This is a genomic window from uncultured Roseibium sp. (assembly GCF_963675095.2).
GTDB lineage: Bacteria > Pseudomonadota > Alphaproteobacteria > Rhizobiales > Stappiaceae > Roseibium.
In genome coordinates this window covers 55,291-112,961 of record NZ_CAXXSJ010000029.1, presented here as the reverse complement: position 1 = coordinate 112,961, position 57,671 = coordinate 55,291, and the positions used below count along the sequence as shown (strand labels likewise).

47 protein-coding genes, 1 tRNA gene and 2 pseudogenes (2 of these 50 only partly in view) are annotated in these 57,671 nt (G+C 61.0%); 29 read left to right on the top strand and 21 right to left on the bottom strand.

The window, feature by feature from the left end:
- Positions 1-505 carry the 5' portion of a TRAP transporter substrate-binding protein DctP gene (gene dctP, locus ABIN98_RS11685; RefSeq protein WP_346910147.1) on the bottom strand. Its footprint begins 476 nt before the window's first position, so only the first 505 of its 981 coding nucleotides appear in the window; the start codon lies at positions 503-505; the stop codon falls past the left edge of the window.
- Positions 506-1,101: 596 nt separating this feature from the next.
- Here dctP and ABIN98_RS11680 point away from each other — a divergent pair.
- Positions 1,102-2,097: a hypothetical protein gene (locus tag ABIN98_RS11680; protein ID WP_346910145.1), complete on the top strand. Its 996-nt coding sequence runs from the start codon at positions 1,102-1,104 to the stop codon at positions 2,095-2,097.
- Between the two features lie 94 nt (positions 2,098-2,191).
- Positions 2,192-2,929 (top strand): IclR family transcriptional regulator C-terminal domain-containing protein, encoded by a 738-nt coding sequence (locus tag ABIN98_RS11675; protein ID WP_346910143.1) that lies wholly within the window; start codon positions 2,192-2,194, stop codon positions 2,927-2,929.
- A 75-nt stretch (positions 2,930-3,004) separates the two neighbouring features.
- Here ABIN98_RS11675 and ABIN98_RS11670 read toward each other — a convergent pair whose 3' ends face one another.
- Genes ABIN98_RS11670 through ABIN98_RS11660 form a run of 3 tightly spaced genes read right to left on the bottom strand, consistent with a single transcriptional unit; the run spans position 3,005 to position 5,871 of the window.
- Positions 3,005-4,285 (bottom strand): TRAP transporter large permease subunit, encoded by a 1,281-nt coding sequence (locus ABIN98_RS11670; protein WP_346910141.1) that lies wholly within the window; start codon positions 4,283-4,285, stop codon positions 3,005-3,007.
- Positions 4,282-4,797: a TRAP transporter small permease subunit gene (locus ABIN98_RS11665; protein ID WP_346910139.1), complete on the bottom strand. Its 516-nt coding sequence runs from the start codon at positions 4,795-4,797 to the stop codon at positions 4,282-4,284. Before ABIN98_RS11665 ends, ABIN98_RS11670 begins: the two co-directional genes overlap by 4 nt.
- Before the next feature lie 54 nt (positions 4,798-4,851).
- Positions 4,852-5,871 carry a TRAP transporter substrate-binding protein gene (locus tag ABIN98_RS11660; protein WP_346910137.1) on the bottom strand — a complete coding sequence of 340 codons (1,020 nt, stop codon included), beginning with the start codon at positions 5,869-5,871 and terminating at the stop codon, positions 4,852-4,854.
- Between the two features lie 164 nt (positions 5,872-6,035).
- On the opposite strand from ABIN98_RS11660, the gene ABIN98_RS11655 reads away from it, so the two are divergent.
- The 3 genes from ABIN98_RS11655 (at position 6,036) to ABIN98_RS11645 (ending at position 9,803) form a co-directional block, all read left to right on the top strand.
- A complete protein-coding gene (locus tag ABIN98_RS11655) occupies positions 6,036-6,971 on the top strand; it encodes a LysR substrate-binding domain-containing protein (RefSeq protein ID WP_346910135.1) in 936 nt (311 codons plus the stop codon).
- 65 nt (positions 6,972-7,036) lie between these two features.
- On the top strand, positions 7,037-8,761 hold the full coding sequence (locus ABIN98_RS11650; protein WP_346910134.1) for an FAD-dependent oxidoreductase: 1,725 nt from the start codon (positions 7,037-7,039) through the stop codon (positions 8,759-8,761).
- 82 nt (positions 8,762-8,843) lie between these two features.
- The gene (locus tag ABIN98_RS11645; RefSeq protein ID WP_346910132.1) at positions 8,844-9,803 is read left to right on the top strand and encodes a VOC family protein; all 960 of its coding nucleotides are present in this window, start codon (positions 8,844-8,846) and stop codon (positions 9,801-9,803) included.
- Between the two features lie 59 nt (positions 9,804-9,862).
- On the opposite strand, the gene ABIN98_RS11640 is transcribed toward ABIN98_RS11645, so the two are convergent.
- Positions 9,863-10,777, bottom strand: coding sequence for a LysR family transcriptional regulator (locus ABIN98_RS11640; protein WP_346910130.1), 915 nt, complete (start codon positions 10,775-10,777; stop codon positions 9,863-9,865).
- A 127-nt stretch (positions 10,778-10,904) separates the two neighbouring features.
- On the opposite strand from ABIN98_RS11640, the gene ABIN98_RS11635 reads away from it, so the two are divergent.
- From ABIN98_RS11635 to ABIN98_RS11615, 5 genes are all read left to right on the top strand, one after another.
- Positions 10,905-11,645, top strand: coding sequence for an SDR family oxidoreductase (locus ABIN98_RS11635; RefSeq protein ID WP_346910128.1), 741 nt, complete (start codon positions 10,905-10,907; stop codon positions 11,643-11,645).
- A gap of 179 nt (positions 11,646-11,824) precedes the next feature.
- On the top strand, positions 11,825-12,721 hold the full coding sequence (locus tag ABIN98_RS11630) for an SDR family oxidoreductase (protein WP_346910126.1): 897 nt from the start codon (positions 11,825-11,827) through the stop codon (positions 12,719-12,721).
- A gap of 108 nt (positions 12,722-12,829) precedes the next feature.
- Positions 12,830-13,852 (top strand): TRAP transporter substrate-binding protein, encoded by a 1,023-nt coding sequence (locus ABIN98_RS11625; RefSeq protein ID WP_346910124.1) that lies wholly within the window; start codon positions 12,830-12,832, stop codon positions 13,850-13,852.
- 37 nt (positions 13,853-13,889) lie between these two features.
- Complete coding sequence (locus ABIN98_RS11620; protein ID WP_346910123.1) at positions 13,890-14,447, top strand: TRAP transporter small permease; 558 nt, start codon at positions 13,890-13,892, stop codon at positions 14,445-14,447.
- Entirely contained in the window at positions 14,444-15,796 is a 1,353-nt protein-coding gene (locus ABIN98_RS11615; RefSeq protein WP_346910121.1) for a TRAP transporter large permease, read from the top strand. The genes ABIN98_RS11620 and ABIN98_RS11615 overlap by 4 nt, the downstream gene beginning before the upstream one ends.
- A 568-nt stretch (positions 15,797-16,364) precedes the next feature.
- Here the strand turns inward: ABIN98_RS11615 and ABIN98_RS11610 are convergent.
- The 3 genes from ABIN98_RS11610 to mnmA form a co-directional block, all read right to left on the bottom strand.
- Positions 16,365-16,441 (bottom strand) — tRNA-Met (locus tag ABIN98_RS11610).
- 151 nt (positions 16,442-16,592) lie between these two features.
- Positions 16,593-17,315 carry a class I SAM-dependent methyltransferase gene (locus ABIN98_RS11605; RefSeq protein WP_346910119.1) on the bottom strand — a complete coding sequence of 241 codons (723 nt, stop codon included), beginning with the start codon at positions 17,313-17,315 and terminating at the stop codon, positions 16,593-16,595.
- Positions 17,312-18,484 carry a tRNA 2-thiouridine(34) synthase MnmA gene (gene mnmA, locus ABIN98_RS11600; RefSeq protein WP_346910117.1) on the bottom strand — a complete coding sequence of 391 codons (1,173 nt, stop codon included), beginning with the start codon at positions 18,482-18,484 and terminating at the stop codon, positions 17,312-17,314. Before mnmA ends, ABIN98_RS11605 begins: the two co-directional genes overlap by 4 nt.
- A 510-nt stretch (positions 18,485-18,994) precedes the next feature.
- Here mnmA and ABIN98_RS11595 point away from each other — a divergent pair.
- The 9 genes and pseudogenes from ABIN98_RS11595 (at position 18,995) to flhA (ending at position 29,878) form a co-directional block, all read left to right on the top strand.
- Positions 18,995-20,917, top strand: a complete 1,923-nt coding sequence (locus ABIN98_RS11595; RefSeq protein WP_394701486.1) for a flagellar hook-length control protein FliK — start codon at positions 18,995-18,997, stop codon at positions 20,915-20,917.
- A 51-nt stretch (positions 20,918-20,968) separates the two neighbouring features.
- Positions 20,969-21,619, top strand: a complete 651-nt coding sequence (locus ABIN98_RS11590; RefSeq protein ID WP_346910114.1) for a flagellar hook capping FlgD N-terminal domain-containing protein — start codon at positions 20,969-20,971, stop codon at positions 21,617-21,619.
- Between the two features lie 268 nt (positions 21,620-21,887).
- A complete protein-coding gene (locus tag ABIN98_RS11585) occupies positions 21,888-22,163 on the top strand; it encodes a DUF1153 domain-containing protein (protein ID WP_190294396.1) in 276 nt (91 codons plus the stop codon).
- A gap of 363 nt (positions 22,164-22,526) precedes the next feature.
- The gene (gene fliF / locus ABIN98_RS11580; protein ID WP_346910112.1) at positions 22,527-24,143 is read left to right on the top strand and encodes a flagellar basal-body MS-ring/collar protein FliF; all 1,617 of its coding nucleotides are present in this window, start codon (positions 22,527-22,529) and stop codon (positions 24,141-24,143) included.
- 2 nt (positions 24,144-24,145) lie between these two features.
- Complete coding sequence (gene fliG / locus ABIN98_RS11575; protein ID WP_346910110.1) at positions 24,146-25,195, top strand: flagellar motor switch protein FliG; 1,050 nt, start codon at positions 24,146-24,148, stop codon at positions 25,193-25,195.
- A 124-nt stretch (positions 25,196-25,319) separates the two neighbouring features.
- Entirely contained in the window at positions 25,320-25,928 is a 609-nt protein-coding gene (locus ABIN98_RS11570; protein WP_346910108.1) for a FliH/SctL family protein, read from the top strand.
- On the top strand, positions 25,925-26,263 hold the full coding sequence (gene fliN / locus ABIN98_RS11565) for a flagellar motor switch protein FliN (protein ID WP_346910106.1): 339 nt from the start codon (positions 25,925-25,927) through the stop codon (positions 26,261-26,263). Before ABIN98_RS11570 ends, fliN begins: the two co-directional genes overlap by 4 nt.
- An 11-nt stretch (positions 26,264-26,274) precedes the next feature.
- Positions 26,275-27,629, top strand: a pseudogene (locus ABIN98_RS11560) (sigma-54-dependent transcriptional regulator).
- A gap of 71 nt (positions 27,630-27,700) precedes the next feature.
- Positions 27,701-29,878, top strand: a complete 2,178-nt coding sequence (gene flhA / locus ABIN98_RS11555) for a flagellar biosynthesis protein FlhA (protein WP_346910105.1) — start codon at positions 27,701-27,703, stop codon at positions 29,876-29,878.
- Positions 29,879-29,899: 21 nt separating this feature from the next.
- Here flhA and ABIN98_RS11550 read toward each other — a convergent pair whose 3' ends face one another.
- Positions 29,900-30,145: a hypothetical protein gene (locus tag ABIN98_RS11550; protein ID WP_346910103.1), complete on the bottom strand. Its 246-nt coding sequence runs from the start codon at positions 30,143-30,145 to the stop codon at positions 29,900-29,902.
- Positions 30,146-30,270: 125 nt separating this feature from the next.
- On the opposite strand from ABIN98_RS11550, the gene ABIN98_RS11545 reads away from it, so the two are divergent.
- A complete protein-coding gene (locus ABIN98_RS11545) occupies positions 30,271-30,897 on the top strand; it encodes a GNAT family N-acetyltransferase (protein WP_346910102.1) in 627 nt (208 codons plus the stop codon).
- A gap of 65 nt (positions 30,898-30,962) precedes the next feature.
- Here ABIN98_RS11545 and ABIN98_RS11540 read toward each other — a convergent pair whose 3' ends face one another.
- The 3 genes from ABIN98_RS11540 to mtnA form a co-directional block, all read right to left on the bottom strand.
- Positions 30,963-35,219: an autotransporter-associated beta strand repeat-containing protein gene (locus ABIN98_RS11540; RefSeq protein WP_346910100.1), complete on the bottom strand. Its 4,257-nt coding sequence runs from the start codon at positions 35,217-35,219 to the stop codon at positions 30,963-30,965.
- Positions 35,220-35,471: 252 nt separating this feature from the next.
- Positions 35,472-36,470, bottom strand: coding sequence for a helix-turn-helix domain-containing protein (locus ABIN98_RS11535; protein WP_346910098.1), 999 nt, complete (start codon positions 36,468-36,470; stop codon positions 35,472-35,474).
- 204 nt (positions 36,471-36,674) lie between these two features.
- Positions 36,675-37,781, bottom strand: a complete 1,107-nt coding sequence (gene mtnA / locus ABIN98_RS11530) for an S-methyl-5-thioribose-1-phosphate isomerase (protein WP_346910096.1) — start codon at positions 37,779-37,781, stop codon at positions 36,675-36,677.
- Between the two features lie 233 nt (positions 37,782-38,014).
- On the opposite strand from mtnA, the gene ABIN98_RS11525 reads away from it, so the two are divergent.
- Positions 38,015-38,596, top strand: coding sequence for a hypothetical protein (locus tag ABIN98_RS11525; RefSeq protein WP_346910095.1), 582 nt, complete (start codon positions 38,015-38,017; stop codon positions 38,594-38,596).
- Here the strand turns inward: ABIN98_RS11525 and ABIN98_RS11520 are convergent.
- A complete protein-coding gene (locus ABIN98_RS11520) occupies positions 38,593-39,498 on the bottom strand; it encodes a metallophosphoesterase (RefSeq protein WP_346910093.1) in 906 nt (301 codons plus the stop codon). The genes ABIN98_RS11525 and ABIN98_RS11520 overlap by 4 nt on opposite strands.
- A gap of 446 nt (positions 39,499-39,944) precedes the next feature.
- On the opposite strand from ABIN98_RS11520, the gene ABIN98_RS11515 reads away from it, so the two are divergent.
- Positions 39,945-40,442: an NUDIX domain-containing protein gene (locus ABIN98_RS11515; protein WP_346910091.1), complete on the top strand. Its 498-nt coding sequence runs from the start codon at positions 39,945-39,947 to the stop codon at positions 40,440-40,442.
- 26 nt (positions 40,443-40,468) lie between these two features.
- Here ABIN98_RS11515 and ABIN98_RS11510 read toward each other — a convergent pair whose 3' ends face one another.
- Entirely contained in the window at positions 40,469-41,440 is a 972-nt protein-coding gene (locus ABIN98_RS11510; protein ID WP_346910089.1) for a glutathione S-transferase family protein, read from the bottom strand.
- Positions 41,441-41,816: 376 nt separating this feature from the next.
- Here ABIN98_RS11510 and ABIN98_RS11505 point away from each other — a divergent pair, with 376 nt between their 5' ends.
- Positions 41,817-42,314 (top strand): N-acetyltransferase, encoded by a 498-nt coding sequence (locus tag ABIN98_RS11505; protein ID WP_346910087.1) that lies wholly within the window; start codon positions 41,817-41,819, stop codon positions 42,312-42,314.
- 15 nt (positions 42,315-42,329) lie between these two features.
- Here ABIN98_RS11505 and ABIN98_RS11500 read toward each other — a convergent pair whose 3' ends face one another.
- From ABIN98_RS11500 to ABIN98_RS11485, 4 genes are read right to left on the bottom strand one after another with little or no spacing between them, the layout of a single operon-like run.
- Positions 42,330-44,405 (bottom strand): hypothetical protein, encoded by a 2,076-nt coding sequence (locus ABIN98_RS11500; protein ID WP_346910085.1) that lies wholly within the window; start codon positions 44,403-44,405, stop codon positions 42,330-42,332.
- A gap of 13 nt (positions 44,406-44,418) precedes the next feature.
- On the bottom strand, positions 44,419-47,244 hold the full coding sequence (locus ABIN98_RS11495; RefSeq protein ID WP_346910083.1) for a DUF4159 domain-containing protein: 2,826 nt from the start codon (positions 47,242-47,244) through the stop codon (positions 44,419-44,421).
- Between the two features lies 1 nt (position 47,245).
- Entirely contained in the window at positions 47,246-48,169 is a 924-nt protein-coding gene (locus tag ABIN98_RS11490) for a DUF58 domain-containing protein (RefSeq protein ID WP_346910081.1), read from the bottom strand.
- Between the two features lie 21 nt (positions 48,170-48,190).
- Positions 48,191-49,219 (bottom strand): MoxR family ATPase, encoded by a 1,029-nt coding sequence (locus ABIN98_RS11485; protein ID WP_346910079.1) that lies wholly within the window; start codon positions 49,217-49,219, stop codon positions 48,191-48,193.
- 287 nt (positions 49,220-49,506) lie between these two features.
- Here ABIN98_RS11485 and ABIN98_RS11480 point away from each other — a divergent pair, with 287 nt between their 5' ends.
- From ABIN98_RS11480 to ABIN98_RS11460, 5 genes are all read left to right on the top strand, one after another.
- Positions 49,507-50,082: a DUF1285 domain-containing protein gene (locus ABIN98_RS11480; RefSeq protein WP_346910264.1), complete on the top strand. Its 576-nt coding sequence runs from the start codon at positions 49,507-49,509 to the stop codon at positions 50,080-50,082.
- Entirely contained in the window at positions 50,072-50,758 is a 687-nt protein-coding gene (locus ABIN98_RS11475) for a CoA pyrophosphatase (protein ID WP_346910077.1), read from the top strand. The genes ABIN98_RS11480 and ABIN98_RS11475 overlap by 11 nt, the downstream gene beginning before the upstream one ends.
- The gene (locus ABIN98_RS11470; RefSeq protein ID WP_346910076.1) at positions 50,758-51,018 is read left to right on the top strand and encodes a DUF6111 family protein; all 261 of its coding nucleotides are present in this window, start codon (positions 50,758-50,760) and stop codon (positions 51,016-51,018) included. Before ABIN98_RS11475 ends, ABIN98_RS11470 begins: the two co-directional genes overlap by 1 nt.
- A 3-nt stretch (positions 51,019-51,021) precedes the next feature.
- On the top strand, positions 51,022-52,248 hold the full coding sequence (locus ABIN98_RS11465) for a CCA tRNA nucleotidyltransferase (protein WP_346910074.1): 1,227 nt from the start codon (positions 51,022-51,024) through the stop codon (positions 52,246-52,248).
- 127 nt (positions 52,249-52,375) lie between these two features.
- Positions 52,376-53,503, top strand: coding sequence for an HD domain-containing phosphohydrolase (locus ABIN98_RS11460; RefSeq protein WP_346910072.1), 1,128 nt, complete (start codon positions 52,376-52,378; stop codon positions 53,501-53,503).
- A gap of 22 nt (positions 53,504-53,525) precedes the next feature.
- Here ABIN98_RS11460 and hemF read toward each other — a convergent pair whose 3' ends face one another.
- Together hemF and ABIN98_RS11450 are read right to left on the bottom strand one after the other, a co-directional pair.
- Complete coding sequence (hemF, locus tag ABIN98_RS11455) at positions 53,526-54,452, bottom strand: oxygen-dependent coproporphyrinogen oxidase (protein WP_346910070.1); 927 nt, start codon at positions 54,450-54,452, stop codon at positions 53,526-53,528.
- A 110-nt stretch (positions 54,453-54,562) separates the two neighbouring features.
- Positions 54,563-55,024, bottom strand: a complete 462-nt coding sequence (locus ABIN98_RS11450) for a tRNA (cytidine(34)-2'-O)-methyltransferase (RefSeq protein ID WP_346910069.1) — start codon at positions 55,022-55,024, stop codon at positions 54,563-54,565.
- A gap of 159 nt (positions 55,025-55,183) precedes the next feature.
- On the opposite strand from ABIN98_RS11450, the gene ABIN98_RS11445 reads away from it, so the two are divergent.
- Positions 55,184-56,983, top strand: coding sequence for an ABC transporter ATP-binding protein (locus ABIN98_RS11445; protein ID WP_394701489.1), 1,800 nt, complete (start codon positions 55,184-55,186; stop codon positions 56,981-56,983).
- A gap of 69 nt (positions 56,984-57,052) precedes the next feature.
- On the opposite strand, the pseudogene ABIN98_RS11440 reads toward ABIN98_RS11445, so the two are convergent.
- Positions 57,053-57,671: pseudogene (locus ABIN98_RS11440) on the bottom strand (methyl-accepting chemotaxis protein) (it continues 462 nt past the right edge of the window).

Below are 57,671 nucleotides of genomic sequence, written 5' to 3'. Positions count from 1 at the left end.
CCGACCGCAGCTTCACGCCTTTGAGGTCGAGATTGCCGGCTTCGTCGAGGCGGGGTTTTGTCGCGAGGTAGATGTAATATCGGATCCCGGCGCCGTTCCAGGCCAGCAGCTCCGCCCCCAGGCGATCGCGCCAGGCCTTTTTCATCATGTTGAATGCGCCGTTTTCCCTTGCTTCGGCCGCAGTCACGGTCGCGCCCGTAAAAGCCTCGCTTTCCGGCAAGACGCCGGAATAATAGCCAGCCGGTCCGCTTTGTATGTCGATCACGCCATTTCGAAGCGCGGTGTCTTGCTGATTGGCCGGCAAGGCCTCCGGTCCGCCGACGACATCGATACGAACGATACCCTTCCCGGCCGCATTCACCATTTCGACATAGTCGAGAAAGCTTTGCGTCACGATGTTGTTCTTCGGCAATGCGGAGACGCCTCGCAGCGTCTCCTCGGCAAATGCGCCGGTTGTGCAGAGAAGACCTGCGGCGAGAAGTGCTGAGCCTAATACGCGTTTCATGAGATCGATTTCCTCCCTAACCAGACACCGGTCCATGGCATCCATAATTTCTCTGAATTATCTAATAATGATAAAATGGTCAATTACTGAATGGGGAAAATATTGATTGAATTACCCCTGTCGTTTCATGTCCTCGAGGAAATGTTTGGAAAATGTGGCTGTTTTTATTGGATAATTCGGATATGGAGAGAATTTTTTCCGATCTTTCGGGCCTCTGTCTAAAATCTCATATATTTTCATATTTTGATAAAAAAACGGATAATCATTGTGCCTCTCCGACAATCCCGTTATTGTTGCCTGCAATGACAGAGCAGCCGCGCCTAGCCGGGGGCGGAGTCGGAGGAAGCAAACACGCAGGAACAGGCAGCCGTCAGCGACCGAATGATGCGCGGCGCCGGGCTTGGGACCGGTGCTCCGGGGGTAGGGGACACCGGCAGCGGAAAGGCAGTTTGCCCGGCCTTATCCGATCCAGCCAGGCGCCGGTCGGCTGATGAAAGAGCATTAAGCCGCTCAGACTGTTCGCAGCCGCCCCGGACGAGCAGCCCGGTTTGACGGCAATGGAACCAAAGATACCGGTCAATTTACGGAGCTATTCAATGCCGTTACGTCTTACTATGGCAATCAGCGATTACGCACATACCCGGGACCTTGTAACCGGCCGCGTCCGGCCGGAGGGAATTGATCTCAATATCCTGACCTATCCTTTCGAGCAGGTCGGTTTGCGTTTTGCCATGGGAAAAGAATTCGATGTATCCGAGTATTCCTTCGCCGGATATTGCGCCCACATCGACGGTTGTGCGCGTCCGGAAATGGTGGCGATTCCGGTCTTCCCTTCCCGGGTGTTCCGGCAAAGCGCTTTCTACGTGAACTCGGACGCCGGTATCGCCCATGTAGGTGATCTGCGGGGAAAACGCGTGGGCATTGCCCAATGGTCCCAAACCGCGGCCGTCTATGCCAAGGGGTATCTCGTTCACCAGGCGAATGTTCCCCTGCACGAAATCGATTGGGTTCAGGCAGGTGTCAACCGCCCGGGACGGAAGGAGGGGCTGAAGCTCTCCCTGCCCAAGGGCGTCAGACTTCACACGGCGGCAGATCGCAGCTTGAGCGACATGATTGCCACCGGCGACATCGACGCGGTCATTTCGGCCCGGCCGCCGGACAGTTTCCTCGCCGGCCATCCAAAGGTGCGGCGGCTCTTTACCGACGTCCAGGCGGCCGAAAAATCCTATTTCGACGAGACCGGGATTTTCCCCATCATGCATGTGATGGTCGTCCGCAAGGAACTCTACGATGCAAACCGCTGGATTTTGCGAAATATTGTCGACGCGTTTGACGAGGCCAAGCGCCGAACGGTCAACGCCTTGACGGATATTACAACGTCCTATTTCCCGGTCGCCTGGGGAGCTGACTATATGATCGCGATGAGTGACTTGCTGTTTCCGGACGGGAATGTGTGGCCTTACGGCGTCGAGGCAAACCGGAAGACTTTGAACGCGTTTCTTCGCTATTGCCATGAGCAGGGCGTCACGACCCGGCTGCTGACGCCGGAAGATCTTTTTCCACCCGAATGCGCCTATCAGGTAATCGTTTGACGCGAAAATCTGCGGCAGTAGTCTGCGCGGTCGGGCCAGTCCGGCAACACACGGATTCGGGGCCGGGTGAACGATCGCGCAAGAGGGGCCGGTAGTGGCTGGTTTTGACCGATATCAGAATATCCTCCGGCTGTTTCTCGATCAGAGCAGTCTATGGACGGTGGCGGATATGTCTGAGGCATTGCAGACATCCTCCAGCAACGTTTACCGCACCGTACGTGAGCTCGTCGCTGCAGGCTTTCTGGAAAGTGCGGCAGACTCCCAATATCGGCTTGGACCGATCTTTCTGGAATTCGAACACAAATTGAGAGAAACCGATCCGCTTGTGCGGTCCGGCAGAACTTTCCTGATGCCTCTGGTCGAACAGGCGGGCGTCCCCTGCTGTGTCGTGCTCGCCAGGCTTTACGGTGACAAGGTCATGTGTGTTGCCGATGCCCGTTCGGCCCGCTTTGGTGAACAGACGAGCTATGAACGCGGCCGGCCCATGCCAATCATGCGGGGCGCCACATCGAAAGCCGTTCTGGCGGGCCTGTCCCCGCGCAGGCGTGACAAGCTGCTGCGAAGACTGTCCGACAAAGGCGAATTGATTACCGACGACTTTCGCGCCGACCTTGAGTCCATTCGCAAGGCCGGGGTCGTAACGGCATCCGGCGAGGTGGATGAAGGTCTGGCGGGAATAGCGGTTCCCATGAATTTCAAGGCTTTGGCGGTCCACGCGTCCCTCAGTTTCGTCGTGAAGCAGTCGGATTTGACGGAGGATACGGGTCGCCGCCTGGATACAATCTTGAGATCGCAGGCCAAAGTGATCGAGAATTTCATCGAGTTTCAGTGAAAAGCTCGAGACGCGCTGCGCTCGCTACCGTCCGCATGCTGGTCTGCAAATGGCCTAAAGTGATCGGAAAACACGCTAGTCCAGCATGAACAGCTCTGCGCTCGTCATCGAAATCGCCGGAATGTAGGTGATCAGCACAAGGGCGGCCAAGAATACCAGCAGGAAGGGCAAGACGCCTCGGTAAACATCGATGGTTCGCATTTTCAATGCGGACTGGGCGACAAAGATGTTGATTCCGAATGGCGGAGTGAAGAGCCCCACGGCCAGGTTCAGGGTCAAGATGATCCCGAAATGGACCTTGTCGATCCCGAGGGCGTCAACGAGCGGGATGAGCACCGGCGTCAGCAGGAGGATGGCCGACATCGGCTCCATGACACATCCCCAAACGAGCAGCAAGACGTTTACAATCAGTAGAAACTGCCAGGGCTGAACATTCGCGGACGCAATCCAGGTGACGAGGTGCTGGGGGACCTGGTTGACCGTAAGGATCCAGGAAAAGAGCCCTGCCGTCGCTACGATCACCAGGATCTGCGCCGAGAAGAGAGCCGTGTTCATCGCGCAGTCCAGGATATCTTTCCAGGTCAGCTCGCGAAAAATCAGGCGGGTGACAACGATGGCATAGAGACTGGCGACCGCAGCCGCCTCGGTCGGCGAAAAGACGCCGCCGTAAATGCCACCAAGGACAATGACCGGCGCCCCGAGCGCCCAGAATGCCTTGCCTGTCGCCTTCAGGATATTTGAAAAGGACAGACGTTCGGCGACCTCGAAGCGTGAGCCGCTCGCCCGGATCACAATGTAAAGGGCGAGCATCGCGGCAAGCAGCAAACCGGGAAGGATACCTGCGGCATAGAGCCGGGGGATCGAGGTCTCTGAAGACGCTCCGTAGACAATCATCGGAATCGATGGCGGGATAATGATGCCGATCGCACTCACCGAAGTGATCATCCCCGCGGAAATCGTTTTCGGATAGCCTGCAGCATCCATTGCCGGATACATGACCTTGCCCACCGAAGCGACCGCAGCTGCACTGGAGCCGGAAATCGCTCCGAAGATGCTTGCTGTACCGACTGTCGTCACGCCGAGGGCGCCGGGCAGAGGTCCGACAAAGGAGCGGACGAAATTCACGAGGCGGACCGAAACCGTTCCACGGGACATCAGTTCGCCTGCGAAAATGAAATAGGGAATAGCGAGAAGACCGACGGTGTTGATGGAGCCGAACAGGTTCTGCTGAACCGCCGTCAGCGGGACCGACATGTAGACGCTGAGCGCGATCATGGACGCCGCCAACAGGACGATGAAGATCGGAAACCCGGCGAGCAGAAGGCCGGCAGGTAAAATGCCAAGTGCGAAACTCATGTTTCCAGGCCCTTCGGTTGCTTGCTCGGACCCGATCCCCTGATGCCGGCGAAAACGGCCTGAAGCACCCGGGAGAAAGCAATGAGGCCCACTGCCGTCAGACTGACGGTTACGGCGGCGTGAAAATACCAGATCGGTATACCGGCGCTGTCGCTTGTCATGCCGAACCTGAAAACCCTGGCGACGTAGCCAAAGGACAGCCAGGTTGCCCAGAAACAAAACACCGTGATCGTGGCCTGCTGGACAGCCCTGGTCACGTTTTGCAGCGGAAGCGGGAGCGCCGAGACGACGATCTCCATTCGAATTTCCATGTTGCGCCACGCACAAATGATCAGACCGAGCCAGGCGATCACGATCATCGCCAGAACGGCGATTTCATCGGCCCAAAGCAGCGCCTTGTCGAAAATGTAGCGGCTTATGACGTTGACGACGCTCAAAAGCACCATCGCAATCAACGTCATGCCGAGCACCTTAAGGATGCCGTTCATGATCCGGTCGGTCAGGCGAAACATCCCGCTCTCCCTTCACCTCTTGCCGGAGGCTGGCGCCTCCGGCCGGCAGGTTGATCAGCGCGCCGCGTCGGCGGCTGCCTTGAGGATGTTATAGTCGGCTTGCATCTGCGGGTTGCCGGAGACGACCTTTTCGACGGCAGCGGTGACTACGTCGGTGTAAGCCTTTTTCTGTTCCGCGTCGAAAGTGTGCAGGTGTCCTCCCTGCTTGGCCCAAACGCCCTCAAGAAACGCCGGGCCGCTCTTGAGCTTTTCAGCGTAGGCTTTCTTAGCGTTTTCCGCCTCTTCACGTACGATCGCTTCAAGGTCCGGTCCGATCAAAGCCAGAAAGTCCTTGCTGACGATCCCGCCGATCACCGTGAAGCTGCCGGGAAGATACGTCGCTTCCTTGGCCACATCGGCGAATTTGAACCCGATTGCGACCGGCATGTTGATGGCTGCCGCATCGATGGTGCCGACTTGAAGGGCCGGAGCGGCTTCGCCCAGAGGCAAGGCGACGGGGGCGGCGCCCAGGGCCTGCATCGGTTCGTTCAACAGCGGCGTTGCTCCCCCGGTACGCAGTTTCACACCGGAGAACTTGTCGGGATCGTTGATTGGAGACCGTGAGATGACAACGCTTTGGCCGCTCGTGAGGACGACAAGCGGCTCGACGTTTGCCGACGCTCCAAACTCTGAAAGCATTTTACGGACACTCGGATCCGACAGCGTCCTCAACGCATGTTCTTCGTTATCGAACAGACCGGCTGCATCGAGCACCTGGAAGCGCGGATCGAGCTTGGACAGAAAGCCGATAATAGGCGCCGTCATTTCGATGGTACCCAACGCCACACCCTCTACCGTTGAGGGGATGGGGCCAAGTTGGCTCGACGGGTAGAGCTGCACATCGATCCGGCCGTCTGAATGCTCTTCCAGTCCATTTTCAAACGCCCTGAACCAGGCCGACAGCGCATCATTGTCGCTCAGGGGCGCAGGGGACGAAATTTTCAGAATGAAATCGGCTGCGTCTGCTTCCCGAATGCCGCCAAGCCAGGCGGTCATGGCGAATGCGGCAAGTGTAGTCCCTAGAATCTTAAGCATTTATTCCTCCCAGAAGTCGCTTTTCGGCAGCAGGGAGATGGGCGATATCCGACCGCATCCGGCCCGCGCATTCCAAGCTATGAATTATGATTTATCCCGGGCGGGTGCTTCATGTTAGATATCAAATAAATCGAACTGATAATGAATTGTGATCGGAGCAGCGGATGAAATTCAATCAGCTTCGCGATTTTGTGGCTGTAGCCGAAAACGGAAGCCTGCGCGCGGCGGCGCGCGTGCTTGGACTGGCGCAGCCGGCCATCACACGCAGTATTCAGGAGCTCGAACATTCCCTTGGCGCGCAATTGTTCGTGCGCGAAGCCCGCGGCGTGAAGCTGACGCCGATCGGGCAGGAGTTCCTGGTCCGGGCGATGCTAATTCTCGGTGAGATACGCAGGGCACGCGAAGCTGTAAACCAGCGGCAAGGCGAGGTGGACGGCGAACTTGTCGTCGGTTTTTCTTCCGCGGCTCATCTCGGTATCCTCGCGAAGATTTTGCGCTCCTTTCAGACCCGCTATCCGAATGTTCGGCTGCGCATCATTGAAGGGTTCCTTCCAACGCTTGAAGCGGAGTTGCGCAACGGTCAGGTCGATCTTTATGTCGGACCCGTGACCGAGCGGGTGCAACCGGCGGACCTGCAAATCACGAAGTTGTTTGACAACACGCGCGTCGTCGCCTGCCGCCGGGGTCACCCGCTGATCAACGCAAGGTCAGTCCACGACCTGGCGGATGCGGCATGGCTGACCACGTCAATCACGCGCAATGCGGAGGATGAACTCAAGCAGGTGTTCGCAGAGCACGGACTGGGAGCACCGCACCTTGTTTGCCAGTGCCAATCCGCATTTTCAGTCCTGACCGTTATCATCAATACGGACCTGTTAGCCATGATGCCGGTTCAGTGGATTGAATCGCCAACCGTGAGCGGATTCGTGGAGCAGATCAAACTGGAAAAGGCTTTCGCGGCGCCGCCGATCATGATGGTGCACAGGCCCGGAATAGGACTGACACCGGCGGCGGAGTATTTTTCGCATCTCGTCCAAAGAGTTGCGAAGTCGGATGAGATCATGACCGATAGCAATCATTTATCGGTCAGACAATTTTGAAATCTATTGTCAATCGCTTTTGATGCTTAACACTCCTCTCCCTATCCACGAGGGAGGAGCAGGTCATGACGTCGGCCAAAGCAAGTGTTGTTATCGTTGGAGCGGGACCGTGCGGTCTCATGCTGGCCAACGAACTGGGCCGCAGGGGTGTCTCGACCATTGTCGTGGACAGGGAAGACGGGGTTGCAACCGCACCGCAGGCGAATGCCACGCAGGCGCGTTCGATGGAACACTATCGCCGCCTCGGGTTTGCCGACGAGATCCGAAAGCTCGGCCTGCCTGGCGATTATCCGACGGATGTCGCCTATTTCACGACTTATGCCGGGTATGAGCTGGCCCGCCACAGCATGCCGAGTTCCGGCGACGCCGCACGTTTCGTGAGGGAAAACGAGCAGGTGTGGAACGGTCCGGAATTGCCGCACCGCGTACCGCAAAGCCTCGTGGAGCAAACCCTGTTTCGCAAAGCCGAGGCGCTGGATGACGTGAGCATCCGTTTCAACTGCGAGCTGTCCGGTTTCGTAGAGGACGAAACCGGTATCGTCGCAGACGTCAAGAACCTGGCCGACGGAACCCGGAAACTGATCCGTGCGAGCTATCTTTTTGGCGCGGATGGAGCCCAGAGCCAGGTCCGCAAGCAGCTTGGAATACGCTACGCCGGTGCCGACGCGTCGCAACGCGATTTCATGGGCGGGCGAATGCTGTCCATCTATATCGACGCACCGGCGTTCTACACGGACCTCCGGAATCCCAAAGCCTGGATGTACTGGACATTCAACAAACGCCGGCGCGCGCTTCTGGCTGCGGTCGACGGACGCGGCAAGTTCGTTCTCCAGACCCAGTTGAAAGATCATGAGCACGCCGAAACGATGACGGAGGAGGATGCCGGCCAGCTGTTCCTCCAGGCCGTCGGCGCGGACATTCCCTTCAAGGTGACAGGTATCGCATCCTGGCTGGCCGGGCGCGCGCTCGTCGCCGAACGGTTCGGCGAAGGGCGGGTCTTGCTCGGCGGCGATGCCGTTCATCTTTTCACGCCGACCGGCGGGATGGGTTACAACACCGCAATCGAGGATGCCGTCAATATCGGTTGGAAACTTGCGGCCGTTGTCAAAGGCCATGCCGATCCTGCCCTTCTGTCGACCTATGAGGCGGAACGCCGCCCGGTTGCGCTTCGCAACACCCGGTTTGCGATCGGCTTCGCCGATTCCATCGGTCTTTATGTTCCGTCTCCCGCGATTGAGGATAAGGGGCCAGCGGGAGAAGCGGCCCGAAGCCGCGCGGGCGCCTATCTGGAGCAGCACGCCCGCAAGGAATTCACCATTCCGGGCTTCACGCTGGGCGCGCGCTACGACGGGTCGCCGGCCGTCTTCCGCGATGGCACGCCCATCCCTCCCGATGCGCCATCGGTCTATGTGCCGAGCGCCAAGCCCGGCGGGCGCGCTCCCCATGCCTGGCTCAAGGATGGCAGTTCGCTGTTCGACCGGTTCGGATTTGAATGGACCCTTCTTGTTTTCAATCCCGCTTCGCCGGCCGCGCAGTTCTTTGCCGAAGAAGCGGCCAGGCGCGGTCTGGATCTTGAAATTGTCGATCTGAGTGGCGAACCGGTCGCTGCGGATCTCTACGAAGCTCAGTTCGCGATTGTCAGGCCGGACCAGGTGGTGGGCTGGCGCGGTTCGATTGCGGACAGCTCCAGCGTCGCCACCATCTTCGACACACTTACCGGCCGTTCCATGGCGGACAAGATCAATCGCAACCCTGCGCAACCTGTCGAAGAAGTCAGAAAAAGCGCCTGAGATTCAGGGCCTTCGTACTGCAGGGGTGCCTGCGTCGGCTGCACGGCCCAATTCAGTTGACGGATAACGGGAGGATCCAGAAATGACAGCGATAACCGGCAAGATCGGCATTACCAAGCGTCCCGGAGAATTGGGAATTCACTCAATGGACGCTTTCAACATGATTGTGCCAGACCTGACCGAAGCGGAGACGTTCTATCGAACCTTCGGTCTGGACGTGCGCGAAGAAGGGGACGGGCTCGGGCTTTATACTTTCGGTTCTCAGCATCGTTGGGCGATCTTGTCAGAAGGAAGCCGGAAGAAGCTGAACTTCCTCTCGTTCGGCCTGTTCGAGGAAGATTTCGACGCCATGAAGAAACGTATCGAAGCCGACGGCGTGAAGCTTCTGGACGCGCCGAAGGGCTTCGATTCCAACGGGATGTGGCTTCACGATCCACACGGCTTGCTGATCGAGATCAAGGTCGCGGGAAAAAGTTCGCCGTCGGAAAAGGTGGACTTTCTCACCACGTCGGTCGCGCCCGGACAGATGGGATCGATGCAGCGCTCAAAAGCCCCGCAGGTCAGGCCGCGACGCCTTGCGCATATCCTGGTGTTTACACCGGACGTGTTGGAAAGCATCCGCTTTTACTGCCGTATCCTTGGCTTGCGGCTTTCCGATCAGTCGGGCGACGGCATTTGTTTTATGCACGGCATTCACGGGTCAGACCATCATCTCGTCGCCTTTGCGAAATCGCCGGCTCCAGGTCTGCATCACTGCAGCTGGGATGTCGGGGGGATCAACGAAATCGGTCTTGGTGCCATGCAAATGGCAGACAAGGGGTTCGACGAGGGATGGGGACTGGGGCGCCACGTGCTGGGATCGAACTATTTCCACTATGTCAAAGATCCGTGGGGCAGCTATTCGGAATATTCCGCCGACATCGATTATATCCCGCTCACGCAGGACTGGGAGGCGGGCGACTATCCGGCAGAGGATTCAATCTATTTGTGGGGACCGGATATTCCGAACGATTTCGTCCATAATTACGAGGCGGACGGATAAAGCGTCGGCGCATGGCGTGTGCGGGTCGGACGGATGCGAGTGGAGCGGAAGGCGCGCAGTTACCAGCGGCCTTCAACCCGGCCGGAACGTGCTGCGAACTGACCGGACGCCCATTCGAGACAGACGCGAACACGCGGCGATAACTGCCGGTTTCGCGGATAGAGGAGTGAAACCGGTGTGGGCTCCGGCGGAAATTCCTCAAGGACCTGTACGAGCGTTCCGGTCTTGATAAACTCTTCTGCGCGGTAATGAGGAATCTGGATCAGGCCCAGTCCCTGAATGGCTGCCGCAATGTAGCAATCCGCGCCTTCAACCGTTATCCGGGACGGGAGGGTCTGTTTTCGGGTTTTTCCGTCGACCTTTAATTCCAGCGGCAGCAGTGTTCCGGTTGCGGACGATTGGAAAGCGACCATCCTGTGTCCCTGAGCGAGTTCGTCGGGATGACTGGGGACACCGTGCTTTTCCAGATAGGCGGGAGAAGCCAGCGTCACCTCGTCAAGGAGGGCGATCTGGCGCGCGATGAGGTCGCTGTCCTGGGGAACGCCTGCCCTGATCGCGCAATCGTAGCCTTCGCGGATCAGGTCGGCCAGACGGTCACCTTCGCCCAGGTGGAGTTCGATATCGGGATATAGCGAGAAGAATTTCGGCAAGCCGGGAAAAAGAAAATTCCGGGCAAGGCTGCTATGCGCCGTGACGCGCAGTATTCCGTGCGGCCTGGTTCCGAAAAACGCACTTTCCGCATCTTCCACATCCGACAGAATGGCGAGGCAGCGCTGATAGTAGGCTTCCCCGTCGAGGGTGGGCCGCACCACACGCGTCGTTCGTTCAAGAAGTTTAACGCCGAGCCGCCGCTCCAGCTCCTTTATCGCGTCGGTGACCGTCGAACGCGGCAGGCCGAGATCAAGCGCGGCTCGGGTGAAACTGCGTCTTTCGGCGACCCGCGTAAACACGCGCATGGCATCGAAACGATCCAAAACATTGTTCCCAATATTCGAATAGTGAAGTCGAAAAATGCATGATTATCCGGCTATGGGCAATGACTATGTTCGTGTCACCAAGATCGTCGGATGGCGAGAAGACACAGGAACAGGATTATTGAAAATGGCAGGGACACGAAAAAAGGTTGCTATCGTGACGGGAGCATCCCGCGGGATCGGTGCGGCAATCGCGGAGCGTCTGGCCTCTGACGGATTTGCCGTCGTGATCAATTATGCGGGCAATGCAAAAGCTGCAGCGGACCTTGCGGGGAAGATTGAAAATGCCGGCGGGACGGCCGTCACCGCTCAGGCGGATGTCAGTAACCCGGAGGAAGTCGCACGCCTGTTTGACTCCGCCGAAACGGCATTCGGGGGTGTCGACGTGATTGTAAACAACGCCGGCATCATGAAACTGGCGCCGATCGCCGGAAGTGACGATGCGCTGTTCGACAGCACCGTCGCGATCAATCTCAAAGGCAGCTTCAACGTGATGCGCGAAGCAGCGCGGCGGGTGCGCAGCGGTGGCCGGATCATCAACATGTCCACAACGGTCATTGCCGTTTCGTTGCCGACATACGGGGTTTACGGGGCAACGAAGGCCGGTGTCGAAGCCATGACCCGCATCCTGGCGAAGGAAATGCGGGGACGGGATGTGTGTGTCAATGCAGTTGCCCCCGGACCGACCGGAACCGACCTGTTCCTGAACGGCAAGACCGATGAACAGGTCGCCGCCTTGTCGAAGATGAATCCGCTCGAACGTCTCGGCGCGCCTGACGATATAGCCAATGCCGTGTCCTTTCTGGCTGGACCCGAAGGCGGTTGGATCAACGGCCAGATTCTGCGAGCCAACGGCGGAATGGCCTGATCGATTGAACTCGCTTGAAGCGCTTCGGTCGATCCGAAAGCACCGGCCGAGGGACTTTTGTATGATTCTTTAAATAAAATATATTTTTAGCTTGATAATAGATTAAATATGCAAAAATATCATATAATGGAAATTGTAGGGGCTGACGCAACAGACCGGTCAATGGCAAGGAGAACTTGATGTCAGAAGTCGTATTGATTACCGGCGCGGCCACGGGAATTGGCCGTCTGACGGCGGAGACCCTCGCTCATGGCGGCTACACGGTCTACGCGTCAATGCGCGATGTGAACGGGCGGAACAAGGACCATGGCGACACATTGACGGCGCTGGCCGCCGCAGAGAACCTGTCGCTGAAAATTGTCGAACTGGACATCCTGTCGGACATCTCTGTCGCTGCGGCAATCGAGGAGATCATCGGGCAAGAGGGACGTATCGACATTCTCGTGCATAATGCGGGTCATCTGGTGATGGGACCGACCGAGGCGTTCAGTCCTGAGGAGATCGCCCGGAACTACGCAGTGAATGTGCTCGGGGCGCATCGCGTGAACCGGGCAGTTCTGCCGCATATGCGTGCGCGGGAACACGGCACCTTGCTGTGGATCAGTTCCACCACGGTGCATGGCGGCTTCCCGCCTTTTTTAGGACCCTATGCAGCGGCCAAGTCGGCGATGGATTCTCTGGCCGGCTCGCTTGCTCTTGAGGTGTCGCGCTTCGGCATTGAAACGGTGATGGTGTCACCCGGCGCGTTCACTGCAGGCACGGAGCATTTCCCCAAGGCTTCGCATCCTGCGGATTACGAGCGCGCCGCCGCCTATGCCCGGTATGACGATGTCACCGGGTCGGTCGGAGCGCGGCTGTCGGCATTGATGCCGCCCGAGGCGCACCCGCAGGTCGTCGCCGACGAAGTGTTGCGCATTCTCAATCTCGACCATGGGACGCGGCCGTTTCGAACCGTCGTCGACCTGCTTGGCGATGGTGCCGAAGAAGTTGCCGAGGTCGCCGGAAAGATCAGGACCGAGTTTTTCGGCCGGATTGCGCTCGACGATCTGCTGATACCGGCGGCGAAGCACGAATGAGCGAAGCGCCGGGCGCCTGAAACGAGTGACATGCTCCGGGGAGGGGCATGTTCCGTCTCGCGGGGCACCGCATCGCAGACTGAAATACTGAACGGGAGGAGGAAACAGATGTTCAGAAACGTAATAAGGAATGCGGCGCTGGCCGCGACTTTATTGGCAGGTGTCGCAGGAGCAACGGGTGCAAACGCCGAGCAGTTGACGGTCGGAAGTTTCTTGCCGGGACCGCACCACCTGCACACGCGGGTGCTGTCCTGGTTCGCGGAGGAACTTGAAAAACAGTCAGGCGGATCGCTGACGGTCCAGGTTTTCCCTGGCGGCCAGCTTGGTTCAGGACCGGTGCAGCAATACAAGCGTGCGCTGGAGGGCGTTGCCGATATGACATTGGGCGTCAGCGCATATACCCCAACCGTATTTCCGAAGACGATGCTGGCGATCCTGCCGGGAAGCTCAAAGACGGCGGTCGAGTCGACCGCGCGGGTGTGGGACGCCCACGACGAGTATCTGGCCGACGAATACAAAGATGTGAAGCTGATTGGCCTGTTTACCGTCGCCGGTAATGTGATCTCGTCGACCCGGGACATGTCGACGCTCGATGCATGGGAGGGCGCCAAGCTGGTTCCCTATGCATCGATGACGCAGCCGATCCTCGAAGCACTTGACGCAGTGCCGGTGCAGATGCCCATCACCGATGTCTACACCGGATTGTCCACCGGCACGATCGATGCGGCCTATACCGCTTACAGCAACATTACGCCACCTTGGAATTTCTGGGACGTGTCGCCGTATTTCGTGGAGAACGTGCCGGTCCATTTCGCCGTTTTGTTCGTGGTGATGAACAAGGAGCGCTACGAAGGGCTTTCCTCCGAACACAAGGCTTTGATCGACACCCTGGCGGGACGGCCCTTCTCGATGCGGGCTGCGGAATCCTTCGACGAGGCGGACACCAGGGCCAGGGCCGAGATGGCTGCCAATCCCGGCAAGATGTCCGAGAGCAAGATGGTTCAGGTCTCTGACGGAGAGCTGGCCAGAATGAACGAGCGCTCCGAGGCCGGACTCAAGGCGATCTTTGCGCAGTATCAGGACAACGGTATCGACGATGCCGAAGAGATCTACAAGGCACTCAACCCTTGATCGCCGGTCTCCGGCCGGTTGAGAAAAGGATCTCGATATGAACGTCTCGGAAAACAAGCCCCAATCGGCCGCCAGCAAGGCGGCCGGTCCGGGCAGGTTTGATAAATGGTTCGCCAATATTGCGCTCGCAACGGGCTGTACCATTCTGGTGTTGATGACGCTGCTTTGCGTCTTCAACGTCCTTATCATGCGCAAGCTCCTGAACGCGCCGATCACGGGAGCCGAGGATGTCCTCATCCTGTGCCTTGTCGGTTTCGTCGCCCTTTCGATCCCGTTCGGCGCCAGGACCGGCGCGCATATCGAGATCGAGGTGGTCAGCGAATTACTGCCGTGCGCCATGGCTCGATGGATGCAGGCATTTGCCCGTCTGGCTGGGGGCGCGTTCCTCGTGCTGATGGCCTGGCAGTTGGGAATGGCGGGGACACAAGCGGCGCGCTTTGGTGAGGTCACGCAGCAGCTCGCAATTTCCTATGAGCCTTTCTACTACCTGCTGTCGGTCTGCTTCATGCTCTTTGCCGCTATTCAGTTTTTCGATGCGTGCAGGATCATCCGCAAGGGACGGTCCGCCCCCATGTCACTGGGAGGGGGCGAATGAGCGTTGAAATCATCGGGCTTATCGGACTTGTCTGTCTTTTCGCTCTGCTGGCGCTGCGTTTTCCCGTGGCACTGAGCATGATCATCATAGGTTTCTTCGGAACGCTCTTTGCGACCGAACAAAAAATGATCGAACTGGGTCTACCGGTCGATCGAGCCTGGGCGCAAGGATGGAAGACAGCCTTGTCGAACCTCTCGGGAGAAACCTTCGAAGCTGCGTCCAATTACAATCTGCTTGTCATCCCGCTCTTCATCCTGATGGGCAACCTTGCAGGTGTGTCAGGCATGTCGAACAGCCTGTTCGGGGCGGCCTATGCGTTTCTCGGGCACCTGCGCGGCGGGCTGGCCTCGGCCACAATTGCCGGCTGCGCGGGGTTTGCGGCGCTTTCAGGATCTTCTCTGGCCGCCGCTGTGACGATGGGCCGGGTAGCGCTGCCGGAAATGCGCCGGTTTCGCTACGATGATTCACTCGCCACCGGTGCAGTGGCTGCAGGGGGTACCCTTGGCTTCCTGATCCCGCCTTCCGGTGGAATGATTATCTATGCGATCCTGACCGAGCAGAGTATCGGTCAGCTTTTCATGGCAGGGATCATCCCTGGCATTCTGCTGACGCTGCTGTTCATCCTGGTCATCTCGCTTCAGGTCTGGTGGCGACCGGATCTCGGGCCGGCGGGCGAGCGTTCCAGCGCGACTGAGAAGTTCCGGGCGTTGATGAAAGCGGTACCGATTACCAGCATCATCTTTCTGACGATTGCCGGCATGTATACCGGTTTCTTCACACCGGTCGAGGCTTCGGCCGTGGGGGCGATACTGACTTTTATCATCGCGGTTGTCCGCGGCTCGCTTAGCTTGCGGCAATTACGGTTGGTCGGCCTCCAGACGATGAGCGCGACCTCGACGGTCTTTCTGATCCTGATCGGCGCTTTCGTTTTCATCCCATTTATGTCGCTGACCGAAATCCCGGTCCGGCTGGTGGGCTTTCTAACCGCGCTTCCGATCGGAGACCTGGGCATCCTGCTGGTGGTCATCGCGGTTTATGTCTTTCTTGGAACATTTCTGGAGGGGATCGCTATGATGGTTTTGACCTTGCCGGTGGTCTTGCCTGTCGCAGCAACTCTCGGATGGGATCTGGTCTGGTTCGGCATCATTGTCGTGATCGTGCTGGAAATGGGCATGATCTCCCCGCCGATCGGCATCAACGTCTTTGTTGTGAAATCCATCGCACCTGACGTACCAATGACGCGAATCTTTACAGGAATCTGGCCTTTCTGGTTCGCCATGATCGTCATGCTGGCGCTGCTGGTGGCATTTCCGCAGATAGCGCTCTTCCTGCCGCAAACCATGTTCTAAGCGGGAGGACGCGCCTTGGAAAAGCCTCACGGCCGGTTCGGTCGTGTGGCTTGCTGACGGTTTTACGGATACCAAGTTGAGCTACCAGATTGTTTTCAAATTCCATCGGGTGAGATAACCCAACGTAGAAGAACGGCGCTTCAGACGCTTTTCCCCTCTGCCTCAGCTAAATGCCCAGTTCATTTTGGATCCGCTGTTCCAAAGCGGCATGGCCGGGTCGATGCGACTTGCAACGATATGCGGTCGGATCGAGTAGGGTCACCGCGCATGCACGGCGAACGGACACCGATTAGTCAGACCTAATCCCGTCAACCAGTGTTCTTTTCCGGGTAACCATTTCACACATGCGCATAGTGAGCAGGACACTATCGATGTTGGTTGGAAAAGCTACTTGGCTGAATTTTACTCGTCTGACCGGAAAACAAATGGTAGCGCTTCGCATTGCACCCACAAATTGAATTTTCTTTTTAAGTCAGATGTTTATTTGTTTTTGAACATGGCTAAAACAATATTGCGATATAGGAAAATTACAAATGATAAGATAAATCAATAGTTTAATTGGGAAATTTGGTAGCGGAGGAGGGACTCGAACCCCCGACACGCGGATTATGATTCCGCTGCTCTAACCGGCTGAGCTACTCCGCCACAGGTCTTCGCGTTCGCGAATGTGCGCTGCTTATAGTGAGGCAGGGGGCGGGCTGTCAAGCGGTCTCGTGCCGGGAAACGGTGGACTTCTCTCTGGCCGGGAAACGGGGCAGATTTCCGCGTGGAGCGGGGCGTTTGCGATCCTTGCCGGTCACGCGCCAGGGGCGGGCGGTTCCGGTTTTCTGAAGGTCAGCATCGTGAACAGGCGGAAGGGCGCCAGGGTGATTTCCTTTTCCAGCCGCATGTTGGTGCGGGTGAGGATGCGCGACTTGGGGAAATCGGCGTTCCAACCCAGGCGGTCCGCGAACCGCTCCATCGAGCGTTCGATCTGGGCGCGGATTCCGCCGTCGGCGGAAAAGTGGTTGACCAGGATGACCGTGCCGCCGGGTTTGGTCACCCGTTCCAGTTCCCGCATGACCCGTGCCGGATCGGGAACCACGGTAATCACATACATGGCGACGACCACGTCGAAATGTTCGTCGGGAAAGGCGAGGTCGCCGGCGTCCATGGTCGCCAGCTCGCGGACGTTCGGAAGGTTACGGGCCCGGATGCGGGCGCGCTCCAGCATTTCTTCCGACAGGTCGATGCCGGTGATTTCCAGGTCCTCCCTGTATCGCGGCAGGGAGATGCCGGTGCCCACGCCCGCTTCAAGCACATGGCCGGAAAGCGTGTTGATATGCTTCACCGCTTCCTGGCGGCCCTTGTGGAAGGGCGCGCGGAAGATGATGTCGTAATAGGGCGCCCAGCGGGCATAGGCGGCGCGGACTGCGGTTTCGTCGAGTTTAGCCACCTCCCGGCGCAGGTTTTTCAGGCGGGATCTGACCTGGTCTGCCAGGAACCGCATGCGCTCGGGAAATGTCTCGCTTCTGCTCATGCGGTCAGGGGCTCCTTCGCCGTATTGTCCAGGGTCCAGCTTCCGGCGCGTTCCGCCCGGTCGATCCAGCCGCCGCCGAGCACGCGGGCCTCTTCGGTGTCGCTGTCGAAGAAGACACAGGCCTGACCCGGGGCGACGCCGGTTTCGCCGGTGACGAGCTCGACCGAGACCACATCGCCCTCGCGCCGCAGGATGGCGGGCGCGGGCGGCCGGGTGGAGCGGACCTTGGCGAACAGGTCGATTTCAGCACCGTCCTCCAGCGGCAGGTCGCCGATCCAGTTGACTTCGCGCAGGTAGATCTTGCGCGTGGCCAGCGCTTCGCGCGGGCCGACGACGACCCGGCGCTGGTCCGCGTCGAGGCGCACCACATAGAGCGGCTCGCCGGTGGCGACGCCGATGCCGCGGCGCTGGCCGATGGTGAAGTGGATGATGCCGTCATGGCTGCCGAGCATCCGCCCGTCCATATGAACGATCTCGCCCGGTTCGGCCGCATTGGGGCGAAGCTTGCGGATCACGTCGGCATAATTGCCGTTCGGCACGAAGCAGATGTCCTGGCTGTCCGGCTTGTCGGCAATGGCAAGGCCGTACTTGCGGGCAAGTTCACGCACCTCCGACTTCGGCAGGCCGCCGAGCGGAAAGCGCAGGAAGTCCAGCTGTTCCTGGGTGGTGGCGAACAGGAAATAGCTCTGGTCCCGGTCCAGGTCGGCTGGGCGGTAGAGGCTGCGCTTGTTGCCCGAGGCGCGCGAACGCACATAGTGGCCGGTCGCCAGAACGTCGGCGCCCAGGTCCTTGGCGGTCTTCAAGAGGTCGTGGAACTTGACCGTCTGGTTGCAGGAGACGCAGGGGATCGGCGTTTCGCCGGCAATGTAGCTGTCGGCGAACCGGTCCATGACCGCTTCCTTGAAGCGGCTTTCATAGTCGAGCACGTAATGGGGAATGCCGATCTTTTCCGCCGCCCGGCGGGCGTCGTGAATGTCCTGGCCCGCACAGCAGGACTTGGCGCGGTGCACGGCAGCGCCATGGTCGTAAAGCTGCAGTGTGACGCCGATGACATCATAGCCTTCGTCCTTCAGCATGGCGGCCACGACCGAACTGTCGACGCCGCCGGACATGGCGACGACGACCCGCGTGTCTTCGGGGCGGCCGGGAAGATCCAGACTGTTGCGCATTTATAAGGTCACTCAGAGTTCGTTCTGTCGTTCAAAAGGGCGGAGAGGTTTCGGCCGATTTCCGCCGGCGCTTTCTTCGTCGCACTGATATCCGCCGCGCAAGCCGTTGATTCCGCGGTCGGACCGGTCTCGCTCAGGCGTGTTGCGAAAGTTGGCGCACTATACAGATAGTCATTGCCAATGCCAATTCCACCGGGGTGGACCCGGCAAGCTTTGCCGGTTGGGCAAGGGATTCCGGGTGGGGCTTGTCACGATGATTCAGGCGCCTTTCTCAGGCCATTGAAATATATAGATAAAATTCCCCCTCCAAATTGGCGCGCCGATTGCTTTCTGTTCGGGTGACGTAGTTTGCCCATGTGGGCTTGAGCATTGGGGGCGAGTTTGCTGCCTTTCGGATTGATAACAGACGTTTCTGCCGGCGCGCTCGGCGTTGGTGCCGGGGCGGCCGGCTTTGGCGCTGCTGGACCGTTTCCTGCTTTGCCTGGAGACGCTTCCGCTTTTGCAGCGGCTTTGGGCGCTTTGGGCGGTTCGGCGCAGGGGGGCGTTCTGCCCGACGGTGCGTCCGTTCCGGGTCTGGATCCAAAGGCTCAGAAAGCATCGGCCGATGGAACGCAAGTTGCTCCGACCGGACTGGAGGCATTGCTGCAGGCCGTTCCGGTTGCACAGCCTCCTGTCGCGAACGGATTGGATCTGGGCGGGGAAGGTGCCGTTGTGGATGTAGATGGCGCTGGAAGCGCATCGGCGTCGGCAGATGTCGGCGGCAAAGCCGCTGCTGCGAATGGCGTAGCGGCTTCCGGGACGCCGGCCGCAGGCGGTTTTGTTCCTCAGGTTCCCCCGGTCGCTGCCGGCGAGGGCTCTCCTCAGGCTCCGGCCGATCCCGCTCAGGCTGGTAAAGGTCCGGCTGAACCGGCTGGTCAGCCGGCTGCGCCGGTCGCGGACCCGTCCGGTGCAGTGTCTGCTCCCGAGGTTGTTCCTGCGGATGGTGCTGCACCCGTTTCCGAGGGCGCAGGTCAACAGACTGAAAGTGCTGCGGCCGACGAGGCTGTGACCGATGCAGCGCTCCAAAAAGGCGTTTCGCCGGATGCGCAGCCGTCGGCCGATACGGTGCCGACCGGGAAGGAAGCAGCGGTTGCGGCAGTCGAGACCGCGTCCTCAAAAGAGCCGGTTCAGCAAGCTGCCGACCCCCAGCGCAAGCGCCGTTGGCAGTCGGAGCTTCCGGAAGATACCCGTTCCACGCGGCTGCAGCAGTCGCTCGCCGCCGATGCGGCGCCGGCGCAGCAGGCCGACAGCAGCACGAATAACGATGCCGCTGGCGTGGACGTTTCGAAAAAGCCCGCGACTGCGGTCGGCGAACTCCCGGTGGTGCCGGCTACGGCCAAGGACAAGCCGTCCGCCGCATCCACGCAGAGCGCGAACAGCCAGGCACAGGTTGCCGCCGGGGCTGTCACCGTACCTGCCGCCGACCCGGTTGAGAGCGGCGAGGGCGATCCCGATGCCGGCAATCCGAAACCGGCCGCGGCCGGGCCGGATACCCTCCAGTCCCGAAAGCCGGCTTCGATCACGGCAGTCGCTGACGCGGGTCAGGCATCCGCAAATCCTGCTGTCGAGGCTCTGGACAAGCAGATCGCGAAAAAGGTGGCCGATCAGGCTATCTCCGATCAAGCCGCGGCCGATGAGGCTGCCCTCGATGATCCGAATGCGGTCGATCCTGGCGAGCCGGTGCCGGCTACCAACAAAACCGCAAAGGGAACGTCGGCGGCGGATGCGGCTGACGGAAAGGCTGTGGCGACGTCCGGTGATGCGGCGTCTCGTGCCGCCGAGCGCACTGCGCTTGCGGCTGCGGCGAATTCAGGAGCGACCAATCAGCCTGTCGATGCCGATGCCGATGTCGATCCGGATGGCCAGCTGACCCTTTCGCTCAATCTGAGAGCGGATGGCAGCAATGGTCCGATTACCACCGGGCGGGCCGACATGCAGCAGGTCCCGACACAATCGCAGGCCTCTCACGTGGCGACGCAGGTTGCCTCGGGCATCGTCCGTCATCTTCAAAACGGTCAGACCCAGTTCCAGATGCGCCTCGATCCGCCTGAACTCGGGCGGATCGACGTCGACCTCAAGGTCGCGCACGACGGCAGGGTCCATGCTCATCTCATCGTGGACCGGCCGGAAACCCTGGATCTTTTCATGCGCGACCAGCGCGGCCTGGAGCGCGCGCTGCAGAACGCCGGTCTCGATACGAATGCCGACAATCTGTCGTTTTCACTGAATGACAACGGCAGCCAGCAATCCGGCTTTTCCCGTGATGACAGCGAACAGGCCTATTCCGGCGACACCGCCGGACCGGCGGCCGATGACGTGCCGGATATAAGTGACAGTCAGACCATCCAGATGGCTGTCCGCGCACAACAAGGCGGTCTGGATATCAGAATTTAATACCGGCCCGAATGCCCTTCGGGGCAGCCGGTGAATTAAGGAGTATGCGTAATGACCTCGGTTAGCTCTGCAACATCTGCCAGCGGCACCTCTGCTTCCTCGGCAGCGTCCGATTCCCTGATGGGCAACTACGATCTGTTCCTGTCGATCCTGACCACACAGGTTCAGAACCAGGATCCGCTCAACCCTATGGATTCGTCGGAATACACCACGCAACTCGTGCAGTATTCTTCCGTGGAACAGTCGATCCAGACCAACAAGTACCTGGAACAGCTGGTTTCGAGCATGGCGGCAAACCAGGCTTCGAGCTACGTCAACTATCTGGGCTCCACGGTGACGGCCAGCGGCAGCACGGCCATGCTGGAAGACGGCAACGCGAACTGGTCCTATAATGTCGCGGAGGATGCAACCGGGACCGTGACCATCAAGAACTCCAACGGCGCGACCGTCTACTCGGGCGACGTCAGCCTTGCCAAGGGGACGGGGACTTATTCCTGGGATGGTCTCGGCAGCTCCGGCAACTCTCCGGACGGTGCCTATACGATCAGCTTTGATCTCAAGAACAGTGCCGGGAATTCCATTCTGGCGAAAACCGAAGTGTCCGGCAAAGTCGATGAAGTCGATCTCTCCGGCGATACGCCTTATCTGAAGGTCGGCAACGTCAGCATTCCGGTTACTTCGGTGCAATCCGTATCCAGCTGAATTATTTTATCGCTGCCGGTGCGTCCCGGCTTGGACGGCCGTGCGCGTTCGCGAGCTTGAATCGCAATTTGCATTGAAAAATCGGTATGGTTAACAAAATCAAATAATTTGTTTAAGTTTTTAAAGATTCTGCAACGTTGAATCTTAAATACCATTCATGAATTCGGCTTTTCTTAGTTAACAATATCTCTATGGTGGCTTAGGTAAATTTTAAGCAGCTGCCTGTATTCTCATAATCAACCTTGGTCATGGTTAGTGTGAGAGTACAATGACCGAACAGATTCGTTCGCGTGTAAAATATGTAATCGGTCCCGACGGAAGCCCGTTGACGATCTCGGATCTTCCACCCACTTCGACGAAGCGTTGGGTGATCCGCAGGAAGGCCGAAGTCGTTGCCGCTGTTCGCGGTGGGCTCCTGTCTCTGGAGGAGGCTTGTCAGCGGTATACCCTGACGGTCGAAGAATTCCTCTCCTGGCAAAGTTCCATCGAGAAGCATGGCCTTGCCGGTCTGCGGGCGACGCGCATTCAGCAGTATCGCAACTAGACTCCGTCACATGATGGTTCCGGGCGCCTTGAAGGCGTCCCTTGAAGGTCGGCTCGAGCCGGCCTTTTTGCTTTTTGTCCGCCGGCAAAATCGTCCCGGTCCCGCAAACCGCATTGATCGCCAGCCGCTCCAATCTTATCGTGGATAAATGGTTAACGCGGTGGGCAGTTTTTCCCCACCTGAATTGCAAATTGCATAAGCAAGTTTGGCGGAAGTCCGCCGATTTCTGTACCGCGCACCCGTTCCGTTAACTTCTTGTTAACCTTCTGCGCGGCAAATTTTGCCTATTGGCTGTGGCTGGATGCAGGCAAGATCGGATCCGCGCGAGATTCGATTTCGGGCAAAAGTGCGAACGGGGCATTCGTGAACGGATTAATCGAATTCATCAGGACATTGGGACCGGCGCGTATTGCGGCAATGGGGGCCGTTGCCGCGATCCTGATCGGGGTCTTTGCGTTCATCATTTTCAGGGTTACCTCCCCGCAGATGACGACGCTTTATTCCGAGCTGTCTCTTGATGATTCCGGAGCCATCGTCAATCAGCTGGAATCCCTTGGGACGCCTTATCAATTGGCGCGGGACGGCAGTACGATCCTGGTGCCCAAGGATCAGGTCGCGCGGCTCAGGATGCGCCTTGCCGAGGACGGGCTGCCGACCGGCGGGTCGATCGGTTACGAAATCTTCGACCGGACCGACACGCTCGGGGCTACAAGTTTCGTTCAGAATATCAATCACCTGCGTGCCCTGGAAGGGGAACTGTCGCGGACCATCACCGCCATCGACCGGATCAAGGCGGCACGCGTGCATCTGGTGATCCCGGAGCGGCAGCTGTTTCAGCGCGATCGCCGTCCGCCGTCCGCGTCGATCGTGTTGAAGGTGCGTGGCTCCCTCGGTCCGGGCGAGATCCGGGCCGTCCAGCATCTTGTGGCAACGGCTGTCGAGGGGTTGAAGCCTGAACGGGTTTCGATTGTCGACGAGGCGGGCCGTCTTCTGGCTGACGGTGTTGATGGCGACGCGGAAGGCATGGTGTCCTCGAACCTGCAGGAACGGATCAACGGGGTCGAGGCCCGGTTGCGCAACCAGGTGGAGGAGATCCTCAACAGCGTCGTCGGGCCGGGCCGTGCGAGGGTGCGCGTGGCGGCCGACGTGGATTTCAACCGGACGACGGAAACGAAAGAGATCTACGATCCGGACGGGCAGGTTGTCCGCTCGACCCAGACCAAGGAAGAGGCCTCTTCCAGCACCGACCAGCAGGGTCAGGTCACCGTCGGCAACGAGTTGCCGAATGCGCAGGCGAACGAAAACAACGGCGGACAACGGGACGATTCCAGTTCGACGGAAGAAATCGTCAACTACGAGATTTCCAAATCGACCAAGACGGAAATCGTCGAGGCCGGCCGGGTCAAGCGCCTGTCCGTAGCTGTTCTGGTCGACGGAACCTATGCTCCGAATGCGGACGGCGACGTTGTCTATACGCCGCGCAGCCAGGAAGAACTGGACCGGATTGCGGTCCTGGTGCGCTCTGCCGTCGGCTATGACGAACAGCGCGGCGATGTGGTCGAGGTGATCAACCTGCAGTTTGCGGTTCCGCCGCAGAGCGATCTGACGGCCGAAGACGGCGGGCTGTTCGAGTTCACCAAGGACGACATCCTGCGCTTCTCCGAGCTGGGTGTGCTGCTTCTGATTTCCCTTCTCCTGCTGCTCTTCGTTGTCCGCCCGCTGCTGCGCCGGATCGTGACGCCGGAAGAAACCCTTCCCCAGGAACTGGTGATCGGCCCGGACGGCACCCTGGTCGCGGAGACCGAAGTGCCGGCGGACGAGAAGGATGACGAGGATGAGTTCCAGATCGAGTGGCTCGAAGAGGCAAAGCAGCAGGGCGCGCTGCAGGCAAGTTCCATCGCCAAGGTGGGCGAAATGATCGCGGACCATCCGTCGGAGGCCGTCACGATCGTGCGTGGCTGGCTGGATGAGGCGGCTTGATCATGGCAGCGGACCAACTTCAAAGACAACTGACAGTCAGTGCCGATGAGAAAGAGCGCGAGCTGAAAGGCGCCGAGCGGGCGGCTGTATTGCTGCTGGCGCTCGGAGAAAGCCACGGCAAGCCGATCTGGGACAAGCTCGACGAGATCGAAGTCCGGCAGGTCTCGGCAGCCATGGCCAATCTCGGTCCGGTTACGCCGGGAATGCTGGAGGCCCTGTTCGTCGATTTCGTCCGCAAGATCAGTTCCAAGGGGGCGCTGACCGGGAATGTGGATGCGACCGAACGTCTGCTGAGTTCCTTCCTGCCCGGTGATCGCGTCAACATCATCATGGAAGAAATCCGCGGTCCCGCCGGCCGCAACATGTGGGAAAAGCTGTCGAACGTTCAGGAGAACGTTCTGGCGAACTACCTGAAGAACGAATACCCGCAGACAGTCGCGGTGGTGCTTTCGAAGATCAACTCCGACCATGCCGCGCGTGTCCTGGGCATTCTGCCGGAAGAGCTGGCGCTCGAGGTCGTCAGCCGTATGCTGCGCATGGATGCGGTTCAGAAGGAAGTGCTGGAGAAGGTCGAGCAGACGCTGCGCGTGGAGTTCATGTCGAACCTGACCAACACGTCGCGGCGGGACAGCCACGAGATGATGGCGGAGATCTTCAACAACTTCGACCGTCAGACCGAAGCCCGTTTCCTTGCCGCACTGGAAGAGGAAAACCGGGAAGCCGCGGATCGCATCAAGACCCTGATGTTCACCTTCGACGACCTGATCAAGCTGGATGCGGCCAGTGCCCAGACCCTTCTGCGCAACGTGGAAAAGGACCGTCTGGCAATCGCGCTCAAGGGGTCGACGGATGCTGCGCGGGAATTCTTCTTCGGCAACATGTCGTCGCGGGCGGCGAAATTGCTCAAGGACGATATGGATGCGCTTGGGCCGGTCCGCTTGCGCGACGTGGACGAGGCGCAGACCGGCATGGTCAACACGGCCAAGGATCTCGCGGCCAAGGGCGAGATCATGATCTCCAAGTCCAAGAGCGATGACGAAATCATCTACTGATGCAGGGGGCTAGCACTTACAATCCGATGGGCAACATGACAAACCCGTCCAAATTCCTGTTCAACCGCGACTTCTCCACTCCGGAGGAGCCGAAGGTGGTCGCGCGGTGGAACCGGAAATTCCGATGATGCCGGTCAGTGACCATGAGCGGTTGCTGGCCGAGGCCCGGGCACAGGCTTTCGAGGAAGGTCGGACCAAGGCCGCGCAGGAGCACCTGGACGCGCAGGAGACACGGCTGACCGAAGAGGTCGGGCGCCTGGTCGACGCGGTCGGGACGGTCCTGAGCGGACTGGAAGAGCAACAGGTTGCGCAGGAAAAAGACGCGACCAGTCTTGCCTTTCTGATTGCCCGCAGGCTGTGCGCGCATCTGATTGCCCGCCAGCCGCTGGCGGAAACGGTTGCCCTCGTTACCCAGTGTCTCGGTCCGTTGCGGCGCGCACCGCATCTGGTGATACGGGTCGCCGAAAAGGACGTGGAAGGCCTGAAGAAGAGGGTCGATCCGATTGTCCATGAAAAAGGTTTTGAGGGGCGTCTGGTCATTCTCGGAGAACCCGAGATCGTACGTGGTGACTGCCATATCGAGTGGGCGGACGGAGGTATTCTTCGGGATCGCAAGGCGCTCGAACGGCAGATCGATGCCAGCATCAGAGCATATTTGCAGGCCCGGGTAGACGGCGCGAAGGCGCACAAGGCGCAGGCTAAGCCCGGCCTCGGAAAGGAAACCGACGCATGAGCGACGAACAAGACACAGGCATTCCGCTGGACGAGCTGGAAGCTCCGGATCGTCACGGCAGTCTCGATGAGGAAGCCAGCGGGCCGCAATCGGCCGCCGATCTGGAGGCGGTGTTTGATGTTCCGGTTCGCATTTCGGCCGTCCTCGGACATTCCAAGATGCATGTGTCCGACCTTCTGAAACTGGCATCGGGAACGGTGCTGGAACTCGACCGGAAGGTCGGCGAGGCCATAGATATCTACGTAAACGACCGTCTGGTTGCCCGCGGCGAAGTCGTGCTTGTCGAGGACAAGCTGGGCGTGACCATGACTGAAATCATCAAAACCGATCGCTAGAGGAGACAGTCATGCGGCTCTTGATTGTTGGTACGTTAGGCGGTCAGCTGACGGTGGCATCCCAGATCGCCATGAAGCGGGGGGGGCCAAGGTCACCCAGGCGAATGATATCGAAAGCGCGCTGAAGGTGCTTCGCGCCGGACAAGGCGCCGATCTCCTCATGGTCGATGTCCATCTGGACATCGCCGGCCTTCTGCTGAAACTGCAGAACGAACGGCTGCATGTGCCGCTTGTTGCCTGCGGCGTCGAGACGGATGCGCAGGCGGCCGTTTCCGCCATCCGGGCGGGGGCGAAGGAATACATCCCCCTGCCGCCGGATCCGGAACTGATCGCAGCCGTGCTCGCGGCCGTCGCCCAGGAACGGGGCGAGATGATCTACCGGGACGACACCATGGCGGCGGTGGTGAAACTCGCCGAGCAGGTGGCGCCTTCCGATGCATCCGTGCTGATCACCGGCGAATCCGGGACGGGCAAGGAAGTGATCGCCCGGCACGTGCACAAAAGTTCCAACCGTGCGTCGAAACCGTTCATCTCGATCAACTGCGCGGCGATCCCCGAGCACCTTCTGGAATCGGAACTCTTTGGTCACGAGAAGGGCGCCTTCACCGGCGCCGTGGCGCGGCGGGTCGGCAAGTTCGAGGAAGCCGACGGCGGCACGCTGCTTCTGGACGAGATTTCGGAGATGGACGTCCGGCTTCAGGCGAAGCTGTTGCGGGCCATCCAGGAGCGGGTGATCGACCGGGTCGGCGGCACGCGGCCGGTTCCGGTCAATATCCGTATTCTGGCGACGTCCAACCGGGACTTGGCCGAGTCCGTGCGTCAGGGGACGTTCCGCGAGGACCTTCTGTTCCGGCTGAACGTGGTCAATCTGAAAATCCCGCCCCTGCGGGAGCGGCCGGCTGACATCCTGGAGCTGGCGAAGTTCTTTATCGACCATTATTCCAAGGCGAACGGTGTTCCCGTCCGGGAGTTGTCCCGCGAGGCCCGGCAGGCGCTGATGGTCAACCCGTGGCCGGGCAATGTCCGCGAGCTGGAAAACACCATGCATCGCGCGGTGCTTCTGGCGAGCGGCGACGAGATCGGGGCGGAAGCGATCCGGATGCCGGACGGCAGCCCGATTGCCGTTTCAAAAGGCCCGGCGGAACGTGCCGCACAGGCGGCGGAAGCGGTGACACGCGCCTTTGTCGGGCGGACCGTTGCCGATGTCGAACGCGACCTGATCCTGGACACGCTGGATCATTGCCTGGGCAACCGGACCCATGCGGCAAAGATCCTTGGGATCTCCATCAGAACCCTGCGCAACAAACTCAATCAGTATACCGACGAGGGGGTCAGGGTCCCCGGTCCGGGGGAAATGCGCGCGTGACGGGCGCGGCAAGACACTTCCGGTTCGAAGACGATCACCCGCAGCAGTAACGGTTTGGCCAAGAGCGGATAATGGCAGACACAACAGCAGACGAAGGAATGCCGGCGGCAGCAGCGGCCCAGGGTGGCGCGGGCGCGGGTCAAGGCGCGCCGGAAACGTCCGGCTCCGCTTTCTCGTTTGCAGGCATCGTGCAGTCGCTGAAACGCGGCGACGTCGGTCTCGGCGTTGGTATCCTCGTGATCCTGACGCTGCTGATCCTGCCCATTCCGCCGATGATGCTGGACGTCTTCCTGGCGATTTCCATCATCTTCTCGGTTCTGGTCCTGATGACCGGGCTTTTCATCCAGAAGCCTCTGGAATTTTCCTCCTTTCCGACGGTTCTCCTGATCGCGACCATGTTGCGCCTCGGTCTCAACCTGGGCTCGACGAGGCTTATCCTGGCCAATGGCCACGAGGGGACGGCCGCCGCCGGCCAGGTGATCCAGACCTTCGGCAATCTGGTGATGGGCGGCAATTTCGTCATCGGGATCATCGTCTTCGCGATCCTGGTGATCGTGAACTTCGTGGTCATCACCAAGGGTTCGGGCCGTATCGCGGAAGTGGCGGCGCGCTTTACCCTGGATGCGATGCCCGGCAAGCAGATGGCGATCGACGCGGACCTGTCCGCCGGCCTGATCGACGAGGGGGAGGCACGGACGCGCCGGCGGGACCTGGAAAACGAAAGCTCCTTCTTCGGCGCCATGGACGGTGCGTCCAAGTTCGTGCGCGGTGACGCCATCGCCGGTCTGCTGATCACCTTCATCAACATTCTGGGCGGCATTTTCATTGGCGTGGCCCAGATGGAGCTGTCCTTCTCCGAGGCGGCCAACAATTACACGCTGCTGACCATCGGCGACGGGCTCGTCTCGCAGATCCCGGCGCTGATCGTTTCGACCGCCGCCGGCCTTCTGGTGTCGAAGGCCGGTGTGCAAGGTGCGGCCGACAAGGCGTTGGTGAGCCAGTTCACCGGCTATCCCAAGGCGCTCGGCATGTCGGCTGCGGTGATGGCGATCCTGTCGCTGCTGCCCGGCATGCCAATGATCCCGTTCCTGGGTCTGGCGGGCCTCGCCGGCTATCTCGCCTACAAGGTCGGGTCGCAGAAAAAGCAGGCGGAACATAAGGAAGCCGTCAAAAAGGCGATCGCGACTGCGCCCGCTCCGCCGCCCGAACCGCCGATTACCGATGCGCTCAAGATGGACGAGCTGCGGATCGAACTCGGCTATGCGCTGCTGCCGCTTATCAACGGCAAGGACCAGACGGGCGGCGACCAGCTGACCGAACAGATCAAGGCGCTGCGCCGGCAGATTGCAGGTGACATGGGCGTGATCATGCCGCCGGTCCGGATCCTGGATAATATCCAGCTCGGCGCGAACGATTACGTGATCAAGGTGAAGGAGGTCGAGGCCGGGCGCGGGTTGCTTTATCCGAACCATTTCATGGTGATGGATCCGGCCGGCGGACAGGTGAAGCTGCCTGGAACCCATACGACGGAACCGACCTTCGGCCTGCCGGCGACCTGGGTGGAGGCCCAGTACCGGGAAGATGCCTCCTTGCGTGGCTACACGGTCGTCGACCCGGCGACGGTGCTGTCCACCCATCTCACCGAAACCATCAAGAACAACATCAGCGAGCTTCTCACCTATGGCGACGTGCAGAAACTTCTGAAGGAGCTGCAAGGCGAACAGGCCAAGCTGGTCGACGACCTCATTCCGGGCCAGATCACGGTTTCCGGTATCCAGCGGATCCTGCAGACGTTGCTCAGCGAGCGGGTCTCCGTGCGCGATCTTGGCACGATCCTGGAAGGCGTTTCGGAGGCCGTCGGCATGACGCGCAACACCAACACGATCGCCGAGCATGTGCGCACGCGTCTCGGCCGGCAGATCTGCGCGGCCAATCTGTCGCATGGCGGCTATCTGCCGTTGATCGCCCTGTCGCCCCAGTGGGAACAGGCTTTCCTGGAATCGGTCGTGGGAGAAGGGGAAGACCGCCAGTTGGCGATGCAGCCGTCGAAGCTGCAGGAATTTGTCGGGCTGGTGCGCGACCGTTTCGAGGCGGCCGCCCAGGACGGCGAAGTGCCGGTCCTGCTGACATCGCCGCAGAACCGTCCGTTCGTGCGTTCCATCGTTGAACGCTTCCGCGCGCATACGACGGTCATGAGCCAGAGCGAGATTCACCCGCGCGTGAAGCTCAAGACAATCAGTTCGATCTAAGAGAGAAAGCCGGTTTCGGGCTCAGACGAGAATATTGACACGCGCCATGGCGCTGGCCATGGTTGAATAGCCGCCACCCTGGATGGCGGTGGCCGTCTGCCGTTGCGAGACCAGAACACTTGTCGTGAAAATGGTCGATGAAAACTGCGAGCGGATGTTTTGTGACTGCTGGATCGCCTTGCGCCGCTGGTTCGACCAAGCCTTGTTGATGTCCTTGCGGGAAGGAGCTTCGTGTCGCTTCGCGTAGTTGTTTCCAATAGCAGCCATGCCCGTGATATTGATCCGCCATGGTTAACAGCTGCTTAATTTTCGCAATTTGAGGCGATGATCCGTTCTGGACTATTGAGCCTTCGTGCTCGGGCTGGTAACCGGCTGGGAAAACAGGAGTACCCATGTCATCCGTTACGCTCGACCTGAACGGCTACACAGACCTTCCCGACGAAAAAGTCGCCCTGGTCGTCACCTTTCTTGAGATGACGGCACCGCCGGTCGCTCCGTTGGCAGGCGAGCGGCAGGACGTGACGCTGGAACGATGGGTTGCGCCCGATGCAGTCGATTACAAACGTCTTTTTCGGGAAATCGGTGAGGATTGGCTCTGGTGCGGCAGGCTTATGCTTGGTGACGACAGGCTGAAGACTGTCCTGGCGGCGCCCGGCAATGAAATCTACACGCCCGTTATCAATGGGCGCCAGATGGGTCTTCTGGAAATCGACTATGCGGATCCGGAAAACCCGGAGCTTGCCTATTTCGGTCTGGTGCCTTCCGCGGTCGGTACGGGCCTCGGCCGTTGGCTGATGCAGCAGGCCATGGCGATGGTCTGGTCACGCCCACAGACAAAGCGCTTCTGGTTGCACACCTGTACCAGCGATAGTCCACAGGCAATTGGTTTTTATTGTTCCTGCGGCTTCAAGCCCTACAAGCGGGCCATCGAGGTCATGGACGATCCGCGGGCGACCGGGCTGTTGGGCAAGGACAAGGGGCCGCACGTACCCTATCTCGCGAGCCCGAACCAGGCGTGACGCCGCCAACCGTTATTTGTCACCTCGACAATGGGGCGTGTGCGGACCGACACGCGGCATCAGGTTCAGAACCGTGCCGAGAACCGGGCGTTGAAGCCGTGATCCTGTGAGGTGGCACCAATGTCGCCCTGGTAGGTAAGAGAGACATTGGCGCCGTCGCCGAGACCGAGTTTGAACCCGGTCTCGATGAGCGCAGTGTCGCGGTCGAGCGGGGTGCCGGAGATCGCGAATGCATTGCCGGTGGCAAAGCGCATGGTCGAGGTGGCGTCGATATCGCCAAAGGCGTGACGCCAGGCGAGCGTGCCGGTGAGTGACGCATCCAAGCCGGCGACCTCGGCGAAACGCCGTTCGGCGCGCAGACCCAGTGTGGCGAGCCCGAGCGTCTGCGAGGACGACGAGACGGTGAGGGCCGCCGGACCGCCGGTTTCGGAAAAGCCGTCGCTGTGCTGGTGGATCAGAGCGGCGCCCGCGAAGGGTTCCAGATGGGCGAGCGGGGTGTTGAACGTATAGCCGACTTCGCCGAAGGCCTGGGCCGTGGAGGCGGCATAGTCGACACTCAGGCTGTTGCTGAGCGTGCCCGCCGTCACGTTGCGCGACGTCGAAACATCGTTCCAGGTGTAGGTGGTGCCGAAGCGAAGTCCGATCGCGTCGAACCGGCGGCCCGCATAGGCGCCCAGCGTATAGCTGTCCGCATCGCCCGAAGACGCGCGGGCATCGACATCGAAGCGGCTGTTGCCGTAGCCGGCCACGAGACCGGCGCGCCAGCCGCTGGAGATCTCCATATCGGCTCCGACGAAAAAGCCGCCGCTGGTGTGGTCCATAGCGGCTGCGGTGTGGGTGCCGCCGGTCTTGCCCCAGCCGCCATAGGCCTGGCCCCAGGCCGCTGCTCCACCTGTGCCGTCCGGTGCTTCGCCGGCGCCGTGGAGGGCAATCATCGGCATTTCGGCCGCGGCAAGCCCGTCGAAGGCGCCGCGGATACGGGCGCCCACCGCATCGCGTGACCGGCTGCTTTCCTGGATCAGCAGCGTATTGGTGGAGGCATGCACTTCGCCGGACAGGCTGTCGAAGGCGGTGCGGGCTCCGGCCTCGCTGAGGACGACCACCGCGTCATAGACCGCATTGCCGGCACTGAGGTTGCTGACGCCGTTTGCGGCGGCGCGCTGGTTTGCGGTCTCTGCGGCGGAGGCCAGGCCGGTGGCGTTGCGGGTCAGCGTCAGGGTGACATTGTTGGCGTTATAGCCGAGCGATGCGTCCAGAAAGGCGAAGTTTTCGCTGACGGAACCGAAGGTGCCGGTCACGCCGCCGTCCGCGGTCAGGATCGTATAGGTGGTGGAGGCGGCGTAGGTGGAGCCGTTGTCGGTGCCGTTTTCCGCCGAGACGGTGACGGTGGCGCCGCTGTCGATGGCCGCGGTTCCGGTGGCGGCGATCTTGTCGGAGTTGCCCGTGTCGTCGACTTCGACCGCATAGGTCGAGCCGGAACTGAAGGTGACATTGCCGGAGACGTTCAACGTGCCGATGGAATTGCCCGGTGCAACGCGCGCGCCGGAGTTGGCCGTCACGGTGCCGACCGTGCCCGAGCCGCCGAGCGTGCCGCCGTTCAGAAGAACATCCCCGGTGCTGCCGTTCACGGTCAGCAATCCGCCGGTGACGGTGGTACCGCCTGCAAACGTGTTGGCCCCGGTCAGGGTCAGCGTACCGGCGCCCGTCTTGGTCACGCTTCCCGTGCCGGAGATGTCGCCCTCGAAGGTCATCGCATCGGAGCGGTTGAAGGCGAGGGCGCCGTTGTTGACGATATCGCCGGTCAGGCTGCCCGTGGTGCCGCCGTCGCCGATCTGCAGCGTGCCTGCCGAGATGGTCGTTCCGCCGGAAAAGGTGTTGTCCCCGGTCAGGGTGAGGGTCCCTGCGCCGGATTTGGTGAGCGACCCGGTGCCGGAGATGTCACCGCTGAAGGTCAGCGCGTCGGAGCGGTTGAAGGCGAGGGCGCCGTTGTTGACGATATCGCCGGACACGCTACCCGTTGTGCCGCCATTTCCGACTTGCAGGGTGCCGCCGGATATCGTCGCGCCGCCTGAATAGGTGTTGGTGCCGGAGAGTATCAAGGAGCCGGCACCGGCCTTGGCAAGGTTGCCCGCTCCGGAAATCTGTCCGGAAAGGGTTACGGTCGCGCTGTTTGTGATCGTGGCGTTGGCGGATAGCGCCAATGCGTTGTCAATGGTGGTGGCACCGGTGATTGTCAGATTGCCACCGTTGAACGTGAGCGGGCCGGCTGAAAGGTTGCTGTCGGCCGCGACCGACAGGGTGCCGGCATCGATCCTCATGGTTCCGGAAGCTGTGTTCGTCCCACTCAACGTTAGGGTGCCGGAACCGGACTTTATCACGCTTCCCGTTCCGGAGATGTCACCGTTGAAGGTCACCGCATCGGAGCGGTTGAAGGCAAGCGCGCCGTTGTTGACGATATTGCCGGAGAGGCTGCCCGAGGTGCCGCCGTCGCCGACCTGCAGTGTGCCGCCGGAAATCGTGGTGCCGCCGGTAAAGGTATTGGCCCCAGTCAGGGTCAGGGTTTCTGCACCGGATTTGGTCATCGACCCTGTGCCGGAGATGTCGCCGTTGAAGGTCACCGCATCGGAACGGTTGAAGGCAAGCGCGCCGTTGTTGGTGATATCGCCGGACACGCTGCCCGTTGTACCGCCGTTGCCGACTTGCAGGGTACCGCCGGAAATCGTGGTGGTGCCGGTAAAGGTGTTGGCGCCCGTCAGGGTCAGGGTTTCCGCACCGGATTTTGTCAGCGACCCGGTCCCGGAGATGCCGCCGTTGAAGGTCACCGCATCGGAGCGGTTGAAGGCAAGCGCGCCGTTGTTGACGATATCGCCGGTCAGGCTGCCCGTGGTGCCGCCGTTGCCGACTTGCAGGGTGCCGCCGGAAATCGTGGTGCCGCCGGTAAAGGTGTTGGTGCCGGTCAGGGTCAGGGTTTCTGCACCGGATTTGGTCATCGACCCTGTGCCGGAGATGTCGCCGTTGAAGGTCACCGCATCGGAACGGTTGAAGGCAAGCGCGCCGTTGTTGACGATATTGCCCGTCACGCTGCCCGTTGTGCCGCCGTTGCCGATCTGCAGTGTCCCTGCCGAGATCGTCGTGCCGCCGGTGTAGCTGTTGGCGCTGGTCAGGGTGAGGGTCCCTGCACCCGATTTGATGAGCGACCCGGTGCCGGAAATGTCGTCGCTGAAGGTCACCGCGTCGGAGCGGTTAAAGGCAAGCGCGCCGTTGTTGACGATATCGCCGGACACGCTGCCCGTTGTACCGCCGTTGCCGATCTGCAGTGTGCCGCCGGAAATCGTCGTGCCGCCTGAATAGGTGTTGGTGCCGGAGAGGGTCAAGGTACTGGCACCGGCCTTGGTGAGGTTGCCGGTTCCGGAGATCATGCCGGAAAGGATTACGTCCGCGCTGTTTGTGATCGTGGCGTTGGCGGCGAGCGCCATGGCGTTGTCGATGGTGGTGGCACCAGTGATGGCAAGGTTGCCGCCATTGAACGTCAAGGTGCCGGCTGAAAGATTGCCGTCAGAGGCGACTGAGAGGGTGCCTGCGTCGATCCGCATCGTTCCGGAAGCCGTGTTCGTCCCGCTTAGCGTCAGGGTGCCGCTGCCGGTCTTCACCAGAGTGTTCGTGCCGGCATCGGTTACCGGGCCGCTGATGGTGACATTGAAGGTGCCGGTGTCGATCGTGGCGGTGTTTTCGATTTCAAGATTGGAGGAGTAAGTGCCAGCCGTAGCGAACCTGAGTGTACCGCCGGAATTGATGCCAAACTTGGTGGGGGCCGTCGTCGTTCCAATCACCGCGGTGCCATTGGACGCAACCTGAAGGAGGCCGACATCGGAAATGTCGCCGTTGAAGGTGACGGTTCCTCCTTGCACGAGAGCGATGTCTCCGGTGCCCGTAAAGTTGAGGTCGGAGTTGAGCGTCAGGTCGTAGGAATTGTTGTTGAGCTGGAAATAAAGGTGGTTGGCCGCAGAGATGGTATCGCCGCCAATGGTCACCGATGTCGTGGTTCCGCCGAACCGAAGGGCAACCGCAAATGCGTGCGTGAAGGTGAGCGGACCGACAAGGTTGATCGTCGCGGCAGATCCCAGGTTTTGTAAGATGAAGATCTGATAATCAGAGGGATCTTGTGCAGCACCTCTGATAGACCCGGCACTGGTATCGCCCGCTGTCGTGGTGACATTGGTGCTGCCGGCAGCCAAAACCGGTGTTGTCAGGATCGGAGCCAGGACGAAACTGCCTGTGAGCGCTGTCGCGAGGAACAGTGCGGCGCGGCGGGTCTTCCGCACGGGTGGGTAAGGGATGATTGCATCTAAGGGGAAGTCTTGCGGACGTAATACCTGTGACCGGTGCATGTTATTCCGTAAACGCTCAAATTATTCGGCCCCAAAGCCTGGATTCGGTGGCGAGCGCAGCAGAGCGGACGCCCAAGGCATTCAGGCCTGTGGCTGCAACTTAAAAATGTGAGAAGCGGCCCGCTATCCGATTTCGGCAAAACGACGGGAATTCAGGCGTTTTCAGAAATAAATCAAAGAAATATGTCAGGTGTTGAGCGTCACCGAGGGCATTTCGCCGAACATTCGCTTGTAGTCGCCCGCAAATCGGCCGAGATGGAGAAACCCGAAGCGCATTGCAACCTGCGTGATCGTGGTTTCCTGCGGATCGGACGCCGCGAGCACGGCCCGAACGCGGTTCAGCCGGCAAGCGCGCAGATAGGCAACCGGAGACAGTCCGACATACTCCCGGAACGCATAGCGCAGCGTTCGCTCCGAGACGCCGAGCGCCGTGCAGATATCGACAACCGAAGGCAGCGCGTCTGCGGCCAGCCGGTCGTCGACAAAGCTTCTCGCCCTGCGTCCGATCCGCAGGGCCCGCACACGTTCGTTGAACGACGGCGCGATGTCGTCTTGCGAAACCGCGGCGATTTGCAGGACAGTTTGCAGCAGATGACTGCGCAGGACGGCCGGATCCAGCGGTTCGCCGCGCAGGGATGCCTCCTGCGCGGTCTTCAGCCAGAGGTCGACGGCCTCCTGGAAATCGTTCCGCCGCCGAGTGGTCAGCGGGAGGATGCCCGGCGGAGGGCGCTCCCAGAAGACCGGGTTGAGGGCTCGGGCCCCGCGCATGAATTCCTTTTGGCTGAAGCCGACGTAGGCGGTCTCGCCGCCGGCGGGGATGTGGATGTCGAACTCGGCATTGCCGGGCAGGAAAAACACCGTGTCGGCCTGTTCGCCGCAATGCTCGGAGACGCGGGTCGCCGGCCCCTGCGTACAGATCGAAACGGTGCAGAAGTCGGCGGGTGTGCCGCCAAGCTTCTGGACCGATGTTTGCTGACGTTCGCGGACGATCTGCAGGTTGCCCAGATCCAGACTGTCCAGCTGCGCCACCTTGCGGCCGTCGCTGAGCTGGACGCACTCGATCTCGACCCAGGGCTGTAGCAACGCCTGGGTCGAAGAAGCCTCAATCAGTTCCGTTTGCAGGGCATATCCCTTGCCGGGATCCGGAGCATTTCCGGTCACTTCTTTCGGAAAGAATGGCGGCACGATGTGCTTTCGGGCAAAGGTTTCCAGTCGGGGGCAGCAATTCCCTTGTGTCTTGCGATCCTGAGGCGCGCAATTGGCATCATGATTGTCGAAAATCACGAGATCCGTCAAATCGGCGTGTGGAGAACTGTTTCCACAGTTTCCCCGCGCATGGCACCGCATTCATCACGCGGGCCAATCGGCGAAGGCTTGCGGGTCCTAACCTTAGGCTGCCGGCCGGACCCGCTCGGGAAAGGCGTTTGCGATGGCCTTGCGGTCGGCCTCCAGGACGCCGCGCTCCGTGATCAGTCCGGTGACGAGCCGCGCCGGCGTGACGTCGAAGGCCGGATTGGCCACGTCCGATCCTTCCGCGACGATCTCGATGGTCTCGATCGCGCCGTTCTCGGACCGTCCGGTCATCCGGTTGACTTCGGCCGCAGACCGTTCCTCGATCGGGATTTCGCGGATGCCGTCGGACAGGGTGAAGTCGATGGTGGGCGAGGGCAGGGCCACATAGAAGGGAACGCCGTTATCCTTGGCGGCCAGCGCCTTCAGATAGGTGCCGATCTTGTTGCAGACATCGCCGGAAGCCGTGGTGCGGTCCGTGCCGACGATGACCATGTCCACCTGGCCGTGCTGCATCAGATGGCCACCGGCATTGTCGACGATGACCGTATGCGGCACGCCATGGTGTCCCAGTTCCCAGGCCGTCAGGAAGGCGCCCTGGTTGCGCGGGCGGGTTTCGTCCACCCAGACATGAACCGGAATGCCCGAATCATGGGACATGTAGATCGGGGCCGTCGCCGTGCCCCAGTCGACGGTGGCAAGCCAGCCGGCGTTGCAATGGGTGAGAATGTTCACCGGCTCGCCCGGCGCCTTCGTCTTGGCGATTTCGGTGATCAGATCCATGCCGTGCATGCCGATCGCCATGTTGATCGCGATGTCCTCATCGCACACCTGGGCGGCCAGCTTGTAGGCGGTTTCCCTGCGGTTTTCCGGCGGGACCTGAATGAGCGTCCTGCGGGCGAGGTCCAGAGCCCAGCGGAGATTGACGGCGGTCGGCCGGGTTTGCAGCAGCGCCTGACAGGCTGCGTCGAGCCCATCGTCCGATGGATCCGCGCGCATCGCCAGGGCGACGCCGTAGGCGGCGGTCGCGCCGATCAGGGGCGCTCCGCGCACCTGCATGACCCGGATGGCATGCGCGGCGTCTTCCATCGTCCGCAGAAGGGTCGTCTCGAATGCATACGGAAACCTGGTCTGGTCGATGATCTCGACGCTCTCGCCGTCTTCGGCGACCCAGATGGTCCGGTATTTTTCCCCGTTTACATTCATGGCGTCGGCCTCCGGTGAATCTGCAGTTTGACCTGCATAACGTATCACCGGCAGGTTCGCCAGCATCTGCGATCTGGCAAATTCGACCGAAATAGCTTAATTGTTGTTAACCATTATTGCTGCAATGCCGGTGGAAGACGGTGATAGCCGGTCTTGCGTCTGTTTTCCCGCGGTAAGAATTGGTTAAGACTGATCGTGTGAGGGCGACGAGTAGAGGATGGAGCCGGATAACCATGTCTGAAATGCAGGATAACGTGGTGCCGCACACGCGGGTCAGGTCTTTGCGCGATGCCATCCGCAAGGTTCAGCTTGGAGAAGTCGAGCGCTCCGACGTGGTCGTCGAGCTGCAGGATAGCGAACGGGCCCGGCTGGAAATGCTGGCCGACGAAATGAAGGATGTCTTCAAGGAAATCCCTGAAGACGACGATCAGTTCACGTTGCAGATCGTCGCCGGATCCACGCCGCGGTTCTGGATCGACGTGACCGGTCATGTGGTGATGGCGGGCGATCGGCGCACCTACCGGTTCGTGAAGGATACGCGGCTCGGACGAGTCGTCATTCTGGAAACGGCCGAAATAGACGATATGGCCGACTGCCTGACGGAATATATCGCGGAGCGGATCCTCGAACGGGAGAAGGCTCTGGAAGGCGACTGGCTGAACAACCGCCTTCGCCAGGTTGCCGTCGAGGCGTCGGGTGTGGAAGGGTCGAAGTCCCGGATTTCCTGGGGCGCCGCATTCGGGGCATTTGTCGTCGGACTTGCTGCCGGTGCTGCCGGCCTGGTGACTTACGCCTGGTTTGCCAATCCGCTTTAAGGAATTTTCAGGTCGGCCCTGAACAGTTCCCCGATCGGCTCGCCGGGGTTGCTGAAGCCGCGTTCGGTGAAGGCGCAGGTCCAGCCGTCTCCGTTTCGGGAAATCGAAAACAGATTGTAGCGCGCGGCCGGTTTCTTGCCGCCCGGCGCATTCGTGGCCGAAGGCACGCCAATCACCGGAATCGGCCCGGCCGGGCCTTCGACTTCGGCTCTGCTGTCGACATGTGTATGGCCGTGCAGGACGAGCTCGGCACCGGCGCGCTTCAACACGGCCCGGACACGGGAGGCATCGGAGAGGCGTTTGTGCCAGTGGGTTGCGTTCTTGAACGGCGGGTGATGAATGAGGACAACCCGGAACAGGCCTTCCTTGCCGATGTCGGTCAGGATCCGGCGCAGTTCGCGCGCCTGGCGACTGCCGACCCTGCCGGTGGCGAACCACGGTCCGGTAGCACGGGCGGTCGAAACGCCGATGATGGCGACATCGCCGCGGCGGCGCACATAGGGAAAGCCGGTCTCTTTCGGCTCTTCGGAGCCGGTATCCGCCATCATGTAGGGCTTCCAGGCTTCCCTGGCTTTCTTCAGGGCGCCGGGGACATAGGCGTCATGATTGCCCGGAATGACGGAAACCTCGTCCGGAGGACCGACCTCTTCGAGCCAGTGCCGCGCGCCGATGATTTCCAGCGGCAGGGCAATGTTGACCAGATCACCAGTGATCGCGATGTGGTCGGGCTGTTGGGCCTGCATGTCGGCAATAAGCTGGTCGAGCGCGTTTCCGCCCATCACCTTGGAGCGGTGGGTCCGCCAGTTCAGGTAGCCGAGAATCCGCTTCGAGAAAAGCTGGAGCAGTTTCGGGTCGGGGAGAGGGCCCAGGTGCGGGTCGGACAGGTGAGCGAGTTTCAGCATCGTGCGCATCATCAAAGCAAACGGCGCCGCGTCAAGGAAAAACGCGGCGCCGTTTTGAAGACAATGCTTTTTCAGACGCCGATGCTCCGTTTAGAGGAGACCGGCGTTCCGAGCGTCAGTTGCTCGGGAACGTCATCAGGATCGCTGCAATCCGGGGATTGGTGAGATCGACGGACGGCTTCCAGTGGAAGGACCGCGGACGGCGGCGACGGGAAAAGAATGTGCTCAGCATGATCGGTTCTCTTGTGTTGATGCGGCAGTTTTGTCGATGGGGACGCGCCGCATTTTTCCGGCAGTTGCCTGCTTCGTAATCAATCTGCTGCTCAAATAGTCATCTTCCTGCCTATTGTGTAGTGCAATATTTAGCTTGGCAGCCCTGCATTGCTTGCATGGGTTAACAGTGGGTATACGCTTTTGGAGCCTTGGTTCTTGCGCGCTGTGGACCCATGTTGAAACTGCTTTCCTTCCTGCCCCGGTCTTTGACCAAACGCCTGATCTACGGTCAGGCGTTGTTGCGCAATCCGTTCTCCCTCGGTGTGCGGGTAATCGTGCGGGATACCCGCAATCACGTTCTTCTGGTTCACCACTCCTATTTGCCGGGCTGGTATCTGCCGGGGGGAGGTGTGGATGCGGGAGAAATGCTGGTGGATGCTGCGAAGCGGGAATTACACGAGGAAGTGGGGATTTCCACGACGGTGGAACCACACCTGCTCGGATTTTATCTCAACCGGGAAAGCTTCGGCCGCGATCACATCGGTCTATTCGAGGTGACCGGATGGAAAGCGGGCGAAACCTATCTGAAGCCGAATGCCGAGATCAGGGACGCGCGTTTCTTCGATCCTCAGGCATTGCCCCCGGACACGACGCGGGCAAGCCGGGCGCGGATCACGGAGTTCTGTCTCGGCGACCGCCCCGCGGACGGGATTGCCAGCGGTTACTGGTAAGGGAAAGATCTTCGGAAACTGAAGGATCAGGCGACTTCGAGCCGTCCCCGGTCATGAGGGGCATCGAAATCGAGGTCAGGGCCAGCCGGGATGATCCCGTTCGGATTGATCGAACTATGCGAGCCGTAATAGTGCTGCTTGATGGTCGCCATATCGACTGTCTCGGCAACACCCGACGTCTGGTAGAGATCGCGGAGATAGTTCGACAGGTTGGGATAGTCGGCGATGCGGCGGCGATTGCACTTGAAGTGGCCGACATAGACGGCGTCGAACCGGACAAGGGTGGTGAATAGACGCCAGTCGGCCTCTGTCATAATGTCTCCAGCAAGATAGCGTTGGCTTCCGAGACGGTCTTCCAGCCAGTCGAGCGTGTCGAAAACCTCTCCGACGGCTTCTTCGTATGCCTGCTGCGTGGTTGCAAACCCGGCCCTGTAGACACCATTGTTCACGCCGTCGTAGACCCGGTCGTTGATCCGGTCGATTTCGCCGCGCAGATCGGCCGGATAATAGTCGGAACGCAACCCGGTCAGTCCGTCGAAGGCGCTGTTGAACATGCGAATGATTTCGGCGGACTCGTTGCTGACGATCGTGCCGGTTTTCCTGTCCCAGAGAATGGGAACGGTGGCCCGGCCGTTATAGTGCGGGTCGGCTTTCACATAGACTTGCCAGGCATAATCGGAACCGGTGACCGGATCCGGTGTGCCGAAGGTCCAGCCGTTTTCCAACATCAGCGGCTCGACGGCCGTGACCGGTATCAGATCCTCCAGGCCCTTCAGCTTGCGGAATATCAGGGTGCGATGGGCCCAGGGGCAGGCCAGCGAGACGAACAGGTGATAGCGGTCGGCCTCCGCCTTGAAGCCACCGGTTCCAGACGGTCCGGCGCTGCCATCCGCGGTGATCCAGTTCCGGAAAGCGGAGTCCTTGCGGACGAAGCGCCCGCCGCTGGACTTCGTATCGTACCATTGGTCTTTCCAGACGCCGTCGACCAATAAACCCATGATAAACCTCAATTCTCTTGCGTTTCCTTCAGGATGTGGCGCGAAACACCTGAAAATCAACGGCTTGAATGCTGTGTTTCCCACAGGTGGACAGTCGTTGCCGTGGCCACGGGGACCGTGGGATTTCCGCCGAGAGCAAAAAATCCGCTGGACCGGCCGCCATTTTACGTGCTATCGGCGATCCACTTCTGGCAAAGACCGCCGACAGAGAGTGACGTAGACCCGATGATGACCGGTTCCACATTGCGACGACGAAGCAGCCGACGAGACATTTCTCGTCTGTTCCGTCGCGGCTGACCGGTTCTCCCTTACGTTATTCTCAAGGCAGGGCATGAAGGCAGGCGCGAATTCCAGTTTGCTTGCCAGGAAATGCCACATGAAATCCGAAAATTGGTTCATTCGTCTCGAGGATGCCGCAGACACGGGAGAGATTGACGCCCTTCAGGCCGCAGCGTTCGGTCCGGGGCGGTTCGCCCGGACAGCCTTCCGTGTGCGCGAGGGCGTTCCCCATCTGCCTTCCTTGAGTTTCGTCGGTCTGTCCGGACCAACCCTGGCCGGATCCGTGCGCCTCACACCGATCACCATCGGTGAGACGCCGGCCCTGCTGCTCGGTCCCCTGACCGTTGCACCTGAATTCAAGAACCGCGGGCTTGGAAAGCTGCTGCTGCGGACCGCCATCGATGCATCGGCAGCTGCCGGGGAAACGGCCATCCTGCTGGTTGGCGACGCGCCTTATTACGGTCCCATGGGGTTCCAGCGGGTTGCGTTCGGCTCTGTTCAGCTGCCCGGCCCGGTCGATCCGGCACGGGTGCTGATTGCACCGCTCAACGGCAGTGAGCCGCCGAGCGGGCCCGTGCGCGGCGGGCGCGGCTGATATCGCCGTGCCTGATTACCGGCCTTCCCGGTACCAGGTCAGGGACAGGGCTCCGAGCAGAACCGCCAGCCCGATCAGGCCGAGGAACAGCGGATAACGGTCGATCCCGTTGAGCACGCTGGCGTTCGTCGTCTTCAGGCCGATCCAGCCGGTTCCCGCGTAGGATGCCGCCTGCCGAAGCGGCACGATGCGCGGCACGTCCTGGCCACCGCCAAGATCGGACAGGCGGCGGGTGACGCCACCCGTGACCAGGCTGGTGGACTCGAGCACGGAGGTCGTCGACAGAACGTCGGTATATTCCTTCGGGTTTTGCGGTCCGGCGTGAACCAGAGCCGTCTTGTCGCCCTCGGTGACCGTGAACAGGCCGGTTTCCGTGGTCGTCATCGAGCCGCGCCATAGGCCGGGATCGCCTTCCGTCATGGTGACCGGCGTTTCCTTGCCTGAGGGAGACGTGACGGTGACCTCATCGATGGTCTCACCGAGGGACTGGCGTTCGATGATCAGTTCCGGGCCACGCATGGACACCCGCAGGGCCTCTTCCTCCAGATCCGGTTCCTGCATCAGCCAGTGGGCGAGACGGCGTAACAGCGGCACATGGGGGCCGCCGCCCTCAAAGCCGCGCGCCCAAAGCCAGACATGGTCGGACAGGAGCATGGCGACACGTCCCTCGCCCTCCCGATTGAGCACCAGAAGCGGCTTGTCGCCGGGGCCGGTCATCAGGGTCTGGCCCGAATCGACCTCCGTATCGACCAGACGGAACCAGCGGCTCCAGTTGGGCGGATTGGCCGTTGCGCCGGGAAGCCCCCGGGTCACGGGATGCCGGCTCCCCAGATCCGCGACCGCGGCATGATAGGGTTCTTCCAGGATTTCGCCTGTCGGCCGGGCCGGAAGGATCGGGGCCAGCGGTGTGCGGTACAGGCTGCCCGCCTCCGCATAGTCGGGTCCGCCGGCCAGAAGCACGGCCCCGCCGTCGCGCACGAAGCGGGCGATGTTGTCGAAATAGAGCATCGGCAGCACGCCACGACGCACATAGCGGTCAAAGATGATCAGGTCGAACTCGTCGATCTTGACCGAGAACAGCTCGCGGGTCGGAAAGGCGATCAGGGACAGCTGGTTGATCGGCGTTCCGTCCTGCTTTTCCGGCGGGCGCAGGATGGTGAAATGCACCAGATCGACCGACGCATCCGATTTCAGGAGATTGCGCCAGGTTCGCTCGCCCGCATGCGGGGATCCGGAAACGAGGAGCACGCGCAGGTTTTCCCGGATGCCGTCGACGGTGACGACCGCCTTGTTGTTCAGCGTCGTCAGCTCGCCGTCCAGCGCTTCCGCCTCGAATTCGAAGATGTTGTCGCCGCCATGGGCGATCTCCACCGGAATATCCACGGTCTCGCCGAGCGATGCATTGCGCTCGCTGATCAGGGCTCCGTCCCGGCGGATGATCAGGCGCACGCGCCCCGTCGGCTGAGTGTCCCGTCCGTGGTCGACGACGCGGACCGAGATGATCTGTTCCGAGCCGACGAGTCCGAACCTTGGCGCCTTGTGCAGGATCAGGCGCCGGTCCCGTTCATCCGCCGTTCCGGTTATCAGTCCGTGGATAGGAGCATTGAAGCCCAGGCTTCCGGGGTTGGCCGGTACATCGTGCACCTGTCCGTCGGTGACGAGGATCGCGCCGCCGACCCGGTCGGGCGGGACGTCGGACAGACCGTCGGCGAGCGATTGGAACAGAGCAGTTCCGTCGCCATTTCCGGCATTTTTCGCCTCGATGCGCCGGACCTCGAAGCCGGGCAGGGCTTCAAGGCGTTTCTGCAATTCGGCAACGGCGGTTTCCGTTTCTTCGGCGCGGTCTGCGAGCAACTGGCTCTGGCTCTTGTCGACGACAAGGGCAACCACGCTGGAGAGCGGTTGGCGGTTTTCGCGTTCGATGGCGGGGTTGGCGAGTGCAAGAGCCACGAGCGCCATGGTTGCAACCCGCAGGAACCAGCCTCTCAGGCGCATCAGCGCGGTGATCGTCGCCAGAACGGCAACCAGCAGGACCGCGGCGGCGAGCGCCCAGACTGGAATGAGCGGATCGAAGGAGAGGGACCAGATCATGAATGGTGTCTCCTCATTGTCCGAGCCGTTCCAGGAGGGCCGGAATATGGACCTGATCGGCCTTGTAGTTGCCGGTCAGGCTGTACATGACGATGTTCACGCCGGACCGGAATGCATAGTCGCGCTGCACGGCATCGTCCGGAACCATGGGAAACAGGAAATTGCCGGTGTCATCTATCGCCCAGGCACCGGCGAAGTCGTTGCCGGTGATCAGGATCGGCGACACGCCGTCGCCCGCCCGTACCGGGCGTTCGCCGCTGGCCGTCGGCGATTCGTCCAGGCTTTCGACCCATAACTGGCCGGTGGCATAGCGTCCGGGGAAGGTTTCCAGCAGGTAGAAGGCCTTTGTCAGCACGTGGTCCGGCGGCACCGGTTCCAGGGGCGGGATGTCGAGCCCGCTGAGGATTTCCCGCAGTTTCCTGGTTTCCGGTGTGTTGGCGAAACTGTTTGCCGACGCGGTGAGCTGATCGCGCGTATCGAACAGGATCGTTCCGCCGTTGCGCATGAAGGTATCGATGCGCGCCATGGTCCGGTCGGTCGGCTTTTCCGCCGCCGGATCGATCGGCCAGTAGAGCAGGGAATAAAACGACAATTCGTCGCGGTCGATGTCGACGCCGACCGGTTCCCCGGGTTCAAGCGCGGTCCGTTCGGACAGGAACTGGGTCAGGCCGTAAAGGCCGGCATAACTGGCGTTGTCGATCTGGGAATTGCCGGTGATGACATAGGCAAGCCGGGTCTTGAGGGTGCTTTCCAGTGCGCGGACGTCGTCGGAGTTCGATTGTGCCTGGGCCTTCGGAACGGCTGCCCCAAGCAGGCCGAACGCCAGGAAGGCCACCGCCACTGCGGCGGTGGATCGGCGCAGGTGCAATCGGCTCAGGCCGCCGGCAAGCAGGATGACGATCAGCGCGTCCGCCAGCAGAAGCAGGAAGGTCAGGCTGAAGAATGTGGCCCGCAGATCGACCGGATCGGATGACGGATACCCGATGACCGTGGCGTTTTCGCCGAGCTGATCCTTATCCAGAGGAGACAAAGTGTCGTCTTCGCCAAGCAGGTTCAGAGCCCTGAAACCGTCCTCGCTGCCATAAAGGCCGGGCGGGATCTTGCGGCTGGCGTGGGCGTCGCGGAAGTCGGACAGGGTGACAGGCGTCACTTCCGGCGGCGGGGCGGAAAACCGCCCGAAGCCGTCGAGCAGGCGCAACGGCGGCAGGACGCTTTGCGCGGCAGCGCCGGCATCTCCTGTCGGCGACCCCTGGGGGGCAACATTCGAGACCGCGAGGATCCGGCGCAGCATGTCCACGAAGACGCCGGACAGCGGCAGGTTGGACCAGGAGGATTCCCCGGTGACATGGAACAGGACGATCGTGCCGCGTCCTTTCGCAGCGGCGGTGACCAGAGGTGTCCCGTCCTCCAGTGTCGCCCATGTGCGGTCAGGCAGATCGGATGTGGGCTCGGCCAGAACCTGGCGGCTGACGGTAACCTCGGCGGGCACCTTCAGGCCGGCAAACGGCGAATCGGCGGTGAAGTCGGCAAGGCGTTGCGGCTGTTTCCAGGACAGGCTTCCCCCGAGAGACCGGTCGCCCTTGCGCAAGGGAACCGGGATCAGGTCGTCGGTTCCGCCGGCCAAACGCGGGCCCGCGAAGCGAACCAGAATGCCGCCGCCGGAAATCCATTCGCCCAGTTCCCTGACGATGGTGTCCGGCAGACGGCCGACATCGGCGAGGACAAGCACGGAAACGCCCTGATCCAGCAGGGTGGGTATGGAGACCGCAAGATCGGCCTCACGCGGGACACGGATATCGGAAAACGGGCTCAATGCCCGCTGCAGATAGTAGAGCGGGGACAGAAGCGGCTGGGCAAGATCGGCAGATTGGCCGGAAACCAGGCCGACTGTCCTGCGGCGCCAGCTGTCGTCGATCAGCTGAACGGCACCGGCGGCGTTTTCGCCGACGATTTCCACCCGCGCAATATCATTGCGCAGCTCGCTCGGCAGTTCGAAGCGGGCCTCGGTTTCGGTGGCCGACCCCTCGAAGACGACCTGGGTCTGGCCCAGGGTCAGACCTTTCAGGTCGAGCGCGCGCAAGGCGACCGTGGGTTCGGTGTCGTCCGGGTGCCGGATGACGGTCATGGACAAGGCGTCCGCGTCGTTGGACAGCGCCTTCAATCCCTTCGGCGTGTGCAGGCCTTCCAGAACGGTGATCGGCGCATCGCCGGCAATGGAGGCGAGATCCGCCTGGAACCGGGAGGCAGCGTTTTGTTGCGTGCCGTCGCTCAGCCAGATGACGGCACCGGGCGAGGTGGTCTGGGCGGCCTTGCGCAGGCCGGCGATCAATTCGCTTCTGTTCGGCGTCCAGGCACGGGGCTGGAGGGCGCGTAATCGCTCAAGGGCCGTCGTCGCCGTCGCGGGGACAAGCGATTGTGCGGGGCCTTCCGCGGTCGCGGCGAACAGGACCGGCTGGTTCTTGTTTTCCAGGCCAGTCAGCAGCTGCTCGGCGGCGGCGACCTGTTCGTCCCAGCTTTTTGCGGACGTCCAGCCGTTATCGAGAAGGACCCACAAGACACCGTCGCCGCTGTCGACCTCTTCGGCCGGCCGCCAGATCGGTCCCGCAAGCGCCAGGATCAGACAGGCGGCGAGGGTGAGCCTCAGCAGGGTCAGCCACCACGGGCTGCGCTGCGGTGTTTCCTCGTGCTCATCGATATCGAGCAGAAGCCGGGTTGGCGGGAAGGAGACTTCCCGGGGCCGCGGCGGCATGAGGCGCAACAGCCACCAGATGACCGGCAGCAGGACCAGGGCCGCAAGTGCCCAGGGAGCCGCGAATGCAAGGGGAAGGCCGGCAAACATGCTAGTAATTCCCCCGGTTCAGTGTTTCGCTGCCGCCGGAGAGCGCACTGTGCAGAACCAGGAGCGGTTCGGCCGGCGGCCGGTCCGTGTGGTGCAGGACGTAGGTCCAGCCTGCGCGTTTCGCCATGTCGCGGATTTCCGCCCGGTGGGCTTCCAGACGGTCGCGATAGGCCTTGCGCCAGCTTTCCGCCCGTCCGGTCGTCAGCCAGATACCGCGTTCCAGATCGTGAAATTCGATCCGCCCCTCGAACGGGAAGGTTTCCTCGATCGGATCGAGCACCTGAACCAGGTGTCCGCGCGCGCCGGTTCCGGCGACACGGGCGATCCATTCGGCAATCTCCTCGATCGGGTCGAGCAAGTCTGCGATCAGGACCACATCGGAGAAACGCTTGATCGGGGTCGTATCCGGAAAGGCGGCCGGCTTGGCCAGATGGGTCAGGGCATCGGCGACCCGTTCCGCCGCCCTGCGGTCGGAAAAGGCCCGGGTGATTCCGGGCAGGCCGACGCGTTCACCGGTCTCGGCGAGCATGTCGGCAAGGGCCAGCATGAGGACGATCGCCCGGTCGCGCTTGGACACCTTCGACAGTTTCGACTGAAACAGCATGGAGGGCGACAGGTCGGCCCAGAGCCAGACGGTGTGCGCCGCTTCCCACTCGCGTTCGCGCACGTAAAGGTGATCGTCGCGCGCGGACCGGCGCCAGTCGATCCGTTTCGCCGGCTCGCCCATGTTGAACGGCCGGAACTGCCAGAAGCTTTCGCCGGGGCCGGCGCGCCTGCGGCCGTGCCAGCCGGCAATGACGGAGCTGGCCACGTGGCTGGCTTCGACCAGAAGATCGGGAAGGGCTTCCGCGACCGTGCGCGCTTCGCCGATGACATTCGGCCACGTGGTCGGATCGATCCGGCTGTCGCTTTTCTGCAAGGCCATGATACCCCGCTCTCCCTGCCGTTACCCCACTCTCTCCTTGACGCGCGCGATAACATCTCGAACCGTGTGGCCATCCGCGCGCGCGGCGAAGGTCAGGGCCATACGGTGCTGCAGTATCGGTTCGGCAAGCGCCAGGACATCGTCCACGGACGGAGCCAGGCGCCCTTCGACCAGAGCGCGGGCGCGGACGGTCAGCATCAGCGCCTGGCTGGCGCGCGGGCCCGGACCCCAGGCGATCAGATTGGTGATGTCATTGCCGGAGGTTTCGCCTTCCGGCGGGCGGGCCGCGCGGACGAGCTGGAGAATTGCGTTGACGACCGATTCACCGACCGGCATGCGCCGGACCAGCTGCTGGTAGCCGGCCAGCTCTTCCGCGTTCATGGCGGTCTGGGCGACGGCCTGTTCGGCGCCGGTCGTTTCCAGGAGGATGCGTCGCTCGGCCTCCAGATCGGGGTAATGCACGTCGATCTGCATCAGGAAGCGATCGAGCTGGGCTTCGGGCAGCGGATAGGTGCCTTCCTGCTCCAGCGGGTTTTGCGTTGCCAGCACGTGGAAAGGCCGCGGCAGGTCATGCGGGTGACCGGCCACGGTCACGTGATATTCCTGCATGGCCTGGAGAAGGGCCGACTGGGTTCGCGGGCTGGCGCGGTTGATTTCGTCGGCCATCAGCAATTGCGAAAAGACCGGGCCGGGGATGAACCGGAACGCGCGGCTGCCGTCGGCGGCCTGTTCCATGACTTCGGCGCCGAGAATGTCGGAGGGCATCAGGTCGGGGGTGAACTGGATCCGGCGGGCGTTGAGGCCGAGCACCGTGCCGAGGGTTTCCACGAGTTTGGTCTTGGCGAGGCCGGGAACGCCGACTAGGAGGCCGTGACCGCCGGCGAGAATGGTGACCAGGGTTTGCTCAACGACCTTGTCCTGACCGAAAATGATGCGGGAAATATCCGCCTTGGCTTCGGTGATACGGGCAACGGCGCGCTCCGCGCTTTCGGCAATCGCCTCGAGATCGGCTTCCGACGTGCCGGATGGGGACGGGGTCATGACGCTCATAAATCACCTTTGCTGTAATTGGTCTTCAAAGCCAGGCGGCAGGTGCAGTGTCGCTTTCATTCCCTGATGCTGATATCCGCTTTTCTTGTCGCGACTCGATCAGTCTGACACCATATTAACTGTTAGATAAGTCGCAAATTCTAGCGAGACAGAGGCAAGGGACGAGAAATTTCCGTAACGGCTGCCATTGGACGATAAAAACGGCGGTCCGGGAGGTTCTGGCGGGAAAAATTCGAACGGATACGGGACTGAGACAATTGCCATTGTCGAATGAAGACGTGAAAAAAATGCCGCCGGGCCTCGCCGCGCTGATGCGCCGGGCAGGGGAAGCGGATAGGACGCCGCCACCGGTGGAGCGCTGGAATCCGCCATTTTGCGGCGATCTGGACATCAGGATTGCGACCGATGGCAGCTGGTCCTATATGGGCAGCGTCATTCAGCGCGAGGCCCTGGTCCGCCTGTTCGCCTCCGTCCTGCGCAAGGACGCCGATGGGCGCACCTATCTGGTCACGCCTGTGGAGAAGATCGGGATAACCGTCGAGGACGCACCTTTCGTCGGCGCCGAACTTCATGTGGACGGGGATGGGGAAAAGCGGAAACTGACGCTGAGAACAAATGTCGGTGATGTCGTGGACATCGATCGGGACCATCCCTTGAGGTTCGAAAAAGATCCGGCAAACGACGGGCTGAAACCCTATGTTCTGGTGCGGGGACGCCTTGAAGCCCTCTTGTCGCGCGCGCTTCTCTACGAGTTGGCGGAGCTTTTCGAGGAGAGGCAGTGCGACGGGCGAACGGAATTCGGTGTCTGGAGCGGCGGGACATTTTTTGCCATCGAGCCGGAAACGCGCTCTGATGGGGTATGATAGGGAAAAGGCAAGCGATCCGCGCATGAATGACGTTCCATCCGCACTGGCAAAACCCGGCATCGATGTTCTGGGCGATATCCGCAAGACCCTTCGCCATGGTGCGGAAAAGCCGGCCGTGCGCGATACGGGCGATCATATTCTTAATCCGACTCTCGGGCCGTATGCGCGCTGGGACGGTCCGCCCCGCGATGCGGCGGTGCTGATACCGATCATCGAACACGGAAACGAGCCGACGGTGATCCTGACGGTTCGCACGGCGCATCTGTCGTCCCATGCCGGCCAGATCGCCTTTCCGGGCGGCAAGATCGACCGGGAGGACAACGGACCGGCTGCTGCCGCCCTTCGCGAGGCTGAAGAGGAGATCGGTCTGGAACCGGAGGCGGTCCGGCCGATCGGCGAACTCTCTCCCTATCTGACCGGCTCGGGCTTCAAGGTGATCCCGGTGGTGGCCGAAGTCACTCCCGGTCATCGCCTGGTGGCCAATCCGCATGAGGTCGATGACGTGTTCGAGGTTCCCCTGTCTTTCCTCATGGACCCGGTGAACCATTTGAGACAAAGCCGCGTCTCGGACGGACAGCGCCGCTTCTTCTATGCCATGCCGTTCGGCGAGCGGTATATCTGGGGTGTGACGGCGGGAATTATCCGGTCCTTGTACGAAACGGTGTATCGCTGATGCTGCGGATCATTCTGGCCAATATCATCCTGTTTTTCCTGCCGTTCCTGGCCTACGGATTCTGGTTGTGGCTGAACAACAAGGCCCATGTCTCCGAACACTGGCGCAAGGGGCCGATGGCCTGGCTCGCGCTGACCGGAATCGCGCTGGTGGGCGTGAGCTTCATTATCATGGCTTCGATCAAGCAGGCGCCGGATGGGGCGGAATACCGGCCGGCCCACATGGAGAACGGGGTCTTCGTTCCGGGGCGATACGAATAACCGATGACCCAGCTGACCGATGCTTACTGGCTGCAGACGCCGGCGATCCAGCGGGTTTTCGAAGCTGTGGAGCAAGACGGCGACCGGGCGATGGCGGTGGGCGGCGCGATCCGCAACACGCTGCTCGGTGTCCCCGTCGCCGACGTCGATATCGCAACCACAGCCTTGCCCGAGCAGGTGGCGGCCCGCGCCCGTGACAAAGGTCTTAAAGTCGTGCCCACAGGTATCGATCATGGCACCGTCACCGTGATTAGCGCGGGCATGGCCTACGAGGTGACGACGCTCCGGCAGGACGTGGAAACCTTCGGGAGGCAGGCAAAGGTGGTTTTCGGGACCAACTGGATCGACGATGCCCGCCGCCGCGATTTCACTCTCAACGCGCTTTATGTCGACCGGCATGGTAAGATTTACGATCCGCTCGGCGGGTTTGAGGACTGCATTGCACGGAGGGTGCGCTTCATCGGCGATCCCCGGGAACGGATCCGGGAGGATTACCTGCGGATCCTGCGCTTCTTCCGCATTCACGCAGCCTACGGACTGGGGGCGCCGGACCCGGCCGGCCTGAGCGCCTGCATCCGCGAGCGGGACGGTTTGCGGCATCTGTCGGCGGAGCGGATCGGCGTGGAAATGAAGAAGCTGGTCCGCGCGCCGCTTGCCGCCGGCTGTCTTGCGCTGATGGAAGACAGCGGGCTCCTGGAAATCACCACCGGCGGAATTTCCCGGATCGCCGATTTCAGGGCGCTACGCAGTCTTGACGATGTGGCGGACGAGACCCGGCGCCCCGAGCTTGGATTTGCGGTGCTGTCCGGCTTTGTCGATGAGGATCTGGACCGGATCGCCGACCGGTTCCGCCTGTCGAATGCCGAACGCAAACGGATGCATGGGGCATTGGCCGCGGCAACGGCTATCAGCGCGGGCGGCGATGACCCGCAGGTTTACCGGTTGCTTTACCGTCATGGGCGGGAGAGCTTTATCGACGGCCTGCTGGCCGTCTGGGCACAGGCAAGAGCGGGCGGGGCGTCCGAACACCGCGAGCCGGTCTTTTCCCGGACGCTGAAACAGGGCCGGGACCTTGAAATCCCGGTATTCCCGCTGAAGGGAGCGGACCTGATGGCGGCCGGACTGCCGGCCGGGCCGAAAATCGGCGAAACCCTGAAGCAGCTCGAAGAAGACTGGCTCGACAGCCGGTTTTCCCTGAGTCGGACGGAATTGCTCGAGCGAGTGCAATGAATACCGGGTATGGTCCGTTAACGAACTGTTTCTGGTAATTCGTGCCGATCATTCAAATCATAGTCTTCTTTTAAACTTCTCTGTTATCCCTGCGGCATCTGAGTGCTCTTAATTTTCAGGTGACTGGATGAATGTCGCAGTTGTTTCCGATGGTCCGTTGAAAGAGGGGTCCAATGTTCGGAATATTCCCTTCTTTTACACGTCCAAGCTCTTTTCGATGGGCGAGGTTTCCTCCCGAAACCTTCAGGAGGTGCATCTGCTTGTCATTGAACTGGAAGATGCGACCGGAGAGCATGTCTCGAGATTGAAAACGGCGCTCGCGGGCGTGTTGGACCTGCCCAAACTCTGCATCGTCTCCAAGGCCAATCGGCGGGAGGTCGTGCAGGCGTCGGCGTTCGGCAAGGTCGAGATGATCGAAAGAGACGAAGACCTTACGACGCTTGTCCGCAAGATGCGGGAGATGCTGAAACCGAATTTCGAGGTTCTGTTTCCCGAAACAACTCCGGAAACCACCCGCGAAGCGTTTTTGCAAACGGCAGCCTGCCTCGACGAAATCGTACTTGCGGCTGCGTCTTCCCGTCCGATGCCGGTGAGAACCCTCGCCCGAACCCTGCATCATATCTATTCTGCCCTGACCCGGGACGGGATCACGGCCTGGCTGAATGCGGTTAAGTGCCATCACAGCCACACGTACCGTCATTCCATGATAGTGGCGGGTCTGGCCGGAACCTTCGCGCAGACTCTGGGCTGGTCGCACAAGGACCAGGAACTGTTGACCCTCGGCGGTTTGATCCACGATATCGGCAAAACCCGGATCCCGCTCTCGATCCTGGACAAGCCCGGAAAACTCTCGCCGGAGGAAACGGAACTCGTCCGCCAACATGCGCTCTTCGGCCGGGATATTCTGAAAAGCCGGCTGGAAATCCCCTTCGAAGTCAAGAAAATGGCGTTCCAGCACCATGAGTTTCTGGATGGCTCCGGCTATCCTCACGGGCTCGCCGGCGATCAGATCGACACCATGGTCCGGGTAATCACGATCTGCGATATCTTCACCGCCATGACAGAAACGCGCTCCTACAAGGATGCGATGTCGCCGCGCAATGCCTTTGGCAGCCTCTGCGCCATGAATACGAAGCTCGACCAGGACCTGGTGCGCGCCTTTCAGCCGGTTGTCCTCAGCGTCGACCTGGGCGCTCTCAACCGCACGGTCGAATCTCTGTTCGACGGCAAGCGGGCGACCGGGACGGCGGGCTAGACGAGGACCATGGCTCTGCCGGTCAGGGCCATTTCACGACCGGGGGCATCGACGACAGGATCGACGCGACATTCCCGCCGGTCTTCAGCCCGAAGATCGTTCCCCGGTCATAGAGCAGATTGTATTCCACGTAGCGCCCGCGCCGGATGAGCTGTTCCTCGCGTTCCGCCTCGCTCCAGGGCTTTTCGATATTCCGGCGGACAAGCGCGGGATAGATGGCATCGAACGCCTGGCCGACGTCCCGGGTAAAGGCGAAGTCCGCGTCCCAGTCGCCGCTGTGCAGGTAGTCGTAGAAAATCCCGCCGATTCCGCGCGGTTCGTTGCGGTGCTTCAGAAAGAAGTACTCGTCGCACCAGTCCTTGTAGGCCGGGTAGTCGGCGACCGCGTGGGCGTCGCAGGCCTGCTTCATGGCGTCGTGGAAGGCGATCGTGTCGGGATCGTCCTGGGTGCGGCGCGCATCCAGCACCGGGGTCAGGTCCGCGCCGCCGCCGAACCACTGGCGCGTGGTGACCACCATGCGCGTGTTCATGTGAACGGCCGGCACGTGCGGGTTCTGAGGATGGGCGATCAGGCTGATGCCGGAGGCCCAGAAACGGGGATCTTCGCTGGCGCCTGGGATCTGGCCGCGAAACTCGGGCGAGAACTCGCCGTAAACGGTCGAGACATGGACGCCGACCTTCTCGAAAACCCGGCCGTGCATCATCGACATGACGCCGCCACCGCCCTTTTCACCGTTTGAGCCGGTGCGCTCCCAGGGCGCGCGTTCGAATCGGCCTGCCGGCTGATCGCCGAGCGGGCCGTTCAGCGCGCCGATTTCATCTTCCAGAGCCTCGAAGCTGGCGCAGATGCGGTCCCTCAGCTCGGCGAACCACTTGGGTGCGAGCTCTTTTTTGGTCTCGATGTCGGCCGGGATCGGACCACCGCGGTTTTCTTGGGAAGGGGCCGTCATCTTGCAATCCTTTTGTCCGCATGGGCCATGGCTGTTGTGTCTCAGGTCGGGCTTTTTAGGCCGTTCCTGCAGATTTGGCCAGCCTCGGGATCTTTATGCGAAACCGCGGGTCAGCCGGGAAAGCTGTCCGTTTGCCGCAGGGCCTCGCCGAGCACGATGCCGGCGGAGACGGCGACATTGATCGACCGCATGCCTTCGACCATCGGGATCGTCACCCTCTCGTCCGCAAGGGCGTGCACAGTATCGGGCACGCCGGCCGATTCCCGTCCCATCAGCAAGATATCGGTATCGCGGAATGCACAGCCGGTATAAGCTTTTTCCGATTTTGTGGTCAGCAGAATCAGACGCCTGTCTGTCCCACGACGCCAGTCCTCGAAGGCGTCGAAGGTGATGTGGCGTTGGAGCGCCGCACGTTCCAGGTAATCCATTCCCGCCCGCTTCAGGGCGCTGTCGGACAACGGAAAACCGGCAGGTTCGATCAGATGAACGCGAACACCCAAGCAGGCGGCCAGACGTAAAATCGTACCAGTGTTTTGCGGGATATCGGGCTGGAAAAGGGCTATGTCCGGCATACTATGGTCATTCGGTTTGTTCAGAATGCCATGCTGGATATCACCGCGGTTCGGCCTTGTCATCGGACAGGGGTTTTCGCGGCGGAGAGAGAAGTGACACCGATTTTCAGACTGTTCGAATCCTGGATCGACCCGTTTCGGCCCGCACCGGACGCTCCCATGCCCATGGGGGGCATGGCATTTCTGCTTCATTTCGTCCGGCAGGCCAAATGGCCGTTGATCCTGACGCTGATTTTCGGTGGGCTGTCGGCGGGCATCGAAGCGTCGATCTATGCGTTTATCGGTTCCATCGTCGACATGATGCAGACCGGCGACCGGGCGACCTTCTTCCAGGCACATGGGTCCGTGCTTTTAGGGATGCTGTTCGTGGTGCTGGTGGCCCGCGCCTTCGTCGCCATCATGAATTCCCTTCTCGAAGAACAGGTGATCGTTCCAAGCTTCTTCAACCTGGTCCGCTGGCAGGCCCATCAGCAGGTCATGAACCAGAGCCTGGGCTATTTTCATGACGAACTGTCGGGCCGGCTTTCCCAGAAGGTCTGGCAGGCGGGGCAGGCGGTGGGCGATTTCATGGTCTCCCTGCTGCAGGTCGCCTGGTACATTGCCGTCTATGCTTTGACGACAATCCTCTTGATCGCCGATCTCGACTGGAGGCTGGGGGCGATCGTTGTCGTTTGGCTCGGCGTCTTCGTCGTGGCGGCGCGCCATTTCGTTCCCCGGGTGCGGCAGGAGGCGAAAAAGGTGGCTCATGCCGGATCCGGGGTCACCGGGCGGCTGGTGGACACCTACACCAACATCCAGACGGTCAAGCTGTTCGGGTCGCGGCAGGAGGAAAATCGGGGGGCTCTGACAGCCTTCAGAAGCTTTCTCCAACAACTCAAGCGGTTTACCCGGGTTCTGACCACGATCCGCGTGGTCATGAACATCCTCAACGGTGTGATGATCTCGCTCGTGGCGGCCCTGGCTCTCAATCTCTGGCAGCAGAATGCGATCTCGACCGGGGGCGTAGCCTTCACGCTTGGCCTGGTGTTGCGCATGCACTTTCTGCTGAACCGGCTGTTCGGCCAGCTCAACGGCCTCTTCCGCAATATGGGAACCATACAGGACAGCGCCGAAACGATCGTCAAACCGGTCGCGGTCCGCGACAGGCCGGATGCGCCGGATCTGGTCGTCTCCAAAGGACGGATCGCATTCGAGGCCGTGCAGTTCCATTACGGCAAGGCCGGCGGTGTGATCGACCATCTGGATCTGACCATCGAGCCGGGAGAGCGCGTCGGTCTCGTGGGACCGTCGGGCGCCGGGAAGACGACCATGGCGAGCCTGCTGCTAAGGTTTTATGATCCTGAGGCCGGACGGATCACCATCGACGGCACCGATATTGCCACCGTGACGCAGCAATCTCTGCGGCAGACCATCGGCATGGTGACCCAGGACACGTCTCTTCTGCACCGGTCGATCAGCGAGAATATCCGCTATGGCCGGCCGTCGGCGAGCGACGAGGAGATCCGGGAGGCCGCGCGGCGCGCCCATGCACTCGACTTCATCGAAACGCTCGAGGACCGTCAGGGGCGGCGCGGGTTCGATGCGCTTGTGGGTGAACGCGGTGTCAAGTTGTCCGGCGGGCAACGACAAAGGGTCGCAATTGCTCGGGTTCTTCTGAAGAATGCGCCGATCCTGGTCCTGGACGAAGCGACGTCTGCGCTCGATTCCGAAGTCGAGGCGGCAATCCAGGCGAATCTGCAGGAGCTGATGGCCGGCAAGACGGTGATTGCGATCGCCCACCGGCTGTCGACGATTGCCCAGATGGACCGGCTGGTCATTATGGACAAGGGTGCTATCGTGCAGCAGGGCAGTCATGACGTGCTGCTGCGGGACCGCGGAGGTCTCTACGCCCAGCTCTGGCAGCGTCAGTCGGGAGGCTTTCTGAATGACGAGGCCGGGGCTTCTGCATCTTTCGCTTAAGCCTGTCGTGGTCTGGGGCCGGTGCGATAACTTCGATCCGCTGAGGGAAACCCCCGGGATAAAAGCGTGTCAGGGAAGCTGGTGGATGACCCCGTGCCAGCCGAGGCCTTCGTAAGTTTCGTATCCGGGCGTGCGATGAAAAGCCACCGTGGCCCCCGCGAGCGTCGGTGTAATGGCCGTGCGCCTGGCCGCCGGTTTCGAGGTCGAAATGTTCCGTCAGGATGCCCTTGCCGTTGGAGGAGGCAATGACGCGCCCGCGGGCGTCCACGAGCATGACGCGGGAGCGCTCGCGTTCCTCCGCAGAGAGGCGGACGCCTTCGACGATCGTTCGCGCCTGCGGTTCCCAGTCGAAGTGAATTGCCAGGATGCCAAGCGGCTTGCCGTCGGTTTTTCCACCCTCACGGATGCTGGCCAGATAAGTGGCGACCTGGGCATTGCCCAACAGAGGATCGCGGTAGATATCGTCGGCGACATAGTCGTCGCCGGATCTGAGATTGCGTCCCCTGGCAAACCAGCTCCGGTCGGAAATGTTCGCGCCGGCGATCGGGAATTCGTCCGGCTTGCCATTTGCCAGAATGGTTCCATCCAGGTCGCACAGCCAAAGATCCGTGTAGACGGTGTAGGCGGAGAGAATCACGCCCAGGCGCTCCGATGCATAAGCGGCAGCCTCGCTGCTGCGGCTCGCTGC

Bases quoted from the DNA above. Each gene is read 5' to 3' on its own strand.
- ABIN98_RS11620 (WP_346910123.1), top strand. From the start codon at position 13,890: ATGAACGTCTCGGAAAACAAGCCCCAATCGGCCGCCAGCAAGGCGGCC.
- ABIN98_RS11445 (WP_394701489.1), top strand. From the start codon at position 55,184: ATGCCCATGGGGGGCATGGCATTTCTGCTTCATTTCGTCCGGCAGGCC.
- ABIN98_RS11665 (WP_346910139.1), bottom strand. From the start codon at position 4,797: ATGTTTCGCCTGACCGACCGGATCATGAACGGCATCCTTAAGGTGCTC.
- ABIN98_RS11495 (WP_346910083.1), bottom strand. From the start codon at position 47,244: ATGTTTGCCGGCCTTCCCCTTGCATTCGCGGCTCCCTGGGCACTTGCG.
- mtnA (WP_346910096.1), bottom strand. From the start codon at position 37,781: ATGAATGTAAACGGGGAAAAATACCGGACCATCTGGGTCGCCGAAGAC.
- ABIN98_RS11670 (WP_346910141.1), bottom strand. From the start codon at position 4,285: ATGAGTTTCGCACTTGGCATTTTACCTGCCGGCCTTCTGCTCGCCGGG.
- ABIN98_RS11465 (WP_346910074.1), top strand. From the start codon at position 51,022: ATGACCCAGCTGACCGATGCTTACTGGCTGCAGACGCCGGCGATCCAG.
- ABIN98_RS11500 (WP_346910085.1), bottom strand. From the start codon at position 44,405: ATGATCTGGTCCCTCTCCTTCGATCCGCTCATTCCAGTCTGGGCGCTC.
- ABIN98_RS11625 (WP_346910124.1), top strand. From the start codon at position 12,830: ATGTTCAGAAACGTAATAAGGAATGCGGCGCTGGCCGCGACTTTATTG.
- fliN (WP_346910106.1), top strand. From the start codon at position 25,925: ATGAGCGACGAACAAGACACAGGCATTCCGCTGGACGAGCTGGAAGCT.
- ABIN98_RS11650 (WP_346910134.1), top strand. From the start codon at position 7,037: ATGACGTCGGCCAAAGCAAGTGTTGTTATCGTTGGAGCGGGACCGTGC.
- ABIN98_RS11655 (WP_346910135.1), top strand. From the start codon at position 6,036: ATGAAATTCAATCAGCTTCGCGATTTTGTGGCTGTAGCCGAAAACGGA.
- ABIN98_RS11520 (WP_346910093.1), bottom strand. From the start codon at position 39,498: ATGCTGAAACTCGCTCACCTGTCCGACCCGCACCTGGGCCCTCTCCCC.
- ABIN98_RS11550 (WP_346910103.1), bottom strand. From the start codon at position 30,145: ATGGCTGCTATTGGAAACAACTACGCGAAGCGACACGAAGCTCCTTCC.
- ABIN98_RS11470 (WP_346910076.1), top strand. From the start codon at position 50,758: ATGCTGCGGATCATTCTGGCCAATATCATCCTGTTTTTCCTGCCGTTC.
- ABIN98_RS11635 (WP_346910128.1), top strand. From the start codon at position 10,905: ATGGCAGGGACACGAAAAAAGGTTGCTATCGTGACGGGAGCATCCCGC.
- ABIN98_RS11680 (WP_346910145.1), top strand. From the start codon at position 1,102: ATGCCGTTACGTCTTACTATGGCAATCAGCGATTACGCACATACCCGG.
- ABIN98_RS11660 (WP_346910137.1), bottom strand. From the start codon at position 5,871: ATGCTTAAGATTCTAGGGACTACACTTGCCGCATTCGCCATGACCGCC.
- ABIN98_RS11460 (WP_346910072.1), top strand. From the start codon at position 52,376: ATGAATGTCGCAGTTGTTTCCGATGGTCCGTTGAAAGAGGGGTCCAAT.
- ABIN98_RS11480 (WP_346910264.1), top strand. From the start codon at position 49,507: ATGCCGCCGGGCCTCGCCGCGCTGATGCGCCGGGCAGGGGAAGCGGAT.
- ABIN98_RS11450 (WP_346910069.1), bottom strand. From the start codon at position 55,024: ATGCCGGACATAGCCCTTTTCCAGCCCGATATCCCGCAAAACACTGGT.
- ABIN98_RS11485 (WP_346910079.1), bottom strand. From the start codon at position 49,219: ATGAGCGTCATGACCCCGTCCCCATCCGGCACGTCGGAAGCCGATCTC.
- ABIN98_RS11615 (WP_346910121.1), top strand. From the start codon at position 14,444: ATGAGCGTTGAAATCATCGGGCTTATCGGACTTGTCTGTCTTTTCGCT.
- ABIN98_RS11590 (WP_346910114.1), top strand. From the start codon at position 20,969: ATGACCTCGGTTAGCTCTGCAACATCTGCCAGCGGCACCTCTGCTTCC.
- flhA (WP_346910105.1), top strand. From the start codon at position 27,701: ATGGCAGACACAACAGCAGACGAAGGAATGCCGGCGGCAGCAGCGGCC.
- ABIN98_RS11525 (WP_346910095.1), top strand. From the start codon at position 38,015: ATGTCTGAAATGCAGGATAACGTGGTGCCGCACACGCGGGTCAGGTCT.
- ABIN98_RS11515 (WP_346910091.1), top strand. From the start codon at position 39,945: ATGTTGAAACTGCTTTCCTTCCTGCCCCGGTCTTTGACCAAACGCCTG.
- ABIN98_RS11510 (WP_346910089.1), bottom strand. From the start codon at position 41,440: ATGGGTTTATTGGTCGACGGCGTCTGGAAAGACCAATGGTACGATACG.
- fliG (WP_346910110.1), top strand. From the start codon at position 24,146: ATGGCAGCGGACCAACTTCAAAGACAACTGACAGTCAGTGCCGATGAG.
- ABIN98_RS11645 (WP_346910132.1), top strand. From the start codon at position 8,844: ATGACAGCGATAACCGGCAAGATCGGCATTACCAAGCGTCCCGGAGAA.
- ABIN98_RS11585 (WP_190294396.1), top strand. From the start codon at position 21,888: ATGACCGAACAGATTCGTTCGCGTGTAAAATATGTAATCGGTCCCGAC.
- ABIN98_RS11630 (WP_346910126.1), top strand. From the start codon at position 11,825: ATGTCAGAAGTCGTATTGATTACCGGCGCGGCCACGGGAATTGGCCGT.
- ABIN98_RS11475 (WP_346910077.1), top strand. From the start codon at position 50,072: ATGGGGTATGATAGGGAAAAGGCAAGCGATCCGCGCATGAATGACGTT.
- ABIN98_RS11545 (WP_346910102.1), top strand. From the start codon at position 30,271: ATGTCATCCGTTACGCTCGACCTGAACGGCTACACAGACCTTCCCGAC.
- ABIN98_RS11570 (WP_346910108.1), top strand. From the start codon at position 25,320: ATGATGCCGGTCAGTGACCATGAGCGGTTGCTGGCCGAGGCCCGGGCA.
- mnmA (WP_346910117.1), bottom strand. From the start codon at position 18,484: ATGCGCAACAGTCTGGATCTTCCCGGCCGCCCCGAAGACACGCGGGTC.
- ABIN98_RS11505 (WP_346910087.1), top strand. From the start codon at position 41,817: ATGAAATCCGAAAATTGGTTCATTCGTCTCGAGGATGCCGCAGACACG.
- ABIN98_RS11605 (WP_346910119.1), bottom strand. From the start codon at position 17,315: ATGAGCAGAAGCGAGACATTTCCCGAGCGCATGCGGTTCCTGGCAGAC.
- hemF (WP_346910070.1), bottom strand. From the start codon at position 54,452: ATGACGGCCCCTTCCCAAGAAAACCGCGGTGGTCCGATCCCGGCCGAC.
- ABIN98_RS11490 (WP_346910081.1), bottom strand. From the start codon at position 48,169: ATGGCCTTGCAGAAAAGCGACAGCCGGATCGATCCGACCACGTGGCCG.